This window comes from Micromonospora sp. NPDC006431, from assembly GCF_042870725.1.
GTDB lineage: Bacteria > Actinomycetota > Actinomycetes > Mycobacteriales > Micromonosporaceae > Micromonospora.
In genome coordinates, this window is the sequence record NZ_JBIAHQ010000009.1 from 245,620 (window position 1) to 288,645 (window position 43,026).

37 protein-coding genes (1 of these 37 only partly in view) are annotated in these 43,026 nt (G+C 69.1%); 22 read left to right on the forward strand and 15 right to left on the reverse strand.

The window, feature by feature from the left end:
• The 5 genes from ACFYM6_RS18190 to ACFYM6_RS18210 all read left to right on the forward strand — a co-directional run.
• Window positions 1–266 carry the 3' portion of an ABC transporter permease gene (locus ACFYM6_RS18190; protein ID WP_387276798.1) on the forward strand. It extends 694 nt beyond the left edge of the window, so the window shows 266 of its 960 coding nt (coding positions 695–960); the start codon falls outside the window, past its left edge; it ends in the stop codon at window positions 264–266.
• Entirely contained in the window at window positions 266–2,257 is a 1,992-nt protein-coding gene (locus tag ACFYM6_RS18195) for a dipeptide/oligopeptide/nickel ABC transporter permease/ATP-binding protein (protein ID WP_387276800.1), read from the forward strand. The genes ACFYM6_RS18190 and ACFYM6_RS18195 overlap by 1 nt, the downstream gene beginning before the upstream one ends.
• Window positions 2,254–3,297 carry an oligopeptide/dipeptide ABC transporter ATP-binding protein gene (locus ACFYM6_RS18200; protein WP_387276802.1) on the forward strand — a complete coding sequence of 348 codons (1,044 nt, stop codon included), beginning with the start codon at window positions 2,254–2,256 and terminating at the stop codon, window positions 3,295–3,297. Before ACFYM6_RS18195 ends, ACFYM6_RS18200 begins: the two co-directional genes overlap by 4 nt.
• The gene (locus ACFYM6_RS18205) at window positions 3,288–4,208 is read left to right on the forward strand and encodes a dihydrodipicolinate synthase family protein (RefSeq protein WP_387276804.1); all 921 of its coding nucleotides are present in this window, start codon (window positions 3,288–3,290) and stop codon (window positions 4,206–4,208) included. The genes ACFYM6_RS18200 and ACFYM6_RS18205 overlap by 10 nt, the downstream gene beginning before the upstream one ends.
• A 125-nt stretch (window positions 4,209–4,333) precedes the next feature.
• Window positions 4,334–5,209, forward strand: coding sequence for a dihydrodipicolinate synthase family protein (locus ACFYM6_RS18210; protein ID WP_387276806.1), 876 nt, complete (start codon window positions 4,334–4,336; stop codon window positions 5,207–5,209).
• Here the strand turns inward: ACFYM6_RS18210 and ACFYM6_RS18215 are convergent.
• Window positions 5,125–6,198, reverse strand: a complete 1,074-nt coding sequence (locus ACFYM6_RS18215) for an acetylxylan esterase (protein WP_387276808.1) — start codon at window positions 6,196–6,198, stop codon at window positions 5,125–5,127. The two genes, ACFYM6_RS18210 and ACFYM6_RS18215, sit on opposite strands and share 85 nt — an antisense overlap.
• Before the next feature lie 147 nt (window positions 6,199–6,345).
• Window positions 6,346–8,277, reverse strand: a complete 1,932-nt coding sequence (locus ACFYM6_RS18220) for an exo-alpha-sialidase (protein WP_387276810.1) — start codon at window positions 8,275–8,277, stop codon at window positions 6,346–6,348.
• Window positions 8,278–8,540: 263 nt separating this feature from the next.
• On the opposite strand from ACFYM6_RS18220, the gene ACFYM6_RS18225 reads away from it, so the two are divergent.
• On the forward strand, window positions 8,541–10,532 hold the full coding sequence (locus ACFYM6_RS18225; protein ID WP_387276812.1) for a beta-galactosidase: 1,992 nt from the start codon (window positions 8,541–8,543) through the stop codon (window positions 10,530–10,532).
• Window positions 10,529–11,296 (forward strand): SDR family NAD(P)-dependent oxidoreductase, encoded by a 768-nt coding sequence (locus tag ACFYM6_RS18230; protein ID WP_387276814.1) that lies wholly within the window; start codon window positions 10,529–10,531, stop codon window positions 11,294–11,296. Before ACFYM6_RS18225 ends, ACFYM6_RS18230 begins: the two co-directional genes overlap by 4 nt.
• A 93-nt stretch (window positions 11,297–11,389) precedes the next feature.
• Here the strand turns inward: ACFYM6_RS18230 and ACFYM6_RS18235 are convergent, their stop codons facing one another.
• From ACFYM6_RS18235 to ACFYM6_RS18245, 3 genes are all read right to left on the reverse strand, one after another.
• The gene (locus ACFYM6_RS18235; protein ID WP_387276815.1) at window positions 11,390–12,625 is read right to left on the reverse strand and encodes an exo-alpha-sialidase; all 1,236 of its coding nucleotides are present in this window, start codon (window positions 12,623–12,625) and stop codon (window positions 11,390–11,392) included.
• 577 nt (window positions 12,626–13,202) lie between these two features.
• Complete coding sequence (locus ACFYM6_RS18240; protein ID WP_387276817.1) at window positions 13,203–13,472, reverse strand: hypothetical protein; 270 nt, start codon at window positions 13,470–13,472, stop codon at window positions 13,203–13,205.
• Window positions 13,473–13,795: 323 nt separating this feature from the next.
• Entirely contained in the window at window positions 13,796–14,560 is a 765-nt protein-coding gene (locus ACFYM6_RS18245; RefSeq protein ID WP_387276819.1) for a phosphotransferase family protein, read from the reverse strand.
• Between the two features lie 288 nt (window positions 14,561–14,848).
• On the opposite strand from ACFYM6_RS18245, the gene ACFYM6_RS18250 reads away from it, so the two are divergent.
• Complete coding sequence (locus tag ACFYM6_RS18250) at window positions 14,849–15,259, forward strand: hypothetical protein (RefSeq protein WP_387276821.1); 411 nt, start codon at window positions 14,849–14,851, stop codon at window positions 15,257–15,259.
• A gap of 235 nt (window positions 15,260–15,494) precedes the next feature.
• Here ACFYM6_RS18250 and ACFYM6_RS18255 read toward each other — a convergent pair whose 3' ends face one another.
• Window positions 15,495–16,703 carry a low temperature requirement protein A gene (locus ACFYM6_RS18255; RefSeq protein WP_387276823.1) on the reverse strand — a complete coding sequence of 403 codons (1,209 nt, stop codon included), beginning with the start codon at window positions 16,701–16,703 and terminating at the stop codon, window positions 15,495–15,497.
• 443 nt (window positions 16,704–17,146) lie between these two features.
• Between ACFYM6_RS18255 and ACFYM6_RS18260 the strand changes: the two genes are divergently transcribed.
• On the forward strand, window positions 17,147–17,566 hold the full coding sequence (locus ACFYM6_RS18260; RefSeq protein ID WP_387276825.1) for an ASCH domain-containing protein: 420 nt from the start codon (window positions 17,147–17,149) through the stop codon (window positions 17,564–17,566).
• A 178-nt stretch (window positions 17,567–17,744) separates the two neighbouring features.
• On the opposite strand, the gene ACFYM6_RS18265 is transcribed toward ACFYM6_RS18260, so the two are convergent.
• Window positions 17,745–18,158 carry a hypothetical protein gene (locus tag ACFYM6_RS18265; RefSeq protein ID WP_387276827.1) on the reverse strand — a complete coding sequence of 138 codons (414 nt, stop codon included), beginning with the start codon at window positions 18,156–18,158 and terminating at the stop codon, window positions 17,745–17,747.
• A gap of 534 nt (window positions 18,159–18,692) precedes the next feature.
• Between ACFYM6_RS18265 and ACFYM6_RS18270 the strand changes: the two genes are divergently transcribed.
• The 8 genes from ACFYM6_RS18270 to ACFYM6_RS18305 all read left to right on the forward strand — a co-directional run bounded on the left by ACFYM6_RS18270 (window position 18,693) and on the right by ACFYM6_RS18305 (window position 28,779).
• On the forward strand, window positions 18,693–20,132 hold the full coding sequence (locus tag ACFYM6_RS18270) for an LVIVD repeat-containing protein (protein WP_387276830.1): 1,440 nt from the start codon (window positions 18,693–18,695) through the stop codon (window positions 20,130–20,132).
• Window positions 20,133–20,218: 86 nt separating this feature from the next.
• The gene (locus ACFYM6_RS18275) at window positions 20,219–21,385 is read left to right on the forward strand and encodes a branched-chain amino acid ABC transporter substrate-binding protein (RefSeq protein ID WP_387276832.1); all 1,167 of its coding nucleotides are present in this window, start codon (window positions 20,219–20,221) and stop codon (window positions 21,383–21,385) included.
• 5 nt (window positions 21,386–21,390) lie between these two features.
• Window positions 21,391–23,178: a copper resistance protein CopC gene (locus ACFYM6_RS18280; RefSeq protein ID WP_387276834.1), complete on the forward strand. Its 1,788-nt coding sequence runs from the start codon at window positions 21,391–21,393 to the stop codon at window positions 23,176–23,178.
• Between the two features lie 124 nt (window positions 23,179–23,302).
• Window positions 23,303–23,947, forward strand: coding sequence for a hypothetical protein (locus ACFYM6_RS18285; RefSeq protein ID WP_387276836.1), 645 nt, complete (start codon window positions 23,303–23,305; stop codon window positions 23,945–23,947).
• Between the two features lie 101 nt (window positions 23,948–24,048).
• Entirely contained in the window at window positions 24,049–25,854 is a 1,806-nt protein-coding gene (locus ACFYM6_RS18290) for an LVIVD repeat-containing protein (RefSeq protein ID WP_387276838.1), read from the forward strand.
• Window positions 25,855–25,994: 140 nt separating this feature from the next.
• Entirely contained in the window at window positions 25,995–27,203 is a 1,209-nt protein-coding gene (locus ACFYM6_RS18295) for a branched-chain amino acid ABC transporter substrate-binding protein (protein WP_387276840.1), read from the forward strand.
• 50 nt (window positions 27,204–27,253) lie between these two features.
• Complete coding sequence (locus tag ACFYM6_RS18300) at window positions 27,254–27,982, forward strand: hypothetical protein (RefSeq protein ID WP_387276842.1); 729 nt, start codon at window positions 27,254–27,256, stop codon at window positions 27,980–27,982.
• An 83-nt stretch (window positions 27,983–28,065) separates the two neighbouring features.
• Complete coding sequence (locus ACFYM6_RS18305; protein WP_387276844.1) at window positions 28,066–28,779, forward strand: YcnI family protein; 714 nt, start codon at window positions 28,066–28,068, stop codon at window positions 28,777–28,779.
• A gap of 221 nt (window positions 28,780–29,000) precedes the next feature.
• Here ACFYM6_RS18305 and ACFYM6_RS18310 read toward each other — a convergent pair whose 3' ends face one another.
• The gene (locus ACFYM6_RS18310) at window positions 29,001–29,915 is read right to left on the reverse strand and encodes an aminoglycoside phosphotransferase family protein (protein ID WP_387276846.1); all 915 of its coding nucleotides are present in this window, start codon (window positions 29,913–29,915) and stop codon (window positions 29,001–29,003) included.
• A gap of 106 nt (window positions 29,916–30,021) precedes the next feature.
• Between ACFYM6_RS18310 and ACFYM6_RS18315 the strand changes: the two genes are divergently transcribed.
• The 3 genes from ACFYM6_RS18315 (at window position 30,022) to rph (ending at window position 33,687) form a co-directional block, all read left to right on the forward strand.
• Window positions 30,022–30,456 carry a VOC family protein gene (locus ACFYM6_RS18315; protein WP_387276848.1) on the forward strand — a complete coding sequence of 145 codons (435 nt, stop codon included), beginning with the start codon at window positions 30,022–30,024 and terminating at the stop codon, window positions 30,454–30,456.
• 56 nt (window positions 30,457–30,512) lie between these two features.
• Entirely contained in the window at window positions 30,513–30,677 is a 165-nt protein-coding gene (locus ACFYM6_RS18320) for a hypothetical protein (RefSeq protein WP_387276850.1), read from the forward strand.
• Window positions 30,678–31,089: 412 nt separating this feature from the next.
• Complete coding sequence (gene rph / locus ACFYM6_RS18325; RefSeq protein ID WP_387276853.1) at window positions 31,090–33,687, forward strand: rifamycin-inactivating phosphotransferase; 2,598 nt, start codon at window positions 31,090–31,092, stop codon at window positions 33,685–33,687.
• Between the two features lie 316 nt (window positions 33,688–34,003).
• Here the strand turns inward: rph and ACFYM6_RS18330 are convergent, their stop codons facing one another.
• The gene (locus ACFYM6_RS18330; protein ID WP_387276855.1) at window positions 34,004–34,459 is read right to left on the reverse strand and encodes a DUF6069 family protein; all 456 of its coding nucleotides are present in this window, start codon (window positions 34,457–34,459) and stop codon (window positions 34,004–34,006) included.
• Between the two features lie 298 nt (window positions 34,460–34,757).
• Window positions 34,758–35,771 carry an RNA polymerase subunit sigma-70 gene (locus tag ACFYM6_RS18335; RefSeq protein WP_387276857.1) on the reverse strand — a complete coding sequence of 338 codons (1,014 nt, stop codon included), beginning with the start codon at window positions 35,769–35,771 and terminating at the stop codon, window positions 34,758–34,760.
• 530 nt (window positions 35,772–36,301) lie between these two features.
• On the opposite strand from ACFYM6_RS18335, the gene ACFYM6_RS18340 reads away from it, so the two are divergent.
• On the forward strand, window positions 36,302–36,781 hold the full coding sequence (locus tag ACFYM6_RS18340; RefSeq protein ID WP_387276859.1) for a hypothetical protein: 480 nt from the start codon (window positions 36,302–36,304) through the stop codon (window positions 36,779–36,781).
• A gap of 172 nt (window positions 36,782–36,953) precedes the next feature.
• On the opposite strand, the gene ACFYM6_RS18345 is transcribed toward ACFYM6_RS18340, so the two are convergent.
• From ACFYM6_RS18345 to ACFYM6_RS18355, 3 genes are all read right to left on the reverse strand, one after another.
• Window positions 36,954–38,414: a multicopper oxidase family protein gene (locus ACFYM6_RS18345; protein ID WP_387276861.1), complete on the reverse strand. Its 1,461-nt coding sequence runs from the start codon at window positions 38,412–38,414 to the stop codon at window positions 36,954–36,956.
• Window positions 38,415–38,751: 337 nt separating this feature from the next.
• On the reverse strand, window positions 38,752–39,825 hold the full coding sequence (locus ACFYM6_RS18350) for a sensor histidine kinase (RefSeq protein WP_387276863.1): 1,074 nt from the start codon (window positions 39,823–39,825) through the stop codon (window positions 38,752–38,754).
• 10 nt (window positions 39,826–39,835) lie between these two features.
• Entirely contained in the window at window positions 39,836–40,531 is a 696-nt protein-coding gene (locus tag ACFYM6_RS18355) for a response regulator transcription factor (protein WP_387276865.1), read from the reverse strand.
• 75 nt (window positions 40,532–40,606) lie between these two features.
• Here ACFYM6_RS18355 and ACFYM6_RS18360 point away from each other — a divergent pair, with 75 nt between their 5' ends.
• Complete coding sequence (locus tag ACFYM6_RS18360; RefSeq protein WP_387276867.1) at window positions 40,607–41,233, forward strand: D-alanyl-D-alanine carboxypeptidase family protein; 627 nt, start codon at window positions 40,607–40,609, stop codon at window positions 41,231–41,233.
• 147 nt (window positions 41,234–41,380) lie between these two features.
• Here ACFYM6_RS18360 and ACFYM6_RS18365 read toward each other — a convergent pair whose 3' ends face one another.
• Both ACFYM6_RS18365 and ACFYM6_RS18370 read right to left on the reverse strand, forming a co-directional pair.
• Window positions 41,381–41,929, reverse strand: coding sequence for a GNAT family N-acetyltransferase (locus ACFYM6_RS18365; protein ID WP_387276869.1), 549 nt, complete (start codon window positions 41,927–41,929; stop codon window positions 41,381–41,383).
• A gap of 166 nt (window positions 41,930–42,095) precedes the next feature.
• Window positions 42,096–42,794 carry a permease-like cell division protein FtsX gene (locus ACFYM6_RS18370; RefSeq protein WP_387276871.1) on the reverse strand — a complete coding sequence of 233 codons (699 nt, stop codon included), beginning with the start codon at window positions 42,792–42,794 and terminating at the stop codon, window positions 42,096–42,098.
• Between the last annotated feature and the right edge of the window lie 232 nt (window positions 42,795–43,026).

The following is a 43,026-nucleotide window of genomic DNA, read 5'->3' on the forward strand; positions in this document are numbered from 1 at the left end:
GACGCAACGTCCTGCGCAACGCGCTGATCAATCCGCTGACGGTGCTGGGCCTGCGCATCGGCTACCTGCTCGGCGGCGCGGTGGTCATCGAGACCATCTACGCGCTGCCCGGCATGGGGCAGCTCATGATCAACGGGGTGCGCGACGGGGACCCGGCAGTGGTGCAAGGCGTGGTGCTCACCATTGCCACCGGCTTCGTCGTGGTGAACCTCGTCGTCGACGTCCTCTACCTGCTGGTCAACCCGAGAATCAGGAGCGCCGCGTGATGCGCAGCGGACTTGCGAGGAGGCTCTCCCGGCCCGGAATCCGTTTCCGACGGCTCGGCCTGCCCTCGTGGATCTCCATCGCCGTTCTCGCCGTGATCGCCCTCGCCGCGGTCCTCGCCTCCGTGCTCGCCCCGCACTCGCCGTACGTGCAGCAGGCGGCCGGTGGCGGGCCCAGCGCGGCGCACTGGATGGGCCTCGACAGCGCGAACCGCGACATCTTCACCCGGCTGCTCTACGGCGCTCGGTGGTCATTGATCATCGGGCTCGGGGCGACCGCCATCGCGCTGGTCTTCGGCGCGGTGATCGGCGCGATCGCGGCCACGTCGCGCAAGGCGGTCGACGAAGCGATCATGCGCAGCCTCGACGTCGTCATGGCGTTTCCGGGCATCGCGCTCGCCGCCGTGCTGGTCGCCGTCTTCGGTGGCAGCATCCTGGTGCTGGTGCTGGCCATCGCATTCCTCTACATGCCATCCATCGCCCGCGTGGTACGCGCGAACGTCCTCGCCCAGTACGGCGAGGACTACGTCGCGGCCGAACGCATCATCGGCGCCCGCACCCCACACATCCTGCTCAAGCACGTGGCGATCAACTGCGCCGCGCCCATCCTCGTCTTCTGCACGGTGATGGTGGCCGACGCGATCGTCTTCGAGGCGTCGCTGTCGTTCATCGGCGCCGGCGTACGCCCACCGGACCCTTCGTGGGGCAGCGTCATCGCCGACGGTCGCAACATGGTCCTGCTCGGCGGCTGGTGGGCCACGGTTTTCCCCGGCCTGCTGATCCTGATCACGGTCCTCGCGCTCAACATCCTCGCCGAGGGCGTCTCCGACGCCTGGGCCGCACCCACCGCCCGGCGCGCCGACCCGGTCAAGAAAGCGTCGGAGGTCGACGCGCTCGAGCAGGCGACCCCCGGATCCGGTGAGATCACCGAGCTGCCGGGGCTGGCGAAGGCCGCGCAGCGGCTGGCCGAACGGGCTCGCCCGCTGCCGCAGGGCGAGCCGATCCTGCAGGTCAAGGAACTCGCCATCGGCTTCGAGGGCCGGCACGACGGCGTGGACGTCGTCGACGGCATCTCCTTCGACGTGCGCCCCGGCGAGGTGCTCGGCCTCGTCGGCGAGTCCGGCTGCGGCAAGTCGTTGACCGCGCTGGCCATCATGGGCCTGCAACCAGACGGCGCCCGCATCGGCGGCCGGATCCTCTTCGACGGCAGGAACCTGCTGGCGCTTCCCCGGACGGCCCGCCGCCGGCTGCTCGGCCACGACATGGCGATGATCTACCAGGACGCACTGTCATCGCTGAACCCCGCGATGACCGTCAGGGCGCAGCTGAAGCAGGTGGTCCGCCGGGGCGGCCGGCGCAGCCCGGCGGAACTGCTGGAGCTCGTGGGCCTCGATCCGGCGCGTACCCTCTCGGCCTACCCCCACGAACTGTCCGGCGGCCAACGGCAGCGGGTCCTGATCGCGATGGCCCTCTCCCGCGAGCCCAAGCTGATCATCGCGGACGAACCCACCACGGCGCTGGACGTGACCGTGCAGGCGCAGGTGATCCAGCTGCTGCTGCGACTGCGTGCCGAGCTGGGTTTCGCCCTGATCCTGGTCTCGCACGATCTCGCCCTGGTCGCCGACGTCACCGACCGCGTCGTCGTCATGTACGGCGGCCAGATCGTGGAGACCGGGGTGACGGCGGCCCTGGTCGGCGCGCCCGCCCACCATTACGCTCGCGGGCTGCTCGGCTCGGTGCTGTCGCTGGAGTCCGGCGCCGCGCGGCTGACCCAGATCCGCGGCGTCGTGCCAGCCCCTGCCGACTTCCCCAGCGGCTGCCGCTTCGCCGACCGCTGCCCGATGGCCACCGAGATCTGCCGTACGCAGACGCCGCGGCTGGCGGGGCAGCGCCACCACGAGGTGGCCTGCCACCACCCGGCGATCGACGTCACGGCGTCCGCCCTCGCCACCGGCGCGAGCGCCGCACCGGCCAGCCCTGCGGAGGCACGATGACTGCGACAAGCACCGAGGCTCTCGTCGAACTCGCCGATGTGCACGTGGTGTACACGGCGCGTTCCGGCGGGCTCTTCCGCCGCGATCGCGTCCACGCACTTACCGGCGCGGATTTCACTATCGAGGCCGGCGAGACGGTGGGTGTCGTGGGGGAATCCGGCTGCGGCAAGTCGACGCTCGCCAAGATCCTGGTCGGGCTGAAGAAGCCCACCACGGGCACGGTGCGATTTCGCGGCCAGGATCTCTGGTCCATGTCCCCTGGCAGGCGTCGGGCGGTGATCGGGTCGAGCACCGGCATGGTGTTCCAGGACCCCTCGACGGCGCTCAACCGGCGGCTGCCCATCCGGCAGGTGCTGCGCGACCCGCTGGACGTGCACCGGGTCGGCAGCTCCCGGCAGCGCGAGGAGCGGGTACGCGAGCTGCTCGACCTGGTGGGCCTGCCGTCGAGCGTCGCCGACCTGCTGCCGAGCCAGCTGTCCGGCGGCCAGCGCCAGCGGGTCGCGGTCGCCCGCGCGTTGGCGCTACGGCCGCAGCTGCTGATCGCCGACGAACCGACCAGCGCGCTCGACGTCTCGGTACGCGCGCAGATCCTGAACCTGCTGCTCGACCTGAAGGAGCAGCTCAACCTGGCGATGGTCTTCGTCTCCCACGACATTCAGACGGTGCGGCGCATGAGCGACCGGGTCGTGACGATGTATCTCGGCCGGATCGTCGAGCAAACCCCGGCCGGGGCGGTGCCCGGCGGCGCCCGCCACCCCTACACCCGCGCGCTCTTCTCGGCCACGCCCGGGCTGCTCTTCCCGATCGACCCGATCCCGCTGGCCGGGCCGGTTCCCTCCGCTACCCGGCCGCCCAGCGGATGCCCCTTCCGTACGCGCTGCTGGAAGGCCGACGACCGGTGTGCCATGGAGATGCCGGGAGTGCAGATCGCCACCGTCGTCCGGCCCGGTGATCACCTGTTCCGCTGCCACCATCCGATCCGCGACGGCTCGACCGACCTCGAACTGATCAGCCAAGCCCAGGAGCCTTCATGTCACTGACCGGCGTCATCCCCCCGGTATCCACCCCGCTGACCCCGGATTTCGAGGTCGACACCGGATCGCTGACCCGGTTGGTGGACCATCTGCTGGACGGTGGGGTGGACGGGCTGTTCGTCCTCGGCTCCACCTCCGAGGTGGCCTTCCTCCCGGACGGTCACCGCAAGATCGTGCTGGACACGGTCCGGGGCCACGTCGCCGGCCAGGTTCCCGTGCTCGCCGGCGTGATCGACATGACCGCCCTGCGCGTACTGGACCACGCGCGGGTGGCCGCCGAGGCGGGCGTGGACGGGCTCGTGGCCACCGCACCCTTCTACACCCGCACCCACCCCGCGGAGATCGAGCTGCACTTCCGCACCATCGCGGCGCGGGCGGGGTTGCCGTTGTACGCCTACGACCTGCCGGTTTCGGTGCACAGCAAGCTCGGCGTCGACCTGCTGCTCGACCTCGCCCGCGATGGTGTGCTGGCCGGAGTCAAGGACTCCAGTGGCGACGAAGGCGGCCTGCGTGGGGTGATCCTCGGGCGACGGGACCGTCGGGACATCGACTCGTTCAGCGTGCTGACCGGCTCCGAACTCACCGTCGACTCCGCGCTCTGGATGGGCGCGGACGGTGTGGTGCCGGGCCTGGGAAACGTCGACCCGCACGGCTATGCGCGGCTGTTCCGGGCCGCGTCGGACGGCGACTGGGAGGCCGCGCGAGCCGAACAGGAGCGACTGCTGCACCTCTTCGAACTCGTCACTGTCGGCGGACCCCGAATGGGTACGGGTTCGTCCGCGCTGGGAGCGTTCAAGGCCGCACTGTACCTGCGCGGGATCATCGACTACCCGACGACGGCGGTGCCGCAGATCCCGCTGAACGAGGACGAGATCGCCCGGGTCGGGAAGTATCTGAGCGCGGCTGGCCTGCTGTGAGACACGGGGACGGCGGCCGCGGACAACGGGATACGCCACCACGGGCCAGCCACGAGACGGTGCACAGGGCGCCGGCACCGAGATCGGCGGACCTACGCGGTACGTGGGGGACGCTGCTCCTGCCGTTGCATGCCGACGACACGATCAACTGGGACCTGGCGGCGCACGCGCTCGATGTCCTCGTCGCCGCCGGGCTCGATGGCATCTACGCGCACGGCACCGCGGGCGAGTTCCACACGCTCAGTGAGGACGAGTACGACCGGATCAACGAGCTCGTCGCCGACAAGTGTGCGCGCGACCGGATTCCGTTTCAGATCGGTGCCAGCCACATGAGCGCGCAAACCTGCCTGGGCCGGGTCCATCGGGCACGGGCGGTCGCGCCGAGCGCCCTGCAGGTGACGCTGCCGGACTGGCTGCCACTGTCGCGTACCGAGGTGATCCGCTTTCTGGTCAGGATCGCCTCGGCCGCCGACCCGGTCCCGCTCGTCCTGTACAACCCGGCGCACGCGAAGACCCACGTCGCCGCCGATAGCTACGCCGCGATTCGCCGGGAGGTGCCGAGCCTCATCGGTATCAAGGTCGCCGGCGGCGACGCCGCGTGGTACGCAGCGATGCGGGAGTACGCGGGCGACCTGGCCATCTTCGTCCCGGGGCATGCCCTGGCGACCGGCCTTAGGCATGGCGCCGCCGGCTCCTACTCGAACGTGGCCGCCCTCAATCCCACCGGCGCCGTCGGATGGCAGCGGATGATGATCGAGGACCCCGGGGGTGCGCTCGATGTGGAGCGCCGGATCCAGAGGTTCCTGGCCGACCACGTCGACCCGCTCGCCCGGCAGGGCTTCGGGAACCCGGCGCTGGACAAGTTTCTCGCTCATCTCGGCAACTGGGCCGAGATCGGCACCCGGGTTCGTTGGCCTTACGCCTCCATCGACGAATCGGCTGCCGAGCGGCTACGTCCGATCGTGCGCGGCTGCCTGCCGGAGCTCTTCCCGGGTGAGTGAATTCGGCCGACGACATCGCCGGTCAGCACATTCCGCAACCACCGGATCTGCTTCGCACGCTGCACGCCTGCGCCGCCTTCGTGCCCGTTGTACGGCCACACCGCGATCTCCTTGCCGCCCGACGCGTAGTGGTTGTAGGCCGCAAAGACAGTCGAGGGCGGACACACGCTGTCCATGAGGGCGACCGAGAAGAGAGCCGGCGCGCTCGCGCGGGCGGCGAAGTTCATGCCATCGAAGTAGCTCAGCGTCGCGAAGACCTGGTCGACGTCACCGTGATAGGTCTTCAGGTACGACACCAACTCGCCGTACGGGAGGGCATCGGTGATCTCGGCGGCGCGCCGGTAGTGGGACAGGAATGGCACGTCGGGCATGGCGGCGGCGAGCCCGTCGACCAGGCCGGCGACGGCGACGGTGATCCCTCCGCCCTGGCTGCCGCCGGTGACCACCACCCGGTCCGGGTCGACCCTGGGGTGCGCGCGCGCCGCGTCGACCGCGCGGACGCCGTCGGCGAGGACCCGGCGGTAGTAGTAGTGGTGCGGGTTGCCGATGCCGCGGGTCAGGAAGCCGGGCGCCTGGGGCAGGCCGACCGGGTCGGGGTCCGGCGTGTCGCCCACGAGCTTGCCGTTGCTGCCCTGCCCCCGGGTGTCCATGACGAGGTGGGCGTAGCCGGCGGCACTCCAGGTGAGCCAGTCGTGCGGCAGGCCGCGCCCGCCGCCGTACCCGAGGTACTCGACCACGCAGGGCAGTCGGCCACTCGCGTGCCGGGGCAGCAGGAACCAGCCGCGCACCGGCTGGCCGGCGAATCCGGGGAATGTGACGTCGTACACCTCGACGGTGGACAGGCCAGCGTCGTAGGGGACGAAGCGGGCGGGCCAGTGCTCGGCTCGCGACTCCGTGAGAGTGATGGCCCAGAAGTCGTCGAAGTCGGTGGGCTCGTCGCGGGTGGGCAGGTAGTCGCGGAGACGGTCCAGTGGCCAGTCGACGAGCATGACGTTCTTCCCTTCGAGGTGCGGGCGTTACCGGCCAATCACCGTGCCGTTCAGGGGTGCCCCTCGGTCACGGCCGTTGCCGGGCTTCGTCGGAGATGGCACCCACCGGAGGCCCGGTAGGCGCCATCTCCTGACGAAGGCTGTCGGTCAGCCGACGGTGTCCAGCGGCAGCCTGAGCCCGAGTCGGCCGCCGATCGGGAGGTTCTGCTCCTGGATCAGGGCCAGTTCGGTGGCGGACAGGGCGCGGCGGTAGACGCGTACCTCGTCCAGCGTGCCGCGGAAGCGGTCCACGCCGTCCAGGCGCTGTCCGATGTGAAGCCCTTGGATGCCGAACTCCTGACCGAGGGTCACCGAGCCGGCCGGCGCCGCCGCCGACGAGACCTGGACGCCGTCCACCAGCAGCCTGAGCTGCCCGTCCGCCCGCTGGAGCACGACAAAGTGCCACTGCCCGTCGTTGTACGCGCTCGGCGACTGCACCGTGACGTTGTACCGGCCGACCGAGAGGATCGCGCGGATGCGACTGCTCGCCGGCTCGGCCCGCAGCCATACTGCAGGCGGATTGGTGCCCGAGTTCACCCGGTAGAACCACAGGATCGAGTGCGCGCCGGTCTTCTCCGAGTACCGGATCCACGTGCTCAGCGTGAAGTCGTCCGCGCCGAGGTCGATCGACCGGTCGAACGGCACCTCCACCCGATCGTCCACTCGGTCGAGTGCCAGCCCGTTGCCGAACCGGCCGTCGGTGACCTGGGCGCCACCGCGGACGTAGGCGTCGTTGCGGTGGGGCGACTCGTCAGGCGTCCGCGGTCCGGGTGCCGGCGGTGCGGGAATGCCGGGCGGAGCGCCGTTCGGGGTATCGAGGTACGCCTCGTTGAATCGGGCGAACCGGATCGTCTCGTACGGGCTGACTGCGCCGGCCTCGTACATCAGTGCCGCCTCGTCACCGTCGAGGCGCAGCATGTCCGAGTAGGCCGTGGGACCCCAGTAGAAGACCTTGCCCTCGTTCCAGGTCTCGAAGCTGCGCCCCTCGTCGTAGGACGAGCGGATGCCCAGCGCCTCACGGGCGCTGGGGTGCAGCGGGGAGGAGAAGAGAATGCGGTCATCGCTGAATCGCAGCAGGGAGCCCTGGACGTCGGTCGTGGCGAGCGCCGGCATGGTGCGGAAGGGCGCATCCCACGTCTCGCCGCCGTCGCTGCTGATCGCGTACGCCCGGTTGCCCGGGTCGGTGCCGCGCTCGCGGGCCGACGCGTAGATCCGTCCGTCGGTGAGCTCTACGACGGTGACCTCCTGCGCGATGACCCCACCGTCGTCGCGGAACGTCTCCGCACCGATGTTCCAGGTCACCCCGCTGTCGTCGCTGTAGAGCAGATGCGTGCCGTAGGCATGCTTGCCGACCCGGTCCCAGCTTTCGAAGCTCGCCCCGACCACCAGCCGGCCCGCGTGTGCTCCCCGCTGAAGCTGGATCCCGTGCATCGGGCCGGTGGCGTACCAGAAGTTCCACTCCGGGCGCTTGCCCTCGGTCATCTCGCGGGCGGCCGACCAGGTTGCCCCGTTGTCGTCGCTGAACTGCACCCACGGGTCGCGGTCACAGCCATTGGGGCACGGCTCGGGACCGTTGTGCGTGCTCACCACCACGACGCGCCCGGTGGTCTGGTCGACGATCGGCACGGGGTTGCCGTGGGTCTCGCCGTTGCCCTCGGAGACCACTTGCAGTGGTCCCCAGGTCCGGCCGCCGTCGGCGGAGCGGCGCAGCACGAGGTCGATGTCCTCGTCGTCGCCGCAGTCCTTCACCCGCCCCTCGGCGAAGGCCAGAATCATCCCGTTCTTCGCTCGCACCACTGCCGGAATGCGGAAACAGGCGTATCCGAAGTCTCCGCGCTGGTAGAGCACCTGCTCGTCGACGTACGGCTCACTGGTCTGGCTCTCGCCGGCCGCCGTGCTCGTGCCCGTGGCAGCGGGCTCCGCGCTCGCGGGGCCGGCGAGCATGCTGAGGACGACGCCGGCCAGGGTCAGTACCGCCCCGAAGCCACGGTAGCGGCGGCGTGAGCTGGTCAGACCCTCCGGCGAATACCCATCGTTCATCTCCTCGCACCCTCCATCAGAGTCGTGCGCCCCGTTGTCGACGCGGGATGGCTCCAGGCGACCGGATGCATCAGCCGAGTCGGACACGTAGGACGTGGGATGTCGTGTTGCCGAAACGATACGCGTATCGATGGGGCGCGGACAAGCGCCCTTGACGTAGCCGGCAGGTCGCCATACTGTCCCGGTCACGACGGACATCCCATGTCTTGGTCGTGCTCACGGTACGAGCGGCCGACCGAACTTACCGAGAGGAAGTGTGTGGCATGACCATGCCGAAGATCGTGTTCGGCGGGGACTACAACCCCGAGCAGTGGTCCGAGGACGTCTGGGTCGAGGACATGAAGCTCATGGTCGATGCCGGGGTGTCGCTCGTATCTGTCGGCATCTTCTCCTGGGCAAGCGTGCAGCCACGTCCCGGCACGTACGAGTTCGGCTGGTTCGACCGGGTGATGGACAACCTCGCCAAGGCCGGTATCGGAGCCAGCCTCGCCACCATGACCGCTTCCCCACCACCCTGGCTGTCCCGGCACCACCCGGAGGTGCTACCGGAACGCGTCGACGGGGTGCGGCTGTGGCCCGGCGGGCGGCAGCAGTACTGCCCGTCCAGCCCGGTGTACCGCGAGTACGCCGGGCGGTTGGTCGAGCATCTCGCCCGCCGCTACGCCGGGCACCCGGCGCTGAAGCTGTGGCACATCGGCAACGAATACGGCTGCCACGTGCGGGCCTGCTACTGCGACGTATCGGCCGAAGACTTCCGGCGCTGGCTGCGCGAGCGGTACGGCGACATCGGCGCGCTCAACGAGGCGTGGTCGACGACGTTCTGGTCGCAGCGCTACGACGACTGGGCGGACATCCTGCCGCCGCGCAGCGCGCCGACTTTCGCCAACCCGGCCCAGAAGCTGGACTTCGCCCGGTTCAGCAACGACGCGATTCTCGCCTGCTATCTCGCCGAGCGTGACATCGTGCGCCGGTTCGCCCCGGACGTACCGGTGACGACGAACTTCATCGGCCTGGTCCACAAGCCGATCGACTCCTACCGGTGGGCCGCCGAGCAGGATGTGGTCAGCCTCGACAGTTATCCCGACCCGTACGATCCGCGGGCTCACGTGGAGGCCGCGTTCGGCTATGACCTGATCCGCTCGGCGCGTCGCGGTCAGCCCTGGCTGCTGATGGAGCAGGCGCCCAGCGCGGTCAACTGGCGCGAGCGCAACGCGCCGAAGCCGCCGGGGCTCATGCGGCTGTGGAGTTGGCAAGCGGTGGCGCAGGGCGCGGACGGCGTGCTCTTCTTCCAGTGGCGCCAGGCCGTCGGCGGCGCCGAGAAGTTCCACTCGGCGATGGTGCCGCACGGTGGTACCGAGACCCGCACCCATCGCGAGATCCGGGCGCTCGGGCAGGAGATCGCGGGGGTCGCCGAGCTGGCCGGCACGCGGGTGCACGCCGACGTCGCGCTGCTGCACGACTGGGCCAACTGGTGGGCGCTGGAGTCGGACGCCCACCCGGCCGTGCTCGATCTGCTGGAAACCCACCGAGCGCACTACGCGCCGCTGTTCGACGCCCACGTCACCTGCGATGTCGTATCGCCGACCACGGACCTGTCCGGCTACCGGCTCGTCGTCGTGCCGAACCTGTACCTCATGTCCACCGAGGTGGCCGCCCGCCTACGTCGCTACGTCGAGGGCGGCGGGCACCTGGTGGTGTCGTTCTTCTCCGGCATCGTGGACGAGTCCGACCGCGCTTACCTGGGCGGATACCCGGCCCCGTTGCGAGACCTGCTGGGGCTGCGCATCGACGAGTTCTGGCCGCTGCCGGCGGGCGGCACGATCGAACTGGACATCGCGGGAGAGCGGCGCACCGGCACCGTGTGGTCGGAATGGATCGAGACCGAGGGAGCGGACGTGCTGGCCACCTTCGCCGACGGCGAGCTGGCCGGCCGGCCGGCGGTCACCCGCCACTCGTACGGCGCCGGTGTGGCCTGGTACCTGGCCACCCGGCCCGAGCCGACGGCGATGGCCGAGCTGTTCGACCGCATCCGTGGCGGAGCGGGCGTGGAGCCGGTGCTGCCCGACCTGCCCGCAGGGCTGCAGGCGGTGCTCCGGCACGGCCCGGACACCTCGTACCTCCTGCTGCTCAACCACGGCGCCGAAGCGGCCACGGTCGCGTTGCCCGCGCCGGCGATCGATCTGCTCGGCGACCGGGAGCGTACGGTCGGCGCCGTGTCGCTCGCTCCCGGCGGCGTCGCGGTGCTACGGAGGTGACGGGGACAGTTCCCGGCCGTTTCGCGGGGCGGGTCGCCGCCGTCACCGGCGCCGCCCGTGGGATCGGCGCCGCGAGCGCGCGCCGGCTGGCGGCCGAGGGAGCGTCCGTACTGCTGCTCGACGTCGTCGACGAGCACGGCGCCCGCGTCGCCGCGCAGATCCGCGACGCGGGCGGCACCGCCCGCTACGTCCACTGCGACGTGGCCAGCGAGTCGGACTGGCGGGCCGCCCGAGAGGTGGTCCGTACCAAGTTCGGCGGGCTGGACATCCTGCACAGCAACGCCTTCGTGCAGCACGCGGGCGCGGCGCACGAGCTCGACCCGGCGGCCTGGGACCGTGTGCTCGCGGTCAACCTCACCGCGCTCCATCTCGGCGTCCGGGCCTTCGTCGCCGACCTGCGCGACCGTCGTGGTTGCATCGTCGTGACGTCGAGCGTGCACGCCCTGTTCGGGCTTCCGGGCAGCCCCGCATACGCCGCCAGCAAGGGCGGGCTGGCGGCACTGACCCGGCAGCTCGCCGCAGAGTATGGACCTCAGGTGCGGGTGAACGCCGTGCTGCCCGGGCCGGTGGACACCGACGCCTGGCGCGAGCTGGATGCGGAGGCCCGGAAGCGAGCTGCGGCGGCGACGATCCTTGGCCGTCTCGGCGACCCGGCGGAGGTGGCCGCCGTGGTGGCCTTCCTGGCCAGCGCCGACGCGTCGTACGTGACGGGGGCGAGTCTTCTGGTGGACGGCGGCTGGAGCGTCACGAAGGATTCGCCCTGACGCGGGCGCACCGGTGCCGCCGCCCACGGCGGCGGCACCGGTGCCGGGATCACCGGCTCCCGCGACCCCGTGATGGAGGTTCGCGACCGGCCGTCACGGTCGAAGCTGAGCGATCGAGACCCGCCGGAAGGTGATCGTCTCGTTCGCCCCGAAGTTGCCCGTCTCGTAGAGCACGCCAACCGTGTCGGGGGCGAGCTGGACCAGGTCTGAGTAGGCGGCGGGGAGACCGGACAGCGCCAGGGCCGGCCGCCAGGTCGCGCCGTGGTCGGTACTCATCCGCAGGGTCAGCGCCGCGCGGCTGTTCGGGTCCGCGGGGCCGGAGAAAAGCAATTGGTTACTTGCCCCGGTCAGCTGCAGGACGCTGCCCTGCACGACCGGCGCCACGAGCGTGGCCTGCGGGCGGTGCGGCAGTTCCAGGCTCTCGCCGCCGTCGCGGCTGTAGGCGTCGGCGCGGTTGCCCGGCGCGCTGCCGTTGTGCTCGCGCGTGTTGACGTAGAGACGACCGTCGGGCAGCTCGGCCACCGTGGACTCGTTCACGTTGATGTACCCGTTCGGATTGTCGTCGACCGAACCGATCCGCCAGCTCTCACCTGCGTCGTCGCTGTAGAGCAGATGCCCGCCGTAGTACTTCGCCTCCGTACCGAGGTCGGCGGAGCCGGCCGGCGGTGCGATCGAATGGTTGGCCGGGACCACGAGCCGGTTCCGGTGCGTGCCGCCGGTCAGCCGGATCGCGTGGCCCGGGCCCGTGGCGTACCAGCGCCAGTTCTCTGCCTTGGCCTGCGCGGTGATCTCGCGCGGCGCGGACCAGCTCGCCCCGTCGTCGTCGCTGTGCTGGACGAAGAGCCGGCGGCTCTGCTCGGCCGGCACCTCGCCGCGCATGATCGCCGCCTCGGACGCGGTCCCGCCGTTGTACGTCGACAGCAGCACGACCCGACCGGTCGCGGTCACCACCGGGGCGGGGTTGCCCGCGGTGTTGGGGCCGCTGTCGTGTACCACCTGCAGGGGTCCCCAGGTGCATCCGCCGTCGGTCGATCGCTTAAGCACGAGATCGATGTTGCCGGCGTCGCTGAGTGAGGCGAGCCGCCCTTCGGCGAAGGCCAGCAGCGTGCCGGACCGGGTGGCAACGATCGCGGGGATGCGGAACGCGTTGTAGCCCTCGGTTCCGGCGGTGAAGGGCACCGATGCTTCGCAGCGTGAGCCCTGATCGGTCGCTGCCCGCGCCGCCAGGGCTGATGGAACGCTGGCGCCGGCCAGGCTTGCGACCAAGGCGGCGCAACCGACGACGATCGCCGTCCGGGACGCGGGGGTCTTGAGGGTGGTACTGGACACGATGCCACCTACTTTCGGGGGATGAGACGTGCGGACGGTGAGGGCTCCGCCCCGGAGCGGGCAACCGGGCCGCCTACAACCGGACATAGGACGTCCTACGTGACGCTATGCTCGGCCCGGCGGCTAAGGCCAGGTGCCACGCGACGAGCGGTCGATCTGCTGCGGCGAACGGTCGACAGCAACGGATGGCATCCCATCTCCGCCAGCGCCTGATTCGGCCGCCCGCCACCGTGGCGAGAGCGGGAAGGCGACGGGTGCTGTTGCGTGGTGGCCTGCTTTCATCTTCACGACGCGTCGAGTCCTTAAAGGACTATCTGCTGGCAGTGTGGGGCACACACGGGGCACAAGACACCGTGAAATGTCGTGAACTAACGATCAACGATGGCAGCCCGAAGCGCCGTGTGAGCAGGCGTCGGGTGGGCGCTTCCGCTGGTGACGAGGCAGCGACTAAAAGTTCCGCTTCAACTCACCGACTTCGTGGCCGGTCAGTTCCAGCTCGGGTGGCAGCGGCACCGGGGCCACGGGCGGCGGGCTGGCTGGCCGCACCCGACAGCAGGCGCACAGACGACCGAGCAGACTATGGCATGCCGCCGGATTCACTCGTCACGCCAGCGTCGAGAGCCTGACCCTCGTCACCACCGCCGCCCTTACCGCGAAGACTGCCACGGCGATGCCGGCGGCTCTCGCGGGCGCTCTGGCGGATCGCCTTGCGCGCAGTGGCCAGCTTCATTTGCCTGCTGTCCGCCAGGGACGACGCCCTGCGCCGACGCCGCAGGACCACGACGACGACCAACACAAGGACGACCAGCAGGGGCAAAGCGAGCCACGCGAGGCGAATCCCGGCCACACCCGGAGGGTAGCGGCATCAGTCAATGAAGGGACTCGCACCAACTGCCAGCGTGCCCGACCCGTGCCCGATCTAGCGGTCAACACGGGTCAGCATCGGCACCGACACGGCCTCGGACCGCGCCGCTCCGTCCTTCGCGACCAGTCTCACGCCTGCTCACCTCGTAGACCTAATCGGCGACTGGAGTCGGCCAAGACGCCTTCCAGACTGACCGTGCCCGCCCCCTATTTAGCGGACGAAGACCGGGCCCAAGCCGTCAGGGGCGGACCAGCGGCGTTTCATGCATGCCCGGCTCTGGCCGGCGTTTCCGATCGGAGTGGTGCCTAAGAATCGAGCCGGTGCTCAGCCGCGTTGAGCCGGCCGATCCATGCTTGCGCCTCGGCGGACCCTTCCGCACTGTCAGCGAAGCAGAGGAGCCCCTGTACGACGACGGCGGGTAGAACCGTCGTTAGCTGTTCGGTAGGTCCGTAGGCGGCGGTGACTGCGGCCCATTGGTCGGGGTCGACGGACGACAGCAGGAGCCAGGCGAGGTCGATGACTCCGGGGGCGGCGGAGACGTCTTCCCAGTCAAGAAGTGCCAGCTCCCCGTTCGGGCCGGTGCGGACGTTGCGTGCGGACGCGTCGCCGTGTACGAGGGTGAGCGGGCCTGCCGAGGCGATGTTTTGCTCGACCTTCGGCACCTGCCCTACGAGTCGCTCAGCGAGCGTTCGCAGGTTAGCGGGTAGGTCAGGGCGTGCTGCCAGGGTTGGCATCATCCGGTCGAACAGGTCGCCGACCAGGTCGGCGGCCGCACCTACGGGACGCAGCCACGGCCACCTCAGCGGAGCCTGCCCGGCCCAATGCTCATGCATGTGCGACAACAGTTGGGCGTGTGCGATCGGGTCGGCTCCCGGTTGCCATGAAGAGAGGTCCTCGAGCACCAGCGTCGTGCCTTCCGGGGTTATCTCGGAGTGAAGGCAGGCAGGCACTCGGACGCCCACGACCGGCGCGATCTCGCGATAGAAGCGCACCTCGGCACGGAACATGTCCAGGACATCGGGAATCGAACCTGGCTCTGCTACGCCTCGGCGCTTCACAAACCCGTGCACGGCGCCCATGTTACGAGGGCTGCCCGGAACAGGCCGCCCGTGCGACATGCCGGCTATTACCGCTCCGGGGCCGTCGCGAGAGGTGGCTGCCGACAGCAACGGTGACAGCAACCAGTCCGGACGAGGGCAGCCGCCAGCGGCCGAGCGCGGACCGTCGCCCGAGGTCGCGAACGCGGACGGACTCTGCCGGTCGAACCGCCTTGAACTTACAAGCGAGGGGTCATTTGCGATCCAATGCTGGTTGCTGGGCGGGAGGGCTGACCCCCGGTTTATGGGACCATCGTGGCCGTGACGGTCGTGCGGTTGCCAGAGGGTTCGTGGTGGGACTGGGAGGTGCTTGGGTGGAACAGGTCGGAGCTGCGGCTCGCCGCCGGGTACGACCTGACGTACCACCACGGCTTGGAGTTGGTCTTCACAGACGTCGACTACCTGGCCTGCCCGACCCGCTTTTCTGATCCCTGGTTTCGGGAGCCCACGTCCGGCGAGCGTGAGACCGTACGCCGCTACGTCGGTGAAGAGCCGCCTGTGGTTGTGGCGTTTGACGTTGACGCCGAGGACGGTTGCGGGGTGGTCCCCTGTGTTGTTGCGGCGGCCTCCGTCGGGATCGTTAAAGGGCTCGTCTACCGCTACTGGCGGGAGGACCTCAAGGAGGGGGAGCGGCTGGCCCCATTCGTACGTCGGCCTGATCGCGGCCAGTGACGGCAAGTACCTGGCAACGGCGCGAGTGGCAGGACCTGAGTGACTGACCGGGTGACGACCGGGGCGGCCGACGCCGGACGCCCACGGACGATGGTGGACTGTTCCGGCAGCTCACCCCGGCTACTTGCCCAGCTCATCGACGGCTGATCATTCTTTCACACCGAAGAGGTCACTGGTTCGATCCCAGTGTCGCCCCAGTTGTTGATTGCTGTGCGGACGTGGCGGGCGACGCCGGTCATCGTGGTGGTGACGGGGCTTCGAGCGGGCGTCCTCGGGCGCGTGCCGCGTCGGTGGCGGCGATCCCGGCCAGGACGAGCGCTGCGGTGAGCAGGACGAACAGGGGTGGCAGGAACACCATCAGCGGGGCTGCGGCGATGAGGATGAGGACTCCGATGATCCGGGGTCGGGAGACCCGGGCGAATACGACGTATTCGAAGTGGGCGCGTCCGGCGACGTACAGTGCGGGGCCGCCGAGGATGACCGCGGCCCAGGCCGGCATGGTGTGGCCGAGTGGGTGGGGGATGACGAGTTCGTAGCCGACGGCGGTGAGGACGATGCCGAGGATCATGATCCAGTGGGCGAAGGCGGCTACCCGGCCGAGGTGGTTCGGGTTCTTCGACGCGGTGATGGCCTCGCCGAGGATCTGCCCGGCTCGGTAGAAGTAGATTCGCCAGAGCAGGACGGTGGTGGCGAAGCCGATCACGAACGCCGATGTCGACTCGAGGTCGTTCAGGCCCCTGGTGTAGGCCAGCGAGAGGGCCAGGACCGATTGGCCGAGGGCGATCAGGAGGAACTGCCGGTAGCGGTCGGCCAGGTGTTCAGGGGCTTCGGCCCACACCGGGATGCGCTGCCGGCCGAGCTTGGGCGCGGGCCAGCCCAGTCGGGCCGCCAGATAGTCCCCGGCCGCGGCGCAGATCCAGATCGTCACCCGGGTCCCGTCGTGGGCGAACGCGCCCGCGATCCATAGGATGCCGGTCAGCGTGAACCAGACGAGTTCGCGGGCGAAGGCGCGTTGGAGTTCGTAGCCACGGAAGATGATCATCAGGATGAGGAGTCGGCCGATCTGGATGGCGACGTACGTTCCCGCGAAGGTCAGGCCGCCGCCGCGGAACGCGGTGGGCAGCGCCGCCGACATGATCAGGACGCCGAACATGGTCGCGATGACCACCGCCTGCACCGGCGGGCGGCGTGGGTCGAACCTGGCGGTCGTCCACGCCGCGAAGGTCCACATCCAGGTCAGCGGCATGAGTAACAACAGCGTCGCGCCGAGTTCGGGGAGGCCGATCCACCGCTCGGCGACGCCCGGCCGGCCCAGCTGCTCAGATATCCGCATGGCGATCCGCTCGATGACGAAGACGAACGCCAGGTCGAAGAACAGTTCCAGGAACCACACCCGCTGCGGGCTTCCACCCTTACGGAACAGGTCGGTCCGTCTACCTGCCATCATCGACTCGCCCGTCCCGCCGCCGCGCCAAACCGGTCACACGGTCGTACCAAGCCGGGAGGTCGGCATCGCGCTAATCGAAGGGAATCCGCACGAACGGAGCGCCGGCCTGACCTCCGCCACAAGCGCAGTGGCTTCGGTCGGCCTCACCGGAAACGCTGTTCGAGAAATGATCGTTTCCCGAACAAGATCGAAAACCGGGCAGCGGGCCGGTCAGCGCTGTCCAAACAAACGCCGCCATCTCGTTGATGACAAATGTCGCCGGGTGGCCGCAGACAGCAACGGTGACAGCAACGCGCCCGGCCAGCGGAGGCCGACTAGCGCCAGCGATGAACGACGGGCCGAGGCCAGACACGGGGACGGACGCGCCGGGACGGCCTGCACAGAGCTTGTGACCGAGATATCGGTCAGTGGCGGCTCGCCGGTTCACTTACCCTTCCCCAATGAATCTCGATGATCTTCCCCTGGCGGAGTTCGCGTTCCCCGGGCCGCTGCGAGACAAGCTGGTGGCGGCCATCCTGTCCGGCGCGAAGTCCTCGACCTCCAGCCTTGTGCTCGGATACGAGTGCGCGAATGAGCCGCTGCCTCAGGTCGGCCAGCGATCGGCGGTGGTGGACTCGGAGGGCCGGCGCGTCGCGGTGATCGAGCTGACCGAGGTGCGTGTGGTCCGGCTCGCCGATGTCGATCTGCAACACGCCCTCGACGAGGGCGAGGGAGATGAGTCTGTGGCGCAGTGGCGGGCCGGGCACGAGGCGTTCTGGCAGAGCGAGGAAGTGCGCGCGGAGCTGGGCGACCCCGGCTTCACCGTCGACGACGACACCCTGGTGCTGGCCCAGCGTTTCCGGCTGGTACTCACCGTTTGATCAGACTGGCTCGCGGTCTTCCGACTCACATCACCGGGAAGCCTCCGGGGCTCGCCGAGCGGCCAAGCGAGCAGCCAAACCGGCGAACAACAGCGGACAATCACGGACCGGGGTATCGGGTCGAGTGGGAGGACCAGCCGGCGGACCAGCGCCCGGCTACCGACTCGTAATTCGTAGATCAGCGACCGACCCGGATGCGGTCGGCGGGGTACAGCTCGCGGGAGCCGTCGGCGCGGAAGACCACCAGGACAGGGACGCCTTCGCCGATGTCCAGTTCCTTGCGTACGGCCGGGGTGGGCATCCGGGCTGAGGCGGTGTCGCCTTTGAGTAGGGTCACGGTCTCGGTTGGCTCCATGCTGCGGACGAAGGTGCCGCGCGGGGGTTGGACGATCACGAGCCCTAGCCACACGATGGCGCCGGCCGCTGCCCGGATCATCGCGTCCTGATCGCCGCCGTAGGTCGTGTCGACGTGGGGCAGCAGCAGGACGATGAAAAGGATCAACCACACTCGGTTCAACGCGATCGACGTGGTCAGCGCGAAGCTGCGGATCATCCACCGGTGGTGCTCCACGAACCGGCGTTGCCGCGCCATCCGTTATCCGGCGACTGCGGTGGCGAGCCACAGGACCGTCAGCATGATGTTGTTGACCTGGGACGAAACTGACCCTGTTGATCGGTGCGACGCCAACACGCCGGCCGCGGCCAGACCTGGAAACAGCCGGCGAGCAGCGCCACGGAGCCGACCACGATGTGTGCCACCAGCAGCGGGGTAACGCCGCGCGGGCCGTCGGGTCAGCGGTGCGGGGTCCCGCCCTCGCCTTGATGCTGGCCCTACCTCGGGTCGGTATTGCTCGGTCAGGAGAGCAGCCACGATGGTGCCGGTTTCGTCGGCGGCAACGGCCGGGCTGGCCTGCGGCCCTGCATGATCACGACGATTGACGGAGCCGTGCAGCGACCTTCTCGACAACTGCACCATGACGGCCTGCTCGTGCCGTCTTTAGTGTCGTGCCACGTGCGCTCTTCGGCCGCGCGGTGCCCAAGCTGCGCTGAGGGTCGCCAAGGGAGAAATGCCAAAGGGAGAAATATGGTGAAAACGAAACCCCTCGTGGCGGGTGCCGTCGCTCTGGTGACGGCTGTGGCAGTGCAGCTGGGTGGAGCTGGCGCTGCATCCGCCGCCGAGCCGCCAGGATCGAGCCCGTCGGACAACTCCGCCCATGGCGGTGCGGTCCTCGACGACATCCACAACGTGCCGACGACCGCCGTCGCAAAGAACGTCACGTTCATCGACAACGTCAGGGGAGTCAGCGGCTATGCGGCGCTGAACTTCATCAAGTACGACAAGTACGGCTACGACTTCATGTTCGCCAACGGCACCGGCGGCCTCGCCGTCTGGTCGTTGGAGGACCCCCAGCACCCGGCCCTGGTCTCGAAGATCACGGCGGCCGAGCTGCGCCTGCCGGGGGACACCCAGGACCGGTTCTGGGAAGGCGAGAACATGACCGTCGACCCGAAGCGCAAGCTGGTCTTCCTCATTCGGGACCCGCGCGGCTTCGGCGGCACTGTCAGGACCGGTCAGTCCGGCGTCTACATCGTCGATGTCAAGAATCCGTGGAAGCCGGAGATCGTCACCTTCCACCCGATTCCGGCTGGGCACACGTCCACCTGCATCAACGACTGCAAGTACCTGTGGTCGGTTGGTCCGGCCAACACGGGGACGCCAGGCCACGACCCCTCCTGGAACGGCGTGCCGGTGCGGGTGACCGACATCCACGACATCAAGCACCCGTACACCTTCGACCGGGCGGTCGATCTCGATCGGCTCGACGGGGTCACCGACTACGTGCACAGCGTTGACGTCGACAAGGACGGCATCGCCTGGGTCTCCGGTGAGGGTGGCGTACGCGGCTACTGGACCGAGGGCAACCACTACGACCCGGTGCAGAAGCGCAACCGCGTCGCGACGGCGTACGACCCGGTGCCGTACGCGGGCGGGACCGTCACTCCCATCAACCCGGCGGGCACCGCCTTCTACGACTTCTTCGATCACAACGCCTACCACCCCACCGAGAAGGTCGGCTCCTTCGACAAGGGTGAGCTGCTCTACATCACCAATGAGAACGTCACGTCCTGCGCGCAGGCGGGCGAGTTCAAGATCGCCTCGTTGAAGGGCAGCTACGACGGCGAGAGTTGGCGTTCCACGCCGGAGAACCCGTTCCGGCTGGAACTGCTCAGCCACTGGTCGCCGTGGGGCAAGGAAGGGTCGGCCACCACGGGTAGCTGCTCCGCGCACTGGTTCACGGTGAACGGCAACATCGTGGCGCAGGGGTGGTACGGGCAGGGCACCCGCTTCCTCGACGTGTCGGATCCGAGGAACCCGACCCAGGTCGGCTATTTCCGCGTGCCGTCGGGGCAGGGCGTGACCGGCGGTTCGGCGTCGGCCGTCTACTGGCACAACGGGCTGGTCTACGTCGCGGACTACAACCGGGGCGTCGACGTCCTGCGGTTCGACGGCGAGCTGGCCGGCGCGCCGGACGACAAGATCTGTTGGAACTCGTGCGACAAGTAACCGTCTGAGCGAGAGCACCGGCCCGAGCGTGGCGACCCGCTGCGCCCGGGCCGGCTTTCGGTGGTGACGGACATGGAGGTGGAACGGTGCGACGCAGAGGTGCCGTGCGCGTGGCCGCGCTGGGCGCGACCGCGCTGGTGGTGAGCGGTCTGCTCGTCGGGTGCTCTGCCTCTGACGAGGGCGGGGGCGCCCCGAGGTCGCGGGGCGAGATCACGTTCGGGGTGCTGGCCCCGCTGTCAGGCGACCTGGCTGAGCGGGGGCAGGACCTCGTCGACGGGGCGCAGCTGGCTGCCGCTGAGCTCAACGACCAGGGCGGGGTGCTGGGGCGGCAGGTGAAGGTGGCCGTCGAGGACGGCGGCTGCGCGCCGGCGAGCGGCGAGCAGGGGGCGACGGGGCTGGCCGCCAAGAAGGTCGTGGGAGTGGTCGGCGGGCTGTGTGAGGACGCGGCGGTGGCGGCGGCGAACGCCGTGGCCGCGGCTGGCACGCCGTTCCTGGTCTCCTCCGCCCGCGCCGACCAGCTGATCGAGGCCGGGGTGCCGTCGGTGTTCCCGATGGAGGGGACGGTCTATCAGGAGGCGCTGGCCGCAGTGCACTGGATGGGCTACCGCAGCCCGCAGCGGGTGGCGGTGCTCGATGACGGCTCGCCGGCCGCACAGCGGCTGTCCGGCCTGGTGACCGACCGGGTCAAGGCAGACGGCCTGACGGTGAGCAGGCAGAGCGCCGAAGCGAACGGTCCTGATCTCGCGAAGCTCGCCAGCACCGTCACCGCTGCCAAGGCGGACTTCGTCTACTGGGCGGGGGCCGCGGCACCAGGTGGACGACTGGTGAGCGCACTACGTCAGGCCGGCTATGCCGGCCATTTCATGGCCTCCTCCGAGTCGGACAGCCCCGAGTTTCTGCAGGCGGCCGGCGCGGCGGCCGAGGACTCGTACCTCGCCATGGCCGCGGGCCCACGGCTTCTCCCGGCAGCGGCGGACTGGGCTGCCCGCTTCAAGGACCGCTACCGACGGGAGCCGGGTCGCGACGCCATGCAGGCCTACGACGCGCTCCGCGCGTTGGCGCAGGCGGTGCGCCAGGCGGGGGACACGGCACCCGCGAAGGTCGTCGACAACCTCCCGCGGCTCGAAAACTTCACCACCTTCACCGGAACGCTCCGCTTCGCCGCCGATCACTCCCTGACGTACGACAACTTCATCATCGCGCAGGTCAGGGGCGGCAAGCTCATCCTGGCCAGCAAGCTGCGTACGGACTAGGTCGGATGACGCACAGCATGCACCCCGCACGCCATCGCCGGGCCCGGCTGGTCACGCGGCTGGCGGTGGTCGTCCTCCTCGCGACCGGCGGCCTGGTCACGGACCTAGCGTCCACCGCGACCACACATCCGGCGTACGCCCACGCCTATCTGCTGGAGACCTCGCCGGTCGACGGCGAGGTGCTGGCCTCACCCCCGGCGGAGGTCCGGCTCCGCTTCGACGACGCGGTCAGCTTCAACGACCGGTCGATCCAGCTGCTCGACACGAACGCGAAGAAGCTTGCGATCGGCACCGCTGGTCACGTGGACGGGAAGGCCAACACGGCGCGGGTCAGCCTGCCCACGGATCTGACCGAGGGAACCTACGTCCTGGCCTGGCGGGTCACCTCCGCGGACTCGCACGTGGTGTCGGGTGCGTTCAGCTTCAGCATCGGCCACCCGAGCGCTACGGCCGCTCCGTTGGAGCAGGACGCCCACCGTGCCGTCCTCGTCGTCGACGCGGTCGGCCGCGCCGTGGCCTTTGTCGGTTTGGCCCTCGCCCTCGGTGGCGCACTGTTCGTGGCCGTGCTCTGGCCTGCCGGCCGTACCGGCCGCCGCGGCCGACGCATCGTGTGGTCAGGCTTCGCCGTGCTGGCCGCCGGCACCGTGGTGGTCCTGCTCGTACAGGGGCCGTATGCGGCCGGCACGTCGCTGGCCGGAGTGTTCGACCCGGACCTGCTCGGCGCGGCGCTGTCCACCCGGTTGGGCCATGCGCTGCTGGCGCGGCTGGTGATCGTGCTCGCCCTCGGCGTGGCCTTCGGGATCGCCGTACGCCCCAACTTCCCCGCTGCCACGACCGGGACGGCCGGCGCCACCCGCCGGATCGTCCTGCCCGCGGTCGCCGCGGTCGGCGCCGTCGCCCTGACGCTGACCTGGGCGTTGGCGGATCACGCGCAGACCGGCGTGCAGACCTGGCTGGCCGTGCCGGCGACCAGCCTGCACCTACTCGCCATGGCCGTGTGGCTGGGCGGCCTGATCACGCTCGCGGCCTGCGTACTCATCCCGGCCGGGAGGCGGGAGACCAGCCAGGTCATCACCTTGGAGCCCGCGCTGCCCAGGTTCTCCCGGCTCGCGCAGGTCTGCTTCGCGTTGATCGCGGTGACCGGCGTCTATCTGTCGTGGCGGCAGGTGGGGACGTGGGCCGCGCTCGGCGCGACCGACTTCGGTCGGCTGCTTCTCGGCAAGCTCGCCGTCGTCCTCGCCGTGGTGGGTCTCGCCGCCGGGGCGCGGCGGTTCGTGCGGCGGCGCGGCCGCGAACCCCTCGGCCTCGACACCGCCCCCTCCGCCGCGGTGCGCCGGCTGCGCCGCTCGGTCGTGGGCGAGATCCTGCTCGGGGTCGCGGTCGTGTCGATCACGGCCGTCCTCGTCAACACCGCCCCGGCCCGCACCAGCTACGCGCCGCCGGTGCACACCACCGTCCCCATTCCCGCCGCCGCGGCCGGCTCGGCCGCCGGGCTGTGGGACACCTCGGTCGAGGTGAAGATCGAGCCGGCGAGGTCGGGCAGCAACGTCGCCGACATCTACCTCACCGGCCCGGATGGCTCGCTGGTCGCGGTACCCGAGATCTCCGGTCAGCTCGAATCACCCGACCGCGAGGTCCCGGCACTGCCCGTCACCGTCACCGCGGCCGAACCTGGCCACTACGTGGCGAACTCGATGTCCATCCCCTTCCCCGGGGTGTGGGTGCTGCGGCTGGACATCCGAGTCTCCGACTTCGACGAGACACCCGTGCGCGTCCAGTTCACGGCACGCTGAAAGGTTGGTGACACACATGCGAGGCGCTGACCGGAAGGCGTCCCGGAGCCGGTCGACGGTGGTCGCCGCCGGCTTGCTCGCCCTCGGCGTCCTGGCCGGCTGCTCCAGTGGGAGTCCGGAACCCTTGACCAAGCCCCCCTACACCGTGGACTCCATCCGTTTCGGCCTCGTCAGCCCTGGTGACCTGGGCGAAGGCGCGACCGAGATCAAGGACAACGGCCACTCCTCGCATGTCGTCTACACGCCCCCGAACAGCATCCCGACCTGCCCGTACGTTCAACGTTCCGAGGACGTCGAGGTCAATGTGGAGCCAGCGATCGAGCCGGTGGGCGGGAATGCGACCGGACGGATCATCGTCGCACCACAGCTCGTGGGGCCGTCGTCCCTTCCAGTGGTCACACAGGGCGCGGTGGTCTTCGAAAGCCCCTCACTCGCCGACAGCACGATGAACACCGTCGTGGCCGAGGCCACCAAGTGCCCGGCGACGTTCAGCGTGCTCGGCGGACCGCCGTCCGTGGTGGGCGAGTACAAGGTCGGCAGCCGATCGATCGAAATCAACGGATGGAAAGGGTACGCCCAGCATCTTGTACACACCTCGCCGCCCGACGTGAACCCGGACACCTACGACGACCTGGTCACCGTCGTGGTGCACAAGGAGAACGCCATCGTCTACGTCGGCTACGCCCAGATCAAGGCCGTGGGCAAGCGCGCCGACTCCGACGAGAAGGTCAAGGCGTTGATGAAGACCACGCTGGGCCGCCTCGGCTAGCGCGAATATCACCTATTGAAAGTGGAGGAAGGGTGAGAGTCATACCCGTTGGAAGAGCCAGGAGGGGCAAAGCCCTCCTGAGGGGCGCGACCGTGCTTGCGATGGCGGCCGCGCTGCAGATGTCGAGCGTCGGCGCGGCCCACGCGGACCCGTCCGGTCCGGTCCGCCCCGGCACGGTCGGGTCGGCCGAGGCCGAGGCGACCAGCCTGCAGAACCAGGCGGACGCGGCCGCAAAGGACGCCGCCAGGGCAGCCGCCCGCCTGGACGAGGCCAAGGCCAGGGCAGAGGAGGAGGCGCAGAAGGCCGCCGACGCCGCCGCCACGGCCGAGCAGTCGGGCAAGATCTCCGACAAGAACAAGGCGGATGCCGCCGCCGCCCAGGCCGCGCAGGCATCCGCGCAGGCAGCGCAGGCGCAGCTGGAGTACAACGACAAGGCGGCCGCGGCGGCGCAGGCCGCTGCGGCCGCGGCGGAGGCGGCGACCAACGCCGAGCGTGAGGCCGCGTCGCTCGCCGGCATCACGGACGGCACCGCCACCGAGGGGACGCAGACCCTGCCGGACACCGGGGTGTTCCCGGACAACGCGACGCACAGCGACAACGTCGAGGTCGTCGGTCACGTGCGCGGCCTGCTGTCGAACAATGGGAGCTGTCCCGCGTTCAAGGCGACGAAGTGCCCGGCGTTCTCGTCGCTGAACTTCGTGCACTACGAGAAGCTCGGCTACGACGTCATGGTCGCCAACGGCACCGGCGGCCTGGCCGTCTGGTCGCTGAAGGACCCCGAGCACCCGGAGTACATCGCCGCCGTCACCGTCGACCAGCTCAAGCAGCCGGGCGAGACCATGACCCAGTTCTGGGAGGGCGAGAACCTCACGGTCGACAGCCGGCGCAAGCTCGTCTTCCTGACCCGCGACTCGGGCACCAAGGGCCTGTTCATCATCGACATCAAGGACCCGTGGCACCCGAAGCTGCTGGGCTTCCACCGGGTCCCGCTCGGCCACACCGCGACGTGCATCAACGACTGCCGGTTCATCTGGTCGGTGGGGTCGGGTGTGCGCGGTGTGAGCTCCCCCGTCTACGTGACCGACGTGCGTGACGTCAACCACCCGTTCACCTACAGCCAGGCCGTCGTCTCCGACGTCCGGCGCACCGGTGTGACGAGCGGCTCCACGCACAGCGTCGACGTCGACTTCGACGGCGTCGTCTGGGTCTCGGGCAGCGGCGGCGTCCGCGGCTACTGGACCGACGGCAAGCACTTCGACCCGGCCACCCAGACCAAGCGCTACGCGACGGCCTACGACCCGATCCCGTACGCGGGTGGGAGCGTCAGCGGCTCGGAGAGTGCCTTCCTGCACAACGCCTACCGCTTCCCGAACGCCCTCGGCGACCGCCCGAAGGGCGACGTGGTGCTCATCACCAACGAGAACAACAACCAGAACTGCGCGAAGGCCGGCGTATTCATCCTGGCGTCGTTGGAGGGGACGCACGACGACGAAGGGATCACCTCCACGCCGGAGAACCCGGTCAAGATGACGCGGCTCGCCACCTACAGCCCCGGCGGCAAGCCCGGCCACTACGTCGACCCGACGGGTAAGGCGGGCGACTGCTCCGCGCACTGGTTCACGGTGAACGGCAACATCGTCGCCGCCGGCTTCTACGAGCAGGGCGTCCGGTTCCTGGACATCTCCGACCCGAGCAACCCGCAGCAGGTCGGCTGGTTCCGGGTGCCCGACCGCGCCGCCGGCCCCGACGGCCCGGCGATCATCGGGAGCAACGCCTCCTCGGCGTACTGGCACAACGGGTACGTCTACGTCCCCGACTACGGTCGAGGCGTCGACATCCTGAAGTTCACCGGCGACATCCCCGGTAAGCACGAGAAGAAGGTCTGCTGGAACTCCTGCGAGAAGTAGTCTTCCGCGGACCTTTCGTACGTGGAGGGGTCCCCGCGCCGCTACCGGCGGCGGGGGTCCCTCCCCGTCACCCGCCCCCTGGGGCGGACGTGCCTCGACCACCCCATTCACCACCACCGGAGCCGAGAGAGAAGCACCGAATGCAGCTCCCGACCACCCTCGACGGCCGCGGCCGGACCCGCCGCAACCGCTGGCTCGCGCCGTTGGCCCTCACCGTCCTCACGCTCCCGGCCGTAGCCGCGTGCACCTCGACCGACGACGCGCCGGCCGCACCCCGGGGGGAGATCGCCTTCGGTGTGCTCGCCCCGCTGTCCGGGCCGGACAAGGCACGCGGCCAGGATCTGGTCGACGGGGCGCGGATGGCGGTGGACGACCTCAACGTTCGTGGCGGGATCATCGGGCTGCACGTCTCCCTCGTCACCGTCGACGACGAGTGCCTCGACGACGGCGGCAAGGAGGCGGCGAAGCGGCTCCACCTCACCGAAAACGTCGCCGGCGCCCTCGGGGGCGTCTGTGACGGCGCCGCCGGGGCCGCCGCGCGGGTCCTCGGCGGTAACGGGCTGCCGTTTCTCATCACCTCCGCCAACTCGCCCACGCTGGTCAGCGCGGAGGACACTCCCACGGCCTATCTCACCAACGGCACGCCCTACCAGGAAGCGCTCGCGGCGGTGCACTGGATGGCCTACCAGGCGGCCCAGCGGCTCGCGGTGATCGCTGACGACAACCCGCAGTCGGCATACCTGGTCAACCAGGTGATCTCAGTGGCCTCGCCCGTCCCCAAGGTGGTCAGCAAGCAGACCCTGCCCGCCGGACAGCGGGACATGGCCGCAGCCGCCGCCACCGCGCTGGCCGCCGACCCCGACGTCGTGTACTGGGCCGGCCCGGCCCAGGAATCCGGCCAGCTGGCCGCAGCGCTCCGCAAAGCCGGGTACAAGGGCAAATACATCGCCTCCGCAGCGTCGGAAAGCCCCGATTTCCTCTCCGCCGCCGGCAGAGACGGCGCCGAGGGCGCGTACGTGATCACAACGGCGAGCCCGCAGAACCTCCCCGCCGCCACCGCATGGACCACGCGGTTCACCAAGGCCTTCGGCCACCCACCAGGCCGGGACGCGCTGCAGGCCTACGACGGGCTGCGCGCCCTCGGCCAGGCCGTGACGCAGACGGGAAAGGTCGACCCCGCGCTGAACAGCGAACAGCTGACCAAGCTGGAGGACAGCTTCACCACATTCCTGGGTGAGCTCCGGTTCGCTCCCGACCACACGGTCAAGTACGACAACCATCTCGTGCTGACCGTCAAGGGCGGTGCCTTCACCCTCGCCAACACCCTGCGTTCGGACAACGGCTCCTGACGGCCCGTGGTCGAGTGCCGCCTCTCCGCCCCCGATGAAGTGAGCCACCCGTGATCTTGAGCTCCCGTGCCACCGTGACCCTCGCGCTGGCCGCCGTCTGCGTCACCGGCTGCTCCAGCGCCGCCGGTCCCACGGCGAGCAAGCCGTCCTACACGGCCGACGACGTCAAGGCCGCGTTCTACAACGCAAAGGACGCCGGCGAAGGCGCGCGCGACTACTGGTACGACCGGGACTTCCACTCGCACAACAACTACGTGCCGCCGAGCGCCATCCAGACCTGCCCGTACGTCCAGCGCTCCGACACACCCAAGGCGCCGTCCAACGTCGTTCAGCCCGTCGGTGGCCAGCCGGTGGGGCAGTTCGCCGTGGAACCCATCCGGGCGACCGACTCCCACGTGCCATACGTGACCCAGAACGCCCTCGTCTTCGCCTCGGCCGCCATCGCCGACAACGCGATGAACGAGGTCGGTTCCGGGCTGGCCGCCTGCCCCGGATCGTATGAGGTCGACGGGGGACCGCCGGTCATCCTCGGCGCCTATCGCGGGACCAGCCGCCCGCTTGAGGTGTTCGGGTGGAAGGGATACGCGCAGCAGCTCGCCCACACGTACCCGCCAGGGCAGGACGACGTCTATTTCGAGGACATCGCCATCGTGGTGCTCCATCGGGCGAACCTCATCCTCTACCTCGACCTCACCCAGAAGAAGATCGTCGGAGACCGCGCCGACTCGGCCGACAAGGCCAAGGGGGCCATGGAGAAAGTGCTGCGGCGGCTGGGCTGATCGAGCGCCGGAGCACGCACGCGAGCGTGGCCGGCATGTTCAACGTCATGATTGTCGATCAAATGGAAAGCTGGAGAATGCACATGCTTCGCCGAGCCGTACGTGGCCTCGTAACCGTAGGCGTGGCGGCCTGCCTGGTCGGCGTCCTACCGACGGCGGCGTTCGCGCACGTGACGGTGAACCCGGGCACGGCCACCCAGGGCGGCTACGCCGCCCTGACGTTCCGCGTTCCCACCGAGAGCGACGACGCGAGCACCACCAAGATCGAGGTGCAGTTCCCGCCCGACTCCCCGCTGGCCTCGCTCTCGGTGAAGCCACACCCCGGCTGGTCGTACGAGATCACGAAGAAGAAGCTGGCCACACCGATCGAGGCGCACGGCGCGCAGTTCAGCGAGGTCATCGACAAGATCACCTGGACTGCGGCGGACCCGCAGTCGGCGATCAAACCGGGTGAGTACGACGAGTTCTCTGTGAGCGCCGGACCGCTGCCCGCGGCCGACCAACTGGTGTTCAAGACGCTCCAGCACTACAGCGACGGCGAGGTCGTGCGCTGGATCCAGGAGCCAGCCCCCGGCGCCGACGAGCCGGAGCGGCCCGCGCCGGTGCTCCGGCTCGTGCCCGAGGCGAACCCGGCATCCTCTCCGGCGGCGGGCACCGAGCAGGCGGCGCTGGCCGTGGACAGCGCGCCTACGACCCAGTCTGATGCGGGGGTCTGGTGGGCGGTCGGACTGTCCGTGGCCTCGCTGGTGATCGGCCTCGTGTGCGCGGCGATCCTCGTGCGGTCGCGCCGGACGTGATAGGCCGCCTCGAATTGGGGACTGCCAATCCCCTCGAATCCCCGAGGACTGGGGCGGGCCCGGGCCTCCAGGGCGCCGGCCGTTAATCGTGCGTAGTCGATCGGCGGGCGCCAGTCGCAGACGGAGTGCCGGGGGCGCCGGTTGTAGAAATCGGTGGTCCAGGTGGCGATCTTCAAAGCGCGCCTCGGTCGGGCGCAGCCCGGGCGAAGGCGATCGCCGGGTCAGCGGATTGTGGCGATGAGGCGTTGCAGGGCGGCGTGGGCGGGTGGGCCCCAGGTGGCCTTGCCGCCTGGGCGGCCGTGGACGCCGTCGTCGCCGATGAGGATGCCGCCGAGGGCGCGTGCCATCGCCCAGCCGCGGGCGCGGCGCATGGTGGCGGTGTCCGGGGTCGGCTGGTAGGCCGCGTGGAAGTGGTCGGTGGTGTCGTCCGGTAGCAGGAGCCACACGGCGGCGAGGTCGTATGCCGGGTCGCCCGCGCAGAGGTCGCCGAAGTCGATCACGCCGCAGAAGGTGCCGTCGGCGGTGAGGACGTTGGCCGGGTGCAGGTCGGCGTGGAGCCATAGCGCCGGGCCCGTCCATTGAGGCGCGGTGACCGCGTCGTGCCAGACGGCACGGACGGTGTCCGGGTCGTTGATCAGCCCTCGTTCGGTGGCGGAGGTGAGCGCCTTGGCGAATCCCTCGGCGTGGTCGGCCAGTGGCCCGCCGCGGTCGCGGCCGGGGGGCGCGCCGGTGGGGGCGGGTTGGTGAAGAGCCGTCAGGAAAGTGGCCAGGGATGTGGCCGCGTCGGAGGCTCGCGTGACGGGGGTCCGGTCGGCGGGTGTGCCCGGAACCCAGGTGGTGATGAGCCAGGGCCGAGGGAACCGTTCGGAGGGCTCGCCGAGTCGCTGCGGGACGGGGATTGGCAGCGGAAGGCGCGGGGCGAGCGTGGGCAGCCAGGCGTGCTCCTTTCGCAGCAGCGCGTCCGCGGACCCGGTCGCCCAGGGTAGCCGGACGGCCAGGTCGTGGCCGAGCCGCCACAGTTGGTTGTCCCATCCCCGCGCGCCCAGCCGAACCGGGCGATCGGCGAGGTCGGGGTGCTGGTCGCGGACCAGATCCCGGACCAACTCCGCGGTGATCTCGATCTCGACGTGGGCCATGCAGAGCAACGGTAGTGTCCCACTCAAGAGTCGGCCGCGTGCGCCACAACCTTGCCAGGGGCGGGCCCGTGGGGCCGACGGAAGACCCCGCCTTTATGGTGGACCGATGGCGTCGGTCAAGCAGATCCAAGTCACCTTCGACTGCGCAGAACCTGAGCGCGTCGCTCGTTTCTGGTGCGAGGTGTTGGGGTACGTCGTACCGCCGCCACCGGAGGGGTTTGCTAGTTGGGACGATTTCGGTCGTTCGCTGCCGCCTGAGGATCAGGGTTCATGGTTCGCATGCCTTGATCCCTCAGGTGTGGGCCCGCGACTGTTCTTCCAGCGCGTTCCGGAAGGCAAGGTCGTCAAGAATCGGCTGCATCTTGACGTGCGGGTCGGCACCGGGCTCGTGGGTGAAGAGCGGCTGGCCGCACTTGAGGCCGAATGCGCACGACTGGTCGCGCTCGGCGCGGTACGCGTGCGACTACTGCCTGCCGATGACGACAACGAGTCGTGCCTCGTGATGCAGGACATCGAGGGCAACGAGTTCTGTCTCGACTGAGTGGCCGCGAACGTGAGCGGCAGGAACCGGGACGGCCGGGCCCAAGCTCCCGGATGATGACCACGCCGGCGGTGACCACGCCGGCGGTGACCAGGCCGGCGGTGACCACGCCGGCGGTGACCAGGCCGGCCCCGGTCGAAATCGGGGAGAGGCTGAACAGCACGTCGCCGAGGTCCCGGTTGCTCGGCCGGATCACCTCGGCCGCGGCGATGATGAGCTGACCGACGATCGCGCTGGCCAGGCCCACCCGGGCGACGCGGCCGTGGCCACCGGCGGCTGAGAGTGCCAGGGCGCTGCGGCGGTCGTGGGGGTCCGGCACCCGCCGGAGGTGCCCGGCACGCTCCAGGCGGTCAAAGGATCTCAGCCCGCGGCGGACGACAAAAGCAAAGGCAAGAAGGTGTTACCCCTTGCCACTTCTAACATATAGCGCACCCGGGGGCTTGCGGCAAGACCCGGGTCTTGCCGCAGAATCGGCGGCCGGACCAGCACCGACGAGGAATTGGGGGGCCACGACGTGGGTGTGCTGTCGATGTACGGGGGACGCGGCGACCTCGAACCAATGATGTTCGAGGCGCCGGTGATTCGATCGGCCAGTGCGGTGCGACGGAGCACGGCTGACTCGGAGGTATCGCAGTGATCGAGCAGTACGTGTTGGATCTTCAAGAGGTCGATGAGACGCAGGTCGCGGTCGTTGGTGGCAAGGGCGCGCACCTGGGCGGGCTGTCGCGGATCGAAGGCGTACGCGTGCCGGCCGGCTTCTGCGTGACGACGGACGCGTTCCGGCGGATCATGGCCGAAGCGCCGTCGATCGACGATCGGCTCGATCAGCTGTCGCGCCTGAACCCGGACGACCGGGAGGCGATCCGCACGATCAGCGCGGAGATCCGCCGGACCATCGAAGGGATTGCCATCCCGGGCGATCTGGCGGCGGCGATCACCCGCGCGCTCGCCCGGCTCGGCGAGCAAGCTGCCTACGCCGTCCGATCGAGCGCGACGGCGGAGGACCTGCCGACGGCCTCCTTCGCGGGCCAGCAGGACACGTACCTGAACGTCGTGGGGCCGGCCGCAGTCCTCCAGCACGTCAGCCGGTGCTGGGCGTCGCTGTTCACCGAGCGGGCCGTGACCTACCGCCAGCGCAACGGCATCGACCACCGTACGGTCCACATGGCCGTGGTCGTGCAGCGGATGGTCTTCCCGGATGCGGCCGGCATCCTGTTCACGGCCGACCCCGTCACGTCCAACCGGAAGGTCGCCACCGTGGACGCCAGCTTCGGCCTCGGCGAAGCTCTGGTTTCCGGCCTGGTGAACCCGGACGTCTTCAAGGTGCGCGACGGCGAGGTCGTCGCCAAGGCGGTCGCCGCCAAGCAGCGTGCCGTTCACGCCCTGCCGGCTGGCGGTACCCAGGAAGTGGCGATCGACCCGCAGCGGCAGGAGCAGCCGGCGGTTACGGATGCGCAGGTCGTGCGGCTGGTGCAGCTCGGCCGGCGGATCGAAGCGCATTTCGGCTGCCCGCAGGACATCGAATGGTGCCTGGTCGACGATGACTTCCAGATCGTGCAGAGCCGGCCGATCACCACGCTGTTCCCCATCCCCGCGGCCGACGACCAGGAGAACCACATCTATCTCTCCGTTGGTCATCAGCAGATGATGACCGACCCCATGAAGCCCCTGGGGCTCTCCTGCTGGCAGCTGACGGCCATGGCGCCGATGCACGAGGCCGGCGGCAGGCTGTTCGTCGACGTCACCCAGCGCCTGGCCTCGCCCGCGGGCCGCGCCGGCTTCCTAGAGATGGCGGGGAGATCCGATCCGCTGACCAGGGACGCGCTGGAGAACGTCCTCGACCGCCACGACTTCGTCCCGGCGCTCCCGGACGGCGGGCCCGGCGGGCCGCCGGTCGGCGGTGCGTCCGCCCCGATCGAGAACGATCCGGCCATCGTCACCGAGCTGATCGAGCGCAGCCAGGCGTCCATCGCCGCCCTGCGGCACGACATCCGGACGAAGACCGGACCGGCGCTGTTCGAATTCCTGCTGGAGGCCTTCCAGGAGCACAAGCGGGTCCTCAGTGATCCATTGAGCATGCAGGCGATCATGGCGGGGATGGAGGCCACCTGGTGGCTCAACGACCGGCTGCGGGAATGGCTGGGCGAGAAGAACGCGGCCGACATCCTCACGCTGTCCGCCCCCGGTAACGTCACGTCGGAGATGGGCCTGGCGCTGCTCGACGTCGCGGACGTGATCCGCCCGCATCCGGAGGTAGTGGCGTTCCTGCAGGGCGTCGAGGACGACGGCTTCCTGAACGAGCTGCCGAAGTTCGCGGGCGGGACCGAAGCGCGCGACGCCATCGAGGCCTACCTCGACCGGTACGGCATGCGCTGCGTCGGCGAGATCGACATCACGAGGCCGCGCTGGAGCGAACGCCCCGCCACGCTCGTGCCCGTGATCCTCGACAACGTCAGGAACTTCGAGCCGGGCGCCGCCAAGCGGCGCTTCGAGCACGGGCGCCAGGAGGCGCAGAAGAAGGCGCAGGAGGTGCTCGAACGCCTGCGGGCACTGCCGGACGGGGAGCAGAAGGCCGACGAGACCAAGCGGATGATCGACCGGGTCCGGACCTTCATCGGCTACCGGGAATACCCGAAGTACGGCATCGTCAGCCGCTACTTCGTCTACAAGCAGGCCTTGCTCGAAGAGGCCGAGCGCCTCGTGCAGGCCAACGTGCTCGCCGAGAAGGAGGACGTCTTCTACCTCACGTTCCAGGAGCTCCACGACGTCGTGCGCTCGAACCAGGTGGATGACAAGCTGATCCAGCAGCGCAAGGACGCGTTCCGGTCGTACCAGGCGCTCACGCCACCCCGGGTGCTGACATCGGATGGCGAGGTCATCGCCGGGGCGTACCGACGCGACGACGTGCCGCCCGGCGCCCTGATCGGCCTACCGGTCTCCGCCGGGACCATCGAAGGGCGCGCCCGCGTCATCCTGGACATGGCCCAGGCTGATCTCGAACCGGGTGACATCCTCGTCACGGCCCACACGGACCCGAGCTGGACGCCCCTCTTCGTCGCCATCGCCGGCCTGGTGACGGAGGTCGGAGGATTGATGACACACGGCGCAGTGATCGCACGGGAGTACGGCCTGCCAGCTGTCGTCAGCGTGGTAGATGCCACCCGGCTGATTGCCGATGGGCAGCGGATCCGCGTGCACGGAAGCGACGGGTACATCGAGGTCCTGCCCTGACTGACCACGGAGCCTTTCCAACCTCCCACGTCACAAACAGCGTCCCCTGCCCCGCCGGCTACGGCATGCAGCCTCCCGCAGGCGTAGGTGTCAGGGCCCGGCTGCGAGCGCGTCCTGGGCGGCTTGAGCCTGACGTCGACCCGAGAGAGGGTCAGATCCGGCTCAAGCCGTCGCGCAGGAGCCGAATCCACGTGGGAGGCGCGCGACGGCGGGGTCGGCCAGGGTGAGCGCGACCGGGGCACCCGGTACGCCCCGAGGGCCACGTTGGTGCGCTCGCGCACGCCCTTGCGCCGCGCGTTGTCCCGTTGTGGGATCGTCAATCGGTCCGGGTGCGGAGGCCCCGCGCCAGGGTGGGGATCATCACCGCCGCAGGGACGAGGTGTAGCCCGAGGAGGGCGGTGGTGGTGGCGGTGTTTGCCCCGGAGAGGAGGGGCGGGACAAACGAGATCGCGGTCAGCGACACCGCCGTCCACACGAATCGCTCGGCGGGGCGAGCGCTCCAACGAAGAAGAGCGACGGCAATGACGATGCCCACGACCGAGAAGAAGCCGGTCACCACGGCGAACCCGGGCAACGGGATCGTCTCGCCACCATCGGGCACCTTGAAGTCGACGCCAACGGCCTGGGCAAGCGCTGCGGCGAGGGTGGTGGCCACCATCGCTACGAGCGTGGCAATGACGCCGGTGACGGCGAGCCCACGGAGTCGGTGAGTGCGGCTGGTCTCGCCCGATGCCGGGCCTGCGACGACCCCGGTGTCATTCATGCGGTTCATGTCGTTCCTCCATCATCCGGTAACTGGCGTACAGGGTGTGCTGACTGGCATGTGACGGTCCTGGCCCTGGGCGTGGCGATGCGCACCCTCGCCGTGCGACAGCCGGGGTTCCGCAGGGCGCGGACGCCGGTGCCACGGAGCCAGAACCCGGCGTCGCGTCCGAGGACCGGCCCGGGCTCGCCGTCGCGCAGCTCCAGCTGCACCCGCCCGCGGGTGACGACGCCGAACGCGTCGCACCACTCCGCCGCGACCACCGCGACACGCGCGCCACCGCGCAGCGCGAGCGTCCACACCGGGACTACTCCGTGCCGTCCGCCGGCAGGCGGTCCGGCAGCCCGAGCCGCGGGAACTGGTCGTCGTGGAACGTGACGATCTCAGTGATCGCCCCGCCGGTGACGCGCAGGACGTCGATCGTCAGCGGCAGGTATGCGCCCTCCCGCTTCCGCCACAGGTAGAAGGCGACGGCGGGCTGCCGGTTCACGGAGGTGAGGACGGCGCGCATCTGCTTCATGCCCTCGAAGCCGTCCTCGACCCAGTCGTTCACCACCGCGTCGCGGCCGACGTACAGGCCCGGCGTGGGCGGCATCGAGCAGCGGACGTCGTGCCGCAGCAGTGCGGCAAGCCCGTCGATGTCCGTGGCCACGCTGGCGTCGGTATAGCGGCGCACCAGCTCGCGCGTCCCGGCGTCCTCCTCGCCGCCGGTCCAGTCCTGCCGCTCGGCGGGCAGGTGCTCCCGCATGCCGGCGCGGGCCCGCTGCAGCGCGCTGTTCACGGAGTTGACCGAGTCCCCGAGGAGCTCCGCGACGTCCTTCGCCGGCCAGCCGAGCACGTCCCGCAGGATCAGCACGGCCCGCGGGCGCGGGGCGAGGTGCTGGACTGCGACCAGGTACGCCAGCTCGATCGTCTCCCGCGCGACGGCGACGGTCTCCGGCTCGTCCGCGTCGCCCGCGGGCAGCTCGTCGAGCAGCCGGTCCGGGTATGGCTGCAGCCACAGCACCTCGCCGCCGGTCGCAGGCTCCGGGCGGCACTTGGCGAGCAGGTCCAGGCAGGCGTTGGTGGCGATGCGGTACAGCCAGGCCCGGAACGTCGACCGCCCCTCGAAGGTCTCCCGCCGCCGCCAGGCACGGAGGAACGTCTCCTGCACGGTGTCCTCGGCGTCCTCGAACGACCCGAGCATCCGGTAGCAGTGCACGTGCAGCTCCCGCCGGTGCCGCTCCGCCAGCCCCGAGAACGCCGGCTCGTCGACCTCGCCCAGACCGCTCCCGCCCAACCCGCTCACCCCCAGCTCCTCCAGCCGCGTGTCCGCACTCATCACGTCATCCTTCCGCCTCGTCGTGTCCCGCCGTACATGTGACGGGTGCGGGCACGACAACTCATCACTGGGGTCGGTCGGCATGGCTGATCCGGTGGCGGAACACGACGCGCGGTACGGCGAGGAGGGCGCGGGTCCGCCGGAGTGGGCGCGGGTGCGCGACCGCCTGGCGCGTGCCGGGGTCGCCTGGTTCACGACGACGCGGCGGGCATGGACGCATGGGCACGGCACGAGGTCCACCGAAAAGGATGGGCTTGATCTTGGAGCCGAGACCCGGCTCACCTGGGGACATACAGGTGCGACAACTTCGGACAGAGCCGAAATGAGCATCTCCACCGTGGTCGACGGCCAACCGCAATCCGACCCGCCCGCCGCCCGCGAGCACTAGGCGATCAGTTCGGGGAACATGCGGCTGGTCGCGGTCGTGTCAAGTTGGGTGTGCCCGAGAATGGGAGCCTCCCTCTAGTGAGGGAGATGAATCCCCTCGGGATGGGAGGCGTCATGGCGCTCTAGGCGACGATCTTGGTGGTGTGAGAGTTGACGGCAGCCCTCGTTGGGCGTACGGCACGTTCGCGTGGCTGATCTTTTTCGTCGTGTCCCACGTGGTAGCGGTGTTCCTCCCCGGCGACGATCCGACCGGCGACGGACCTTGGGGCCGAAGGGCGTACGTGATCTTCAACATCACTCTCATCCTCATGTCGGCCGTCGGGGCGGCTGTCGTTGTAGCCACCGTCCGGCCATGGGGACGACGCGTCCCTCCGGGGGTGCTCCTCACGCCGCTGTGGTTTGGCAGCGCGCTACTCGTCGTCAGAGGGGTTCCCGGGATGGTCGAAAACCTGCTGATGGTCACCGGCATCCGCCGAGGCGGCTTTGTGGGGGCGGAAGACATCTCCACGGCTGAGCTCTGGGCCGGCCTTGGGATCAACACCTATTTCTTTATTGGCGCCGTGCTGCTCGCCGTGACCACGGTCTCCTACTTCCGCCGATCACGGGGAGACAGTCACGGCTGATTGCCACACCTCCTACAGCCAGGTCATCCGCAACTGCCGCCCAGAGGGCGTTGGTGTCGACCAGGGTCGTGACGCACCGTGAGGTATGACTACCTGTCCTGCTCCTAGTCCGGCGTCGTTTCTCCCGATCATGTCGTGCTTCGCGCGGCGCCCTCCGGGGGTCGACGGCGGCTCAGCCGTGATGATGGTGGCTCGGCAGCGTGCGGGGCACCGACGCTTCGGTTCCGGGCGCCACGATCACGAACTGGCCCATCATGCCCTTGTCCTCGTGCCGGAGGATGTGGCAGTGGTACATGTAGGGCGTCTTCGGGTCGGTGTGGTGCCCGAACTGCACGGCGAGCCGCACCGTCGACTTGCCAGGGATGAACACCGTGTCCTTCGGGCCCTGCAGGTATGCCGGCGGCTGCCTCCCGTCGACGTCCAGGATGCGGAATGCCACCTCATGTATGTGGAAGTTGTGGGCGTAGACGGTGTTCTCGACGTGCCAGATCTCGGTCGCTTCCGCGGGCACCACCTCGTCGATGCGGGTCATGTCCATCTCCCGCCCGTTGATCGCGTCACTGCCGTTGAGCCGGAACTTGCGCTCCCGAGCGCCGGCGGGTGCCTCGATGCGCGGGCTCGCGGCCAGCCGCTGCGGCACCGACGGCTCTGGCTTGAGCTGGTCCGCCGCGACGAACTTCAGCAGGTCGTAGTCTCCTTCGTCGATGCCGTTGTCGCCGGCGACGCTGCGCAGCACGACCTCGTCGCGCGGCTCGAACTCGACCAGGACCTCCAGCCGCTCCCCTGGACTCAGCTGCACGGCGTCGACCGCCACCGGCGCCGCCAATAGGCCGGCGTCGGTGCCGATGACGTGGAACCGTCGCCGGTCGGCAAACTCAACGTTGTACATCCGCGCGCTCGATCCATTGAGGATGCGCAGTCGCACCAGCGCCGTGGTCACCTCGAAGAAGGGGTCGTAGACCCCGTTGACCAGGATCTGGTCGCCCATGAGACCCCACGTCGGCTTGGGGTCTTCCTGCAGCACGCCGTTCGCGTCGAGGATCTTGTCCTGCAGGATGAGCGGGACGTCGTCCACCCCGTAAGTCGAAGGCAGGCCCAGGGCGGCCGTCGCCGGGTCATCGACGAGAAAGAGGCCCGCCAGCCCGCGGTACACGTGCTTGGCGGTGCTGCCGTGCGGATGCGGGTGATACCAGGAGGTAGCGGCCGGCTGGTCGATCCTCCAGTGCGGGGACCAGGTGGCACCCGGTTGGATCATCTGGTGCGGGCCGCCATCCATCACCGCAGGCAGCCGCATGCCATGCCAGTGGACCGTACTCGGCTCGCCGAGCTGGTTGTGCACGCGCATCGCGACGCGGTCACCACGCGTCGCGCGGATCGTCGGGCCGAGGAAGGCGCCATTGAAACCCCACGTCGTAGTCGGCTTGCCTTGGAGCAACTCCACCTGCCCGGCTCGCATCGTCAACGAAAACAGCTTCGTGCCGTCCGCCGCAACGGCCGGCTCCAGCAACGGCGGCACCCTAAGCCGGTCGGCGAAGGCCAGCGTGCCGGAGTTTCCCTTCGAACCCACACCCGGGCTACCGCAACCGGCGAGTGCGGCCAGTCCGGCGAACAAAAAAAGATCACGGCGCTTCATGCAGATGATCATTCCCAGCCCGACGGAGCGCTACAACGGGGATCCGACCCCGGTAGCACCCTGACAGCCCGACGCGGTAAGCCCCTACTGGGCCCGTCGGCGTCCCTAGATCAGGCACAGGTGGTGGGAGCGACATGCCCTGACGTCGTGAGTACCCATGATGTCCACGCCGCCGGCGTCAGGCTTCACCGCCGCAGGCACCCGGCCGGCCACGCCGGCGACCGCCAAGAGGGCTGGGGCTCCCGGCGCGACGCTGGCGTGCAGCGCGGCGGCTGACCGGACCAGGGAACTGGCCGATCTCGGCCGGGTCGGAGCCGTGCGGCAATGCCGCTGATCGTCATCTGCCAGTGTGCGGTGGCGCGACGGGGAGTTGGACCGTGACGCAGAGCCCCCCAGCGGGGCGCGGGATGAGAGTGAGGGTTCCGCCGTGTGCCTGGGTGATGCTCTTCACGATTGCCAGGCCGAGGCCGACACCTGCATGGTCACCGCGGATACGTGCGGTGCCGCGCTGGAACGGTTCGGTGAGTGTCGAGACGAACAGCGGGCTGAGCTTCTCGCCGGTGTTTTCGACAGTGAGCACCACAGTCTTGGGATGAAGGCTGGTCGTGACCCACACGGTGCCCTGTTCCGCCAGGTTGTGGACGATCGCGTTGTGCATGAGGTTCGTAGCCATCTGCAGCAGGAGCGCGTGTGAACCGATGGTGGGGGTGATGTCGCCGGAGGTCTCGATGGTGAGGCCGCGTTTTTCTGCGAGCGGGAGAAGCGTTTCAGTGGCCTCTTCCGCTATGAGGGACAGGTCGACGTATTCTCGGGTGAAGGACCGCTGGTCGGCGCGGCTGAGCAGGAGCAATGCTTCAGTGAGGTCGATCGCTCGGGTGTTGACGAAGTGGAGGCGGTCGACAAGTTCCCCGGTGTCGCGGTTCAGATCGTTGCGGGCCACGTCGAGAAGTGTCTGCGTGATCGCCAGCGGGGTGCGCAGCTCGTGCGAGGCGTTGGCTGCGAATCTCTGCTGTTCGGCGACGTGCGCTTCGAGCCGCGCGAGCATGGTGTCGAAGGCGTCGGCGAGTTCGCGGAATTCATCTTTGCGGCCTTCCAACTGGATCCGGTGGGAGAGTGATCCGTTCGCGGCCAGGCGTGTGGCATGTGTGATGCGAGCCAGGGGCGCGAGCATGCTGCCGGCGAGGATCCATCCTCCCAGGAGGCCGAACACCAGCAGGAACGCCAGCACTGCGGCCGCCGCCGGGGCGAAGGCGCGCACCAGGTCGGCCTTGAGGGTTCGGATCCCACCGAGGGTGTGGATCACCTCGGGTACGTAACGCAGCAGGAACACCCACACCGCGGCGAGCAGCAGGGCACCTGCAAGCATGAGGAATCCCGCGTAGCTGAGGGTGAGTTTGAGGCGAACGCTCAAACCAGGCGCCCTATCCACTGTCCCCGCCCCCACGACCGATGCCGGATGCTGTGTCGATGCGGTAGCCGACGCCGGCCACGGTGGCGATGATCCCGGGTTCGCCGAGCCGTTTGCGCAATGCCGAGACGGTAATGCGCACGGCATTGGTGAAGGGATCGGCGTTCTCATCCCACGCTCGCTCCAAGAGTTCTTCGGCGCTGACGACACCGCCTTCGGCAGCGACGAGGACCTCGAGCACGGCAAACTGCTTCCTGGTCAGCGCGACGTACCGGCCGTCCCGGTAGACCTCCCGGCGGAACGGATCCAGACGCAGACCTGCGATCTCCCGCACAGGCGGCCTGTTGTGCGCGCGCCTGCGGTCGAGCGCTCTGAGCCTGAGTACGAGTTCTCGGAGCTCGAACGGCTTCGTGAGGTAGTCGTCGGCGCCGAGCCCGAACCCGGAGGCCTTGTCGTCAAGCCGGTCGGCAGCAGTGAGCATCAGGATCGGCATGCCGCTGCCGGAAGCGACGATGTGTTCGGCGATCTCGTCACCGGAGGGCCCGGGAATGTCGCGGTCGAGGACGGCAATGTCGTAGGCGTTGATGCTCAACAGTTCCAGAGCGGTGTCGCCGTCACCGGCGATGTCAGCCGCGATCGCTTCCAGGCGCAGCCCATCGCGGATGGCCTCTGCCATGTAGGGCTCGTCCTCAACGACCAACACACGCATGCTGACGATGCTACGAGCCGGCGCATATCGTCGGCATACCGAAAACCACATACGGGCTGACAACAAGGCCCTGCCTTGACTGACAGCATGAGTCAAATCACAGCAGCACGAACAAAGGCCCGCAGGGGGCCCACCGCCGTCGGCCTGATCGTCGTCGCGGCCGCGATCATCGGAACCCTCGTCTACCAGTCAACATCGTCAGCGGCGCCTTCTCTCAGCGAAATCCTTCGCGGCGACCACCGTACCGCTACCGCGGCTGACGGCGCACTCCCTGGCGCCGTGACAGTATTTGATGACGACTATCCCGGCGTAACCAACCTCGACCCGGATCTGCTCCAAGCCCTGCGTAAGGCGGCAACGGATGCCGCTCACGACAGCATCCAGTTCTACATCAACAGTGGCTGGCGTTCCCCCGAATACCAGAAACAGCTTCTTCGTGAGGCGGTCTCGAAATACGGCTCGGAAAAGGAGGCCGCCCGATGGGTCGCCACCCCGGACACCTCTCCTCACGTTTCCGGGGACGCGGCCGACCTCGGCCCCTCAAAAACCACCGAGTGGCTGTCAGAAAACGGCGCCGAATACGGGCTGTGCCAGGTCTACGGCAACGAGCCCTGGCACTACGAACTGCGCCCCCATGCGATCGATCGTGGCTGCCCTCCCATGTATGTCGACCCCACACGCGATCCGAGGATGCGGCAGTAACCGGCGCTGTCGCCCGGCCCCATGGAACACGTCGTGGACATCGTCGAGCACTCGACGCAAGTGCCCACAAGGGCTACCAGCCCACCCGGACGGGGAGGCTGGACGGTCTACGACCGCCCGACGAGGAATCCGCGAGCATGCCCCTAGCTAGCCGTGCCGCTGCTCGGCGAGCAGTCCGTAGATCAGAGTGTCCGCCCACTCGCCTTTCATCCAGTAGTCCTGGCGCAGGTGCGCTTCCTTGACCATGCCCACACGTTGGCACAGTCGCGCCGATGCCTCGTTGCGCGCATCGAGTCGAGCAATTACCCGGTGCATGCCGCAGTGCTCGAAGGCCACGTCGATGAGCGCTCGAACTGCCTCTGTGGCAAACCCGCGGCCCGACATCGACGGGTGGAAAATCCAGCCCATCTCGCCCCGAGACAGCGTCTCGTCGGCCGGCCACAGAACAACATCGCCGACGACCTCGCCCTTGTGCTCGACCACCAGCGCCAGAGCGGACTCGATCCCGGTTACACCCGAACGGTTGATGCGCTTGACGACCTGCTCGGCCGCCTGCTCGCGCGACCACGGTTCCCATGGAACGTAGCGAGCAACCAGCGGGTCGCCGTAGTAGGCGAGCAAGGCATCCACGTCATCCACCCGGTACTGACGTAGAAGCAGTCGGTCGGTACGAATCGGTAACGCCAGCTCAGACATGTCCCCCAACTCACCTTCCCTGACCATGACGTGATCGCGGCCACCATACGGATTCGTGCCAACGACCCGCCCAGAGGACACCGCACCCCGCCCCGACCTCGCCGCCGCGCCAGCGTAGCCCGGGGATGTCAAGGTCCGCTTGACGCCGCCGACCGGAGGGCGTCGCTCAAAGCATCGCCACTGGCACCAGTCGCAGGGCCTCAACGCCATCAAGGCGTTCAATCTCGGGCAGCCCGGTCCCATCCTTCCCGTTCAAGGGAAGTTGGAGCCGCAGCGAAGCGCGCGTCACCTGCGAGTTGAGTTGCGTGGCAAGATCGCCCTTGCCTCGGCACTGCTTGCGCAGGCGCTCATAGGCGGCGTCGCGGTCTTCGAACTGGATCGACTCCGCGTGGGGTAGCGCCCGGACGGCCTCCTCAACGGCGGCTCGCTGCTCTGCCGTAGCCGCCGGTTCCAGCCGGAAGATCGCCCCGATCCGCGACGGGAGGGGATCAACATCGGCGATCTTGAGCACAGCCCATTCGACGCCGTCGACCGTACCCATCACCAGTTCGACTGCCTCGGCGACCGACGCGTCCGTGACAGTCGCGCGAAAGGACTCCGGCAGGTGCTCCGGATCCAGATCCGCCAGCAGGTCGGGCGAGTCCTTCCGCAGTTTTTCGTAGGCCTGATCGCGGGTCTCGAAGGCGACGCCCTCCACGCTTGGCATCGCGCGTAGCCGTTGCTCCACCACACTTTTTTGCGCTGCCGTCACATCCTGGTCCAGCAGAACGGTCAACGTTGTTGGCCCGGCTTCCTGCGGCTGGGAGGTGCAAGCGGACAAAGCGGCCAGGAGCAAGAAAGCCAATACCGGCGCGACGCGACGCATGGGTCAAAATCGTAGGTGGGCGCGAGGCATCGAGTGATCCCAGGGCCGTGGCGGGCTTGCCCGATCCGTGCCCGATGCAACGAGGTTAGGCACCTTCCAACTGACCGCGCCCCCTATCGGGGTCGACGAGGACCAGGCCTAGTACGGCAGCCGCCATTGGCGGTCTGACCTGGCGGGATGCGGTGGGGGTGTGCGGGGTGTGCGAAGTGGACGCAGCCGCCTGCCGATCATG

Coding starts and splice junctions, on each gene's coding strand:
- ACFYM6_RS18280 (WP_387276834.1), top strand. CDS start 21,391: ATGACGCACAGCATGCACCCCGCACGCCATCGCCGGGCCCGGCTGGTC.
- ACFYM6_RS18355 (WP_387276865.1), bottom strand. CDS start 40,531: ATGCGTGTGTTGGTCGTTGAGGACGAGCCCTACATGGCAGAGGCCATC.
- ACFYM6_RS18310 (WP_387276846.1), bottom strand. CDS start 29,915: ATGGCCCACGTCGAGATCGAGATCACCGCGGAGTTGGTCCGGGATCTG.
- ACFYM6_RS18255 (WP_387276823.1), bottom strand. CDS start 16,703: ATGGCAGGTAGACGGACCGACCTGTTCCGTAAGGGTGGAAGCCCGCAG.
- ACFYM6_RS18305 (WP_387276844.1), top strand. CDS start 28,066: ATGCTTCGCCGAGCCGTACGTGGCCTCGTAACCGTAGGCGTGGCGGCC.
- ACFYM6_RS18295 (WP_387276840.1), top strand. CDS start 25,995: ATGCAGCTCCCGACCACCCTCGACGGCCGCGGCCGGACCCGCCGCAAC.
- ACFYM6_RS18215 (WP_387276808.1), bottom strand. CDS start 6,198: ATGCTCGTCGACTGGCCACTGGACCGTCTCCGCGACTACCTGCCCACC.
- ACFYM6_RS18265 (WP_387276827.1), bottom strand. CDS start 18,158: ATGGCGCGGCAACGCCGGTTCGTGGAGCACCACCGGTGGATGATCCGC.
- ACFYM6_RS18345 (WP_387276861.1), bottom strand. CDS start 38,414: ATGAAGCGCCGTGATCTTTTTTTGTTCGCCGGACTGGCCGCACTCGCC.
- ACFYM6_RS18335 (WP_387276857.1), bottom strand. CDS start 35,771: ATGAGTGCGGACACGCGGCTGGAGGAGCTGGGGGTGAGCGGGTTGGGC.
- ACFYM6_RS18260 (WP_387276825.1), top strand. CDS start 17,147: ATGAATCTCGATGATCTTCCCCTGGCGGAGTTCGCGTTCCCCGGGCCG.
- ACFYM6_RS18365 (WP_387276869.1), bottom strand. CDS start 41,929: ATGTCTGAGCTGGCGTTACCGATTCGTACCGACCGACTGCTTCTACGT.
- ACFYM6_RS18200 (WP_387276802.1), top strand. CDS start 2,254: ATGACTGCGACAAGCACCGAGGCTCTCGTCGAACTCGCCGATGTGCAC.
- ACFYM6_RS18225 (WP_387276812.1), top strand. CDS start 8,541: ATGACCATGCCGAAGATCGTGTTCGGCGGGGACTACAACCCCGAGCAG.
- ACFYM6_RS18205 (WP_387276804.1), top strand. CDS start 3,288: ATGTCACTGACCGGCGTCATCCCCCCGGTATCCACCCCGCTGACCCCG.
- ACFYM6_RS18290 (WP_387276838.1), top strand. CDS start 24,049: ATGGCGGCCGCGCTGCAGATGTCGAGCGTCGGCGCGGCCCACGCGGAC.
- ACFYM6_RS18320 (WP_387276850.1), top strand. CDS start 30,513: ATGACCACGCCGGCGGTGACCACGCCGGCGGTGACCAGGCCGGCGGTG.
- ACFYM6_RS18370 (WP_387276871.1), bottom strand. CDS start 42,794: ATGCGTCGCGTCGCGCCGGTATTGGCTTTCTTGCTCCTGGCCGCTTTG.
- ACFYM6_RS18315 (WP_387276848.1), top strand. CDS start 30,022: ATGGCGTCGGTCAAGCAGATCCAAGTCACCTTCGACTGCGCAGAACCT.
- ACFYM6_RS18220 (WP_387276810.1), bottom strand. CDS start 8,277: ATGAACGATGGGTATTCGCCGGAGGGTCTGACCAGCTCACGCCGCCGC.
- ACFYM6_RS18195 (WP_387276800.1), top strand. CDS start 266: ATGCGCAGCGGACTTGCGAGGAGGCTCTCCCGGCCCGGAATCCGTTTC.
- ACFYM6_RS18330 (WP_387276855.1), bottom strand. CDS start 34,459: ATGAACCGCATGAATGACACCGGGGTCGTCGCAGGCCCGGCATCGGGC.